This window comes from Nonomuraea aurantiaca, assembly GCF_020215705.1.
GTDB classification, from domain to species: Bacteria; Actinomycetota; Actinomycetes; order Streptosporangiales; family Streptosporangiaceae; genus Nonomuraea; species Nonomuraea aurantiaca.
In genome coordinates, this window is the sequence record NZ_JAIWNB010000007.1 from 1 (window position 1) to 53,611 (window position 53,611).

Sequence of the window (53,611 nt, forward strand, 5' to 3'; positions counted from 1 at the left end):
TACCTGTCGGAGACCTCCATGGCCGACCTCCACACCGGCAGCGCTGCACGCGACCCGGCCGAGCTCACCACGCACTCAGAATCGCAACCGTCGATCACGTAGTTACACCACTCCACGGGACGCCATCCTCCACTGACTCCCGCTGGACGACGGTAGGTGCTCACCCCAGGTCGTAGACGGTCGCTGGGATGCCTTTCGCAACGAGCCGGTGGGCGATGAGCGGTTCGATCCGGCCCCAGGTCCCGCCGGCCAGACCGCAGCCGATCCGTGGCATATGCAGGCTCGCGCCAAGTGCGATGGCGCTCATGGAGACGGCTTCCCGGCCCCGGTCGACCGCGTCGTAGCGGATGCGCGGCCCTTCTTTGGTGGGCCGGATGCAGTGCTGGCCGATCACGTTCGCCACCCACAGGGACGCCTCGACCTGCACCAGCCGCGCCTGGCCCAGCTCGAATCCCACACCCGAGCGGTGCCAGGCGCGAAACTCGGCCTCGGGTTCCGGCCAGCGGCGGGAGATGGCCAGGACGAATCCACGGCCCCAGCCGCCGACGTCGTTGCAAATGTGGCAGATAATGCGCGGCTCGTTGCCGGAAGGGTCGGTCGCGTCGCCCGTGAGATAGGTGATCACAGCCCGGACCTTAGGCAGGGAGACCGACAGTTCCTGTCGGACGCGCCTGGCAGGATCTCCAGCGTTGACCCCGAGGAACGTGGAGACCTGATGAAGGCCGAGGACTACGCCAGGTTCGAACCTGACTACCCCGGCTCCCGGTCGGGCAGTGACGAGGATCGACTGCTGGCGCACATGATCGAACTCGGCATGCCCACCGAGGATGTCGATGACGACGATGAGGATTGGGGCGACCCGATCCACACCGCGTTCGCGCTGCCTGAGCGGGCCACGGGAGTGCGCCTCACGCCGAGCGCTCTCGACAATCCGACCCTCATCGGGTCTACCAGGCACCTCACCTGACATGGATGCCCAGGTGGGCAGTTCTGCCAAGGACCGCTCTCCTGGTCTCTTGGCTGACCGCTCCTGGCACTCGCGCGGGAGACGCGCGGAGCGCACGTCAAGAAACGCGACCAAGAGAGATCATTTCTGCCTGACCCGAGCGACCCGCCACAGGACGCGCGGTGGAATACCTTCAGCGAGTGCACGTGCCGGTCATGCCTGAAGCGATTGTGGTGAGGTGATCCGAACTGTAAGCGTGGAGGTCATGCGGTCGCGTTGAACGGCGTCAGCCGCAACCTCAGCGACGCCGGGGCCAAATCCTGTACATAGGACGCGTAGTTCGCGACGTCGTCGAACGGGGACCGGACGGCTTGTGATCCCGGATATCTCGTGCAGGACGGCTGAGGCGGAGCAGCTCATCGAGAGTTGCCGTTCGGCTTGGGGGGATGGGCGGATAGTCGTCCGCGAAGTAGTCGCGCGCCGCCCCTGGAGTCACAGATACGCTTTCGACTGTATCCGTCCGTGCACGTTGCGTGAATATTCGAGGTCGGAATGTGCGGCAGTCGAGGGAAGGAAAGATGCGCGAGGTGCGCCAATTGTACGGGTTCGAGCTGGAGCCCGAAGTGAGCGAATGGCTCAATAGTCTCAGCGACAGCGATTTCAAACGAGTCGATGAGGTGGCTGGCCTGCTTGCCGAGAAGGGCGCCGAACTTGGCGGACCGTGGTCGGACCACTTGGAAGGTCCCGTCTGGGAGCTTCGGGTACGGCTTCGGGATGTTGCGGCCCGGGTAACGTACTGGTGTACTGCCGACAGGACCATCGTGTTGCTCACGGTTTTCCGCAGGACCAAGCAGCATGATCAGCGACAGATCGACCGGGCGGTCTGGGCGCAGAAGATCTGTGAACGAGACCACAACGGACCGGTGACCGAGATCTTTGAGAGGCAGGTGTGATGGCCGGCTACCACACCCGCTGGGCACGCCCTGAGGTGCGACCGGATGATCCCGAACGGATCGCGATTCAGGAGGCCCTGGCCTTCGGTAAGGCCGTGTACGACCGTCGGACCTCTCTCCATCTGACCGTTGAGGAACTCGCCCAACGGGCGGGTATGGCCGTAGATGAGATCGAATGCCTGGAAGAAGGAGGCACGACACCTACGGTCGCGTTGTTGCGGCATATGGCTGCCGCTCTCGACGCGGATGTGCGACTGACCTCCGGGCACGATCTCGGTTCGGTGTGGTTCGAAACCCACGCGGCCTGAACGAAGCCATCGGTGGAAACGCCCGCAGTCGGAGGTGAATGGTCGGCAGGTCGGGTATCACATCCCGCGTTTCGCGTCCCGTGCACCGTTGGCGACGTCAGACCAGAAGCCCGCCGGGCCGGAGTCAGGCGGTCCCGTTGAACGGCGTGAGTCGTAGTCTCAGTGACGTCGGGGCCAGGTCCTGTACATAGGACGCGTAGTTCGCGACGTCGTCGAACGGGAACCCATACGCCTTGTGGTCCCGGGTGTTCTCGTGCAGGACCCGCGCGTAATGGTTGCTGACCGACGTGAGATAGAACGTGCTCCGGTCGGTCGTCGGCTGGTCGGGGTGGTTGTGCAGGGTCGAGCGGTTGAACGCGGCGCCGAGGATCGCCGCGACCGGGCCGGAGGTGCCGCCGGCGTCCAGGGCGCCGTTGCAGTAGAAGATGTCGCGGGTGCTCGGTCGCGCGAACGTCCGGATGCCGTTGTTGAAGACGAGTTGGCCGCCGGACACCCGCCCGGTGTAGGTGGTCCCGCCGACCGCCACCCGCAGGTTGGCCGACGCGTACGTGTTCCAGACCTGAGTGACGTACGGATCGAAGTACGTGGAAGAGAAGATGCCCGAGTCGATGCCGTGTCCCGGAGCGATCACCCGGAGGTTGTCGCCGACGATGAGGGGCCGGAAGGCGGGGTTGGCCGCGATGCCGGCGAAGATGGTGTCGCGGCCGTTCGGGACGAGGGTGCCGATGGTCTGGCTGGACTGCCCGTCGAGCCGGAGCTCCATCGGGATGCTGAACATGTCGACCATGGTGGTGTTGCAGAACATGCCATCGCTCTTGAACGTGAACTCCATGAAATCGTGCAGTACGCCGTAGCTGGGGTCCGAGCTCACCCAGCCGGCCGGGTGCTGTAACGCCGGTCGGCCGTTGCCGTCCGTGACCACCCTGAACTTCACCTTCTGGCCGATGGAGACGTAGATGCGGCCGGACATCCATGGCAGGTTGAGGCGGGTGTCGCCGTTGGCGGCGAGCGGGATGGACAGGTCGGCGAAACCGTCGGGGCCGTTGAGTGAGGCCGATACCGGCACCCTCGTACCGTCCGCGCGGACGTAGACCTGCTGGCCGGTGGCCAGGTCGGTGCCGACGATGTAGAGGAAGATCGCGCTGTTGGCGTACCGGAAGGTGTGGTTGACGACGGTCAGGGGGAGCACCGTGGCGGCCTCGGCTCGGGGGGCGAGGGCCAGTACCGGGGTGGCGGCGGCTACTGCCGCGCCGGTGAGCAGGGTGCGTCTCGTGATCATGGTTCGGCTCCTCACGGTCGTGCCGGCTGCGGGGCCGCCCCTGCCGCTTTCAGGCTAAGAGAGCGCTCTCTCGCAGCATTTGGTTAAGTTTCTTTTCTGTAAAGTGAGCTGTCAAGGGTCCGACGACGGTCGGTGGAGGTGAGATCGTGAATTCGTGAATCTCCTCGACGACGACGCGCTCGAACGTTCCTCCGCCGTGGCCAACTGCCGGATGAACCGCGAGCGCCGCCTGGCCGGCTACAACCGCGAGTTGGGCATCGACGTCGTCGACACGCTGCGGGCTCGGCGGCGCGCGGGGGAGCCCGTGCGGTGGCTCGATCTGTGCTGCGGGACGGGATACGCACTCGGCCAGGCCGCCGACCTGCTCGGCGGCGAGAGCGACCAGAGCGACCAGAGCGACGAGGGTGGCGAGGGCGACGGGGGCGGCGAGGTTGAGATCGTCGGCGTGGATCTGGTCGACTTCTTCGCCCGCGCACCGTGCCCGCCGCGCCTGCGGCTCATCACCGCCGGTACGCGCCGCCACCGGGATGACCGTCCTGGTCACCACGCACTACATGGACGAGGCCGACCAGTACTGCGACCGGGTCGCGCTCATGCACCAGGGCCGCGTACGGGCGCTCGGCACACCGGAGCAGCTCACCGACGACCTGCGCGCCCGCCTCGGCGACGGCTCGGCCCCCACGCTGGAGGACGTCTTCCGTGACGTCGCCGGCAGCGGCCTCGGCGACGGAGGAGGGGAGTTCCGCGATGTCCGACGTACCAGCACCGCTGCCACTCGACTCGGCCCCCGGGATCATCGCCCAGTCCACCATGTTCATCGCCATCTTCTACGGCATCCAGATCATCTGGGAACGCGATTCGGGCGTCCTGACCAAGCTCCTGGTCACGCCGACGCCACGGGCCGCGCTGGTCACCGGCAAGGCGTTCGCCGCCGGGGTCAAGGCGATGATCCAGGCGGTGGTCGTGGTGCTCATCGCCGCGCTGCTGGGCGTGAGCATGACCTGGAACCCGGTCCGCCTGGCCGGGGTCATCGTGGCCGTGCTGCTCGGCTCGGCGTTCTTCTCCTGCCTGTCGGTGACGATCGCCGGGATCGTGCTGACCCGCGACCGGCTGATGGGCATCGGGCAGGCCATCACCATGCCGCTGTTCTTCGCGTCCAACGCGCTCTACCCGACCACGGCCATGCCCGGCTGGCTGCGGTCCATCAGCCTGATCAACCCGCTCAGCTACCAGGTCGACGCGCAGCGCGGGCTGCTGCTCGGCATCCCCGCGAACCTGCCGCTGGACTTCGCGGTGCTGTTCGCGGCCGCGGCGCTCGGCATCACGGCGGCCTCCAGCTTGCTGGGGCGACTGGCCCGCTGACTCACCGAGTCGTAGGGGCCAGCCAGGTGAGCGCGGCGGTGACCAGGGCTTCGACGCCCATCGGCGGGGTTGGGGAGATCAAGGGGGCGAAGAGGGGGGAGTGGTTGCCCGGTACGTCCTCGGCCAGGCGGCCCGCCCCCTCGGCCGGTCACCGCTTGGCCGGCTGAGCCAGTGAGCGAGCCGGTCCAGCGACAGGTTGATGCCGATGAAGATGGCCGCGATGAGGATGGCCGCCGGGATGACGTTCGAGAAGTTGGCCGCGATCCCGTTCAGCCCCCGGTCCACCAACTCGTCGTAGCCCACGATCAACCCGAGCGCCGAGTCCTTCAGCAGTACCACGAACTGGCTGATCACGGCCGGCATCATGGCCCGGAACGCCTGCGGCAGCAGCACCAGCCGCATGACCTGCCCCTTGCGCAGCCCGATCGCGTGGGCCGCCTCCGCCTGGCCGCGGGGCAGGCTCAGCACCCCGGCCCGGATGATCTCGGCGATCACCGACCCGTTGTAGAAGGTCAGTCCGAACACCACGGCGGTGAAGGCTGAGATGTTGGCCCCCGTAAAAACGTAGGACCCGAAGAAGGCGAAGAAGATGAGCAGCAGCAGCGGCACGGCCCGGAAGAACTCGACCACGGCCGATGCCGGCCACCGGATCCACCGGTGGTCCGAGAGGCGGGCCGTTGCGAAGACCAGCCCGAACAGGCCCGCCAGAACGACGCCCGCCACTGCCGCGGCCAGTGTGCCCGCCAGTCCCGGCAGGATGAAGGTGGTCCACACCTCCGGCCGCAGCAACGGCGTCCACTTGCCGGCCGCCCACTGCTCCTTGGCGTCGAAGCGTACATAGGTCACATAGGCCAGCCCCAGCAGGACCAGCGCGATGACCCCGGCCAGCACCCGGTTGCGCCGCGCGCCGCGCGGCCCCGGCGTCTCGTAGAGGTTGGCGTAGCTCACCGGGCCACCGATCATCGGGCCACCGCCAAGCGCCGTGACAGCCAGCCGAACAGCAGGCCCATGGGCAGGCACAGCAGCACGAACCCGGCCGCGAACCCGAGGAAGATCTGCATCACCTGGTCTCCGTACGTCTCGATCATCTCCCGCATCCGCACCGACGCCTCGCTCACGCCCACCACGAGCGCGATCGTGGTGTTCTTGGTCAGCGCGATCAGGATGCCGCCCAGCGGCGCGATCACCGCGCGGAACGCCTGCGGCAGCGTGATCAGCCCCAGTGTCTGGAGGAAACCGAGCCCGAGCGAGCGCGCGGCCTCGGCCTGGCCGACCGGCACGGTGTTGATGCCCGCGCGCAGCGCCTCGCAGACGAACGCCGAGGTGTAGGCCGTCAGGCCGATGCAGGCCAGCCAGAAGTTGTTGGTCGCGATGTCGGACGAGAGCTCCACGCCCAGGTTCGCGCCGACGCCGAGGCCGGTGAACAGCAGCACCAGCGTCAGCGGGGTGTTACGGGCCACGGCCACGTAGACGCCGGCGGTGCGGCGCAGGGTCGCCAGCGGCGCCACGCGCATGGCCGTCAGCAGCGTGCCGAGCACCAGCGAGCCGAGCGCGCTCACCGCCGTCAGCCGCACGGTCATCCAGAAGGCCGCGACGACGGTGTCCCACTCCAGGAGCAGCGCGTCCATGATCAGTACTGCTCCAGCTTCGGGGCCTCCGGCACGGTGAAGCCGGCTCCGCCGAAGCTGCTCTCCAGCGCCTTCTTCCAGCTACCGTCGGCGAACATCGTGGTCAGCGCCTCGTTGACGGCCTTGCGGCCCGCCGAGTCGTCCTTCTTGAGCCCGATGCCATACTTCTCCGTGCTGAACGGCTTGCCGACCAACTTGAGCTTGCCGGTGTGCTGGGCGGCGTACCCGGCGAGGATCACGTTGTCCGTGGTGATCGCGTCGAGCTGGCCGCCGAGCACCCGGTCCACGCACGCGGAGTAGGTCCGCTCCTCCTGCAACTGCACCTGCTTGGCGTAGCTCTCCTTGACCTTCTGCGCCGGGGTCGAGCCGGCGACCGAGCACAGCTTCTTGCCGTTCAGCGTGTCGGGGCCGGTCAGCGCCGTGTCGTCCGCCCTGACCAGCAGGTCCTGACCGGCCACGAAGTACGGTCCGGCGAAGGAGACCTTCTGCTTGCGCGCGTCGGTGATGGAGTACGTCGCCACCACCATGTCCACCTGGCCCTGCTGCAGGAACGCCTCCCGGTTGGCCGACACCGTCTCCTTGAACGTGATGTCCTTGGCCTCGACGCCGAGCGACTTGGCCACGTACTTGGCGACCTCGATGTCGAACCCGGAGAAGCCGCCGTCCGGCGTCCGCAGGCCGAGCCCCGGCTGGTCGGCCTTCACCCCGATGACCAGCTTCTTGTCGTTCTTGGCCTTGTCCACGACCGAGTCGTAGGTGTCCTGGCCGCCGCCGCAGGCAGTGGCGGTGGCGGTCAGGGCGACGACGGCGAACACCGCGTAAAGGGATCTTCCAAACATGACGCGTCCTTAGTGAGTGAGGATCTTGGCGAGGAACGACTTGGCGCGCTCGCTGCGCGGGGTGCCGAAGAAGTCATCCGGGGCGTTCTGCTCGACGATCTCGCCGTCGGCCATGAACACCACGCGGTCCGCGGCCCGGCGGGCGAAGCCCATCTCGTGCGTGACGACGACCATGGTCATGCCCTCGCGGGCCAGCGCCGTCATCACCTCGAGCACCTCGTTGACCATCTCCGGGTCGAGCGCCGAGGTGGGCTCGTCGAACAGGAGCACCTTCGGCTCCATGGCCAGCGCGCGGGCGATCGCGACGCGCTGCTGCTGGCCACCTGACAACTGCGCGGGGAACTTGCCCGCCTGGCCGCCGATGCCGACGCGCTCCAGCAGCTCGTACGCCTTCTTCTCGGCGTCCGCCCTGCTCTTCTTCAGCACGTGGACCTGCCCGAGCACGACGTTCTCCAGGACCGTCTTATGCGCGAACAGGTTGAACGACTGGAACACCATGCCGACCTCGGCTCGCAACCGGGCCAGCTGCCGCCCCTCCTCGGGCAGCGGCGTGCCGTCGATCGTGATGGTGCCGGAGTCGATGGTCTCCAGCCGGTTGATCGCGCGGCACAGGGTGGACTTGCCGGCGCCCGACGGGCCGATGATCACCACGACCTCGCCCCGCCGTACGCTCAGCTCGACGTCCCTGAGCACGTGATGATCGCCGAAGCGCTTGTTGACCTGGTCGAGGACGACCAGCCCTTGATCGGACACGGGTGATGCTCCTTCCGTCCGCGTTGGCGCAACGGTAGGAGCGGCTTGTGTCACGCAGAGGGTTGTGCGCGTTCTGCTCAGTGATTGACCGGCCGTCAGTGAGTGATGGGCGGCTTGGCCTGTGCGGCGGTCGCGCCGGACAGGCCGATGGTGTCCCTGAACGCCCGATCCCACCGGCCGTCTTGCAGGCAGCGCCCGATCAGTCCGCTGAGGTAGTCGCGGAACACCACGTCCTCCTTGCGGACGCCCATGCCGTACGGTTCGCGGCCGAACGGCCGGCCGACCAGCCTGAGCGCGTCCGGCCGCCGGTTCACCAGGCCGAGCAGGATCGTGTCGTCAGTGCTGATGGCGTCGATGCGGCCGGCCGTGAGGGCGGGCACGCATTCGCTGGAGTTGTCGACCACCACCAGCCGGGCGCCGGGCACGCGGTCCCGCAGCCGGTCCAGGGAGGTGGAGCGGGTGGTCGTGCACACCGCCCGGCCGTCGAGGTCCGCCACGTCGTCGATGCGCTTGTCCCCGGCTCTGACCAGCACGTCCTGCCCGGCTTGGTAATAGGGCTCGGTGAAACCGACGACCTGGCTCCTGGCCGGCGTGATGGAGTAGGTCGCGATGACGAGGTCCACCACCCCCTGCCGCAGGAAGTCCTCGCGCTGGACCGGCAGGGTCTCCACGAAGCGGACGTTGCGCTCACTGCCGGTCAGGTCCTTGGCGACCATCCTGGCCATCTCCGCGTCGAACCCGGTGATCCGCCCGCTGTCCGGGTCCTTGAACCCGAACAGCGGGTAGTCGAACTTGATCCCCACCGTGAGCAGGCCGTTTCGCTGGACGCGGGCCATGGTGGAGCCCTCGGGGAACGCGGGCTCTCCGGAGGAGCCGCAGGCCGCCAGTGCCAGGCAGGCGAGTACGGCGAGCAGCGCCCTGACCGGCTTCACCGCACCCAGTACCGGTGCTGCGGGCGACCCGTCGGTCCGTACCTCAGCCTGGCCTCGACCTGTCCCCGTTCGACCAGGTGTTCCAGGTAGCGGCGGGCGGTCGCCCTGCTGACGCCGATGGCCTCGGCGAGTTCGTGCGCCGACAGGTCGCCCTGGGCCGCGGCCAGCCCGTCGAGCACCGCCTGCTCGGTCGCCGCCGAGATGCTCTTCGCCCGGGGAGACGCGTCCAGATGCAGCGAGCGGAAAATCCGGTCGATCTCCTGCTGCTCGACGAACCTGCCGCCCGAGCCCAACTGCTCGACCGTCGCCGCGTACCGCAGCAACGTCTGCTCCAGAATCCCGGCCCTGGTCGGCTTGACCAGGTAGTACAGGGCGCCGCGCTGCATGGCCGCGCGCACCGCGGCCGACTCCTTGTGGCCGGAGATCACGATCACGTCGGTGGGTGGCTGGTCCGGGCGCCGCAGCCGGTGCGCGACCTCCAACCCGGGCAGGTCGGGCAGGTGCAGGTCCAGCAGTACCAGCCGCGGCGCGAACCGGTGGGCGGCGGCGAGCGCCACCTGTCCGGTGTGCGCGATCCCCACCACCTTGAAGCCGGAGACACGGTTCACCTGGGCGTGCAACGCGGCGGTCACGACCGGGTCGTCGTCCACGATGAGAACGGTGATGTCCGCCGCTCCAGGCATCGCCACACTCCTAGCTCGACTGTGATCGACGCGGGCATCTTAGGGACGTCGTGTTACAACCAATCGCCTTCTGCTCCTTTTGCTCAGTGCGGGGCTTCGCGCGAAGCTCTTCCCTCCTACTGTTTACGCCGAGCCGCATGGGGGGTGACGCTCGTGAGAGACCGCGGATGGCTCCTGGCAGTGACGGCGCTGTGGATTCTGCTCGGCCTGCTCCCGCTGGCGCTGCTGACCTCGTCCAGCATCACGCTGTCGGCGGAAGCGGTCGGCGACGAGGTCGGCGACCGGGTGCGAACCACCGCCTCGGTCAGCCGGGTCGTGGTGGAGCAGCAGCTTGGCTCTCTCAAGCAGCTCGTCAGCGCGTACGCCCAGCGGCCCGCGGTGCGCGCCGCGGCGACCTCAGGCAAGCCGGTGAGCCGCGACACGATGATCGGGTTCCGCGAGGAACTGGGCAGGATGCGCGCCGGAGTCGGCGGTGTGATCGTGATCGGGCTCCGGGGCGACATCGCCGGCGCCGAGCCGACGAGCGTGCTGCCCCAGGACGTCAGCAGCACCGACTGGTACGTCGCCGTCCGCGATCGCCTGCGACCCTACATCTCTCAGGCGTACACGCCCACGATGCGCGGCGTGTCCAGGGCCGTCGCCGCGGCCGCCGTGATCCCGAGCGCCGACGGCAAGAGCGTGCTGGGCGTCCTGGCCGTCGTCTACAGCCTGGACGCCATCCAGGACTTCGCCTCGCAGGCCGCCGAGGCGCAGGGGATCCGGCTGCTCATCACCGACCAGTCGGGCGTGCTCGTCGCCGACCCCGGCAGGAAGCTCTACGCCCTCACCTCCCTGCGCGAGGACCCCAGGGTGGACGCGGCGCTGGCCGGCCGTACCCTCTTCACCACCCACCACGACGCCGGCGGGAAGGTGCTGTCGGCGTCGGAGCCCATCCCCGACGTCGGCTGGACGGTCACCGCCGAGGTGCCGGCCGACGCGGCGCTCGCCTCGGCCGAGCAACTCCGGGTACGGGTGCTGTCGATCGCCGCCGTCCTGGCGCTGCTGATCCTCATCGGGTTCGGCCTGCAGATCCACACCACGCGCGGCCGGCGCCGGGCGCAACGGACGCTCGCCCGGTACGCCGCCGAGCTGGCCGTGGCCCGGGACGAGGCCGTGAGCGCGTCCGGCGCCAAGTCCGAGTTCCTCGCCAAGATCAGCCACGAGATCCGCACTCCGATCAACGGCGTCCTCGGCATGAACTCCCTGCTGCTGGAGACCCGGCTCGACGGCGAGCAACGCCACTACGCGAGCACGGCGCAGGAGTCCGCGCGGAGCCTGCTCCGGCTGCTCGATGACTTCCTCGACCTGTCGAAGATCGAGGCGGGGCATCTGGAGGTGGAGTCGGTGCCGTTCGACCTGCTCCGGCTCTGCGACGAGGTGGTGGCCCCGTTCGCGCCGCACGCCTACCAGCAGGGGCTCTGGCTCACCTCGCGGCTCGGCGACAGCCTGCCGCAACAGGTGCTCGGCGATCCGGTACGTCTCGGGCAGGTGCTCACCAACGTCGTGGGGAACGCGCTGAAGTTCACCGTCAAGGGTGGCGTCGACCTGGAGGTGACCCTCGACGAAGGCGGTCCCGGCGACGATCGGGTCACGCTGCGGTTCACGGTGACCGACACCGGCGTGGGCGTCGGGCAGGGCGACCTGGAGCGGGTCTTCGGCATCTTCCGTCAGGTCGACTCCCCGATCACCCGGCGGACCGGCGGGAGCGGCCTCGGCCTGGCCATCAGCAGGCAGCTCACCGAGCTGATGGGCGGTGAGATCGGGCTGGACAGCGTCGAGGGGGTGGGGAGCCGGTTCTGGGTGACGCTGCCGGTGGACGTACTGACGTGGTCGGCCCCGGCCGCGCCCGTGCTGCGCGGACGGCGGGTGCTCGTCGCCGACGCCCGGCCGGAGGACCTCGCGCTGGCCGGGCGCATCCTGGACGATGCCGGTCTGGTGGTGGAGACGGCCTCCGACGGCCCGGCCGCCCTGGCCGCCCTGCGGGCCGGCGCCGCGGCGGGACGTCCGTTCGACCTGGCGGTCATCGACCTCGACCTCGATTTCGCGTTGGCCGACGGGGAGCCGGCCGATCCGCTGCTCCGAGACGCCGGTGTCGTCGTGCTCGTCACACCGGGGCGCCCGGGGCGCGCCTGGCCGATCTCGGTGGCCGAGCGGACCGTGCAGTCGATGACCCGGCCGCTCAGCCGCCGCCGGCTGCTCGCCGCCGTGGAGAACGCTCTGACTTCCGCGCCGGGAGCCGGGCCGGGTTCCGTGCCTGCCTCCGCGCAGGGCGGCGAAACGCCGGATGTGCCGGTCGACGGCGCCGCACCGGCGCGGATCCTGGTCGCCGAGGACGACGAGGTGAGCCGCCAGGTGGCCGAGCTGGTCCTGCGGAGGGCGGGCCACCACGTCGACTCCGTCGCCGACGGGAAGCAGGCCGTGGCGGCGGTGCTCCTGGGCGGGTACGACCTGGTCTTCATGGACTGCCAGTTGCCGGTTCTCGACGGCCTGGCCGCGACCGCCGAGATCAGGCGGCGCGAGGAGCCGCGCACGCCGATCATCGCGATGACCGCCGCCGCGATGCCGGACGACCGGCTTCGCTGCCTGGCGGCGGGCATGGACGACCACCTGGCCAAGCCGGTGGACTGGCAGTACGTCGTGACCCAGGTGCCGCTGTGGGCCGCCACATCAGAGGTCCCGCCGGAGCTGGCGGGGCTGTCGCAGGGGGATATCACGGAGATCGCCGAGGTGTTCCTCTCGACGGCCATGGCGATCTATGACGAGCTCCGCCAAGCCGAACGCGGTCAAGACCTGGCCCGGGTGGCCGCGCTCGCGCACCGGTTGAAGGGCAGCTGCGCGACCGTCGGGCTCATCGAGGCGGCCGAGGTGTGCGAACGGGTCGAGGCCTCGGCCATGCGCGGGGTTGCCGAGCGGGAATCGGTCGATCGGCTGGGTGGTTTGTTGCGCGAGCTGCCGACTTGGATGTCAGTAAATTAACCCTGGTGACGGATTTATTAACGTGTGAGTAATTTTCTGTCACTAGTGTGCTTATGTCGCGAATTAACGTATTTGTAATGGGGGAAGGTAATGGCGGATTCGACTGAGGAGCCCAGTCCCACGGGCACCCCCACCCCGTCGGACACTCCCACCGCGACACCCACGCCCACGGACTCCCCGGCACCCACGCCCACGGATACACCCACACCCACCCCGACCCCGTCGGACACACCCACCCCGACCCCGTCGGACACACCCACCCCGACCCCGTCGGACACACCCACCCGGACCCCGTCGGACACCCCTTCCCCATCGGGCACCCCCACGCCATCGAGCCCGCCGTCCAGCACCCCTCCGGACGCGTCGAGCCCTACGCCGACGCCCACCCCCTCGTACACCCCGACCCCGACCCCGACCCCGCCCCCGCCCCCGACACCCGGCGGGCCGCCGGGCGCGTCGGGCCAGGTGCAGATCGACTGGAACTCCATTCGCGAGCTGGCCGGACTCTTCGACAAGCTGGGCGACGACGTCGTGGAGCGCCGGCTGAACTCCTGGAAGCTGGGAAGCACCTCCGGCCTCGTCGGCGGCGACGAGGAGGGTATCGATTGGGCCGAGTGGTACCACGCCGGTTACGCCGCCCTGACCCATCACATGGACGCCATCGCCGAGAAGAACTTCACAGCGGCCGGCAATCTGCGCAGCCTCAAGAAACTCTGGGACTACCTGGAGCAGGACATCATCGCGTCCCTGCCCGCGGCCCTGGATCTCCCTGACGCGCCGATCCCCGTGACGCCGCCGGCCAAGGAAGGTGCCTGATGTTCGATCCGTTCCAGGCGCTCGCCTGGTTCGCCGACGTACACGTGCCCGTGGCCGACGTGTCCAACCTGCGGGCGCGCGCGACGGAGCTGCGCGCGTTCGCCAAGGCGATCGGCACGCTCGCGCAGCACACGGAGAGCGGGGTCGCGGGCGTGCTCAAGACGAACGACAGCCGGTCGGTCGACCGCTTCGCGGACGTGTGGCCCGACCAGCTCGCCCCTCGCTACGCCGCCATGCGGGCGGCGCTGAACGAGCTGGCCGACGGCTGCGACGACTACGCCGACGCGGTGGAGGAACACCGGGAACAGCTCAAGATCATCGGCACCCAGCTGGCCGCCATGGCGTTCACCATGATGTTCGGCTATCTCTACCCGGCGGCCAGGATCGCGGCCGAGGGCGTGTTCAAGTGGCTCGTGGCGCGGGCCAGGCTGGAGAAGACGATCTTCCAGAAGCTGATGAAGACCATCCTGGCCGCGAAGGTGGGCAAGTTCAACGTGGGCACGTACGCGGTGCGCGAAGGACTCGACGCCGTGGCCGACTCGGTCGTGTGGGCCACGGTGAAGACCGGCGTGCACGCGGCGAGCTCCGCCGCCACCGGCCAGCCGATGGGCAACCTGTGGGAGTACGCGGGCAAGCACTTCGTCGCCGAACTGGCCTATGACGGCGGTATCAAGGCCCTGCGCGACGTACGCAAGTTCATCCCGGCCACCAGGTTCACCGAGACCATGCTCGGCACCGGTCCCATGGGCAACTTCTTCCGGCGGACCACGTCGGCGGCGACCCTCTACGCGCTGGTCGCCAACGGGGACATGTCTGTCCAGGGATCGCTCCGATCCGCTTTGGCGCACGCCCCCCGGGCGTTCATCCTCCACCGATAAGGAGCCGGTATGACCATACCCAGGAGCGGCGATCCGGAGATCGACCGGGCGCTGGCGCAGCTCGCGGTACAGACGGCTCAGTTCGAGGAAGTGGGGCGCCGACTGGAGTCGGCCAGGGGGCGCGGTGTGGCGGCGGACGGGCAGGTGACGGTCGAGGTCTTGCCCAGCGGCGGGCTGGCGAGCGTGCACATCGCGCCGCGAGCGATGCGGCTGGGCTCCGAGGCGCTGTGCGAGGCCCTCATGGAGGCGGCCCGGCAGGCCGAGGATGACGTGACCGCCCAGACCTTCACCGCCACCCAGGCCCTCTTCGAGGAGCCCGGCCGCTGACGTCGCGGGGTCAGGGGCGTGCCGGTGGGGCCGCGATCGGGCTGTAGTGGAGGCTCGCCAGCAGGCGCCGGTTCCCGTCCCTGACCGAGATCTGGGTGACGCGGAAGCGCCCGTCGGCCGGTGTGCCCTGGAACGCGGCGCGCTGCGCCAGCACGCCGATGGCCACCGCCGTGTCACCGTATTCCCGTACGGTGACGTCCGCCCAGCTCATCTCGTGCGTGACCATGCCGCCTCCGCGGTAGCGCGCCAGCCACTGGTCCTTGTTCAGGATGAAGCCGAGCGGCCCCACCAGGGTGAAGTCGGGCACGGCGAGCGCGTCGAGCGCCTGGGTGTCGCCGCGGCGCTCGGCCTCCATCCACTGCCTGCTGAGTTCGTCGAGTCGCTGGTCGATGGTCATGATCAGATCTCCTGTCTCTCCATGGGCCGGCCCTGGTGGTACATGCGCGGGGGCTTGTTGCCCGCCGCCTGCCCGCCGTCGATGGGCAAGGTCACTCCGGTGATGAACGACGACTGGTCGGAGCAGAGCCACACGACCGCCGCGGCCACCTCTTCTGATCGGCCGACGCGCCGCATGGGCGTCGACAGCCCGGCCAGGCGCTGCGCCTCCTCGCCCGCCGCCTCCAGGTGGTGGGTGAGGATCGGCCCGGGGGCGACCACGTTGACGCGGATGCCCTGGTCGGCGTAGTCGAGCGCGGCCACCTTCGTCAGTCCGACGATCCCGGCCTTGCCCGCCACGTACGCGCTCAGGCCCGAGTGGCCCTGGAGGCCGGCGAGCGAGGCCATGTTGACGATCGACCCGCCACCTGAGGCGAGCATGGCCGGAATCTGGTACTTCATGCCGAGGAAGGTGCCGCGCACGTTCGTGCGGATGCCCTGGTCGAACTCGTCGGGATCGATGTCGGCCAGCGGCGCGGGCATCGGGCCGTCGGTGGCGTTGTTGAAGGCCGCGTCCAGCCGGCCGAAGGTCTCCAGCGCCCGCTGGACCAGCCGCTCGCTCGACGCCGCGTCACCGACGTCGAGGGACACGGCCAGTGCTCGTCCGCCGTCGAAGCGGATGTCCGCGGCGACCTGTTCGACCGCCTGCGTGTCGCGGGCGCCGAGCACCACGGCGGCGCCGGCCCGGGCAAGGGCGCGAGCGGTGACCGCGCCGATGCCGCGGCTGGCCCCCGCCACGACCGCGACCTTGCCGCCGAGGGGGCTGGGGGAGATGGGGGAAGGGTTTGACTCCATGTCCCTGACGATAGATATCTAAGCGTTAGATGTCAAACGATTAGACGCCACTGCTAAACTCGGCGGCATGATGCCACCCTTCCGGCCGCCGATCGGCCTGCTGCTCACCACCACCGCCAGGACCGTGAGCCGGGCCTTCGACGACGCGCTCGCCTCCGTCGGCGGGTCGGCCCCGGTCTGGCAGATCCTCATCTCGATCAAGTCCCGGCAGCTGGGCAACCAGCGCGAGCTCGCCGAGGCGGTGGGCATCCAGGGGGCGACGCTGACCCACCACCTCAACGCGATGGAGAGCGGCGGCCTGCTGACCCGCCGCCGGGACCCCGCCAACCGGCGCGTCCACGTGGTCGAGCTGACCGAGGAAGGGGAGCGGTTGTTCCACCGGCTGCGTGAGGTGGCGATGGCCTTCGACACCCGCCTGCGCGCGGGGCTCAGCGAGGAGCAGACCGCCTCGTTCGAGGAGATTCTCACCCAGCTGGCGCAGAACATCCGCGACTAGACAGGCGGCCGGACCGGGCTCGGCCTGCGGGTTTCGGCCGATCCTTGCCGGGAAGCATGGTCCACGGCCCCCCGCCAGCGGGAGGTGGAGACGTATGCGCATCGAGGTGACGCCCGACGGTCCCTACGTGGTGACCGGCTCGGTCCCCATGGTCAGGCAGGTCATCGGCGGTGACGCGATGGGCCAGTCGATGGAGTGGGTCCAGGGCGAGGACTATCCGGCCGCGGAGTCGTACGAGCTCTGCCGCTGCGGCCGTTCGCAGAACAAGCCCTACTGCGACGGCAGCCACGAGCGGGTGCGGTTCGACGGCACGGAGACCGCCTCGCGGCGGTCATACCTGGGGCAGGCGGAGGAGCACGCCGGGCCCGAGCTGGCGCTCACCGACGCGCCCGCGTTCTGTGCCTTCGCCCGGTTCTGCGACGCGGACGGGCAGGTATGGAAGCTCCTCAAGATCCCTGGACAGGGCGAGACCGCCGCGCGACAGGCCACGCACTGCCCGTCGGGCCGGCTCACCGCCTGGGCGTCCCGCGCGCCGATCGAGCCCGAGCTGCCGCCGTCCATCGGCATCGTCGAGGACGAGGTGGCGGGCGTGGGCGGGCCGATCTGGGTACGCGGCGGCATTCCGGTCACCTCGGCCGACGGCCAGGACTACGAGGTGCGCAACCGGGTCACGCTCTGCAGGTGCGGAAACTCCAGGAACAAGCCGTTCTGCGATGGCTCGCACGTGAGCATCCGTTTCGCCGGCGCCTGACCCCGCTTCGACCTCATCTCCGCACCATAGGGAGGATGGGTTCATGAACACACGATCTCTTGGCCAGGCCCGTGTCAGCGCCATCGGGCTCGGCGCCATGCCCATGTCCGTAGCGGGGCACATGCCCGACGAAGCACAGTCGATCAAGACCATCCACGCGGCGCTCGACGCGGGAGTCACCCTCATCGACACCGCCGACGCCTACACCCCCTCGGCCGACCAGGTGGGTCACAACGAGCGGATCGTGGCCAAGGCCCTGGCGAGCTGGAGCGGCGACACCGGCGACGTACTCGTGGCCACCAAGGGCGGCCACACTCGCGTGGCGGGCGGCGGCTGGCAGGTCAACGGCCGGCCGGACTACCTTGCCGAGGCGTGCGAGCGCTCCTTGAAGGCGCTGGAGGTGGAGGCGATCGGGCTCTATCAGCACCACCGGCCCGACCCCGCCGTGCCGTACGAGGAGACACTCGGCGGCCTGCGCGACCTGCTCGACGCGGGGAAGATCCAGATGGCGGGCATCTCCAACGCCAACCCGGAGCAGATCAGGCTCGCCCACGAGATCCTGGGCGGGCGGCTGGCCAGCGTGCAGAACGAGTATTCGCCGAGGTTCCGGTCCAGCGAGCCGGAGATCGACGTGTGCGCGGAGCTCGGGGTGGCGTTCCTGCCGTGGTCGCCGCTGGGCGGCATCAGCTCGGCGTCGGAGCTCGGCGGGCGGCACGCGGCGTTCGGCACGGTGGCGGCGGCGCGCGGCGTGTCGCCGCAGCAGGTCTGCCTCGCCTGGGAGCTGGCGCGCAGCCCGGTGGTGATCCCCATCCCCGGGGCCAGCAGGCCGGAGACCATCGTCGACTCGGCCGCCGCGGCCGACCTCGTCCTCACCGCCGAGGAGCTGTCCCTGCTCTCCTGACCCTTCTCAGGTGGCTGGGGCCGGCTGGTCGGCCGGCTCCAGCCCACGCAGCTCGGCCAGGGTCTCGTCGGCCCAGGCGAGCCCCGAACGGCCCTGCGAGAGGCCGAGGTTGAGCGCGTACCTGCCGAACTTCGACGGGTCCTTGCACTCCAGGACGGCCAGCCGCTGCTGGAGCCGCGCCCTGATGCGCTCGACCACCGCGATCGCCGACTCCTTGTCGAGCAGCGGGAGCAGGAACGCCTGAAGGGCCACCTCGCTGCGTATCGCACCGGTCGGCTCGTGCTCGATCAGCCAGGAGCGCAGCCGCTCCGCGCCCTCAGGCGTGATCGCGTAGATCTTCCGCCCGCGCGCGCCCTCCGACTCCACCGCCACCAGCCCGTCGGCGGCCATCTTCACCAACTCCGGGTAGATCTGCGTGTGCCCGGCCTGCCAGACGTGATTGAGCGATCGCTCGAAGGATTTCGCCAGGTCGTAGCCGCTGGCCGGCCCCGTGGCGTCGAGGAGCCCGAGCAGCGCGATCCGTAGGGACATGTCGGCAGCATAGCAAAGGATTGACATGTCAGCTCTTACATGTCACTCTCCACGTGTGAATACTGACATGAAGCGCAGAGGCGATGGCCTTCTGCTGGTCGCCGTGCTCGGCGGCATGTTCTTGGGAATGCTCGACCAGACGATCGTCGGTACGGCCCTGCCGCGGATCATCACGGAGCTGGGCGGCGTCGATCTCTACACCTGGGTCGTCACGGCCTACCTGCTGACCTCGACCGTGACCGTGCCCCTCTATGGACGGCTGTCGGACCAGCACGGCAGGAAGCCGCTGGTGCTGATCGGCATGTCCGTGTTCCTCCTCGGGTCGGCGTTGTGCGGGGTGGCGCAGGACATGACGCAGCTCATCCTGTTCCGCGTGTTGCAGGGCTTAGGCGCGGGCGCGCTGCTGCCGCTGTCGATCGCCCTGGTGCTCGAACTGTTCCCGCCGGAGAAGGGCGGAGCGCGGGTGCAGGGCGCGATGGGCGGGGTGATGGCGCTCAGCTACCTCGCCGGGCCGTTCCTGGGCGGGCTCTTCACCGACCACGCGAGCTGGCGCTGGGCCTTCTATGTGAACGTGCCGATCGGCCTGGTGCTGATCGCGATCATCGTGCTGCGCCTGCCGCGGCTGCCGGGGCATGGCGGCGGGCGGCCCGACTACCTGGGCATCGGGGTCTTCACGGTGGCCATCAGCGCGCTGCTCATCGGCCTGACCGAGAAGGGACTCGACGGCCACACGTGGACCAGCGTGCCGGTGATCGGGCCGATCGTGCTGGCCCTGGTGTCGCTCGTGGCGTTCGTGGTGGTGGAGAGGCGGGCCGAGGCGCCCATCATGCCCATGCATCTGTTCCGGAACCGTACGTACACGCTGGTCAACGTGACGTCCTTCTTCACGGCGTTCTGCATGTTCGCCGGTGTGGTGTTCCTGCCGCGCTACTTCCAGGAGGCGCTCGGCGCCAGCGCCACCGAGTCGGGGCTGCGGATCTACCCGCTGACCCTGGCCATGGTGGTGGGCAGCATGGTCGTGGGCGCGCTGATCAGCCGCACGCGCGTCTACAAGCCGTGGCTGGTGGCGGCGCCGTTCCTGCTGGTCGTGGGCACGCTGCTGTGCGCCGGTCTGACCGTGGACACGCCTGCCTGGGTGCTCGTCGGGTGGATGGCGCTGATCGGCCTCGGCATGGGCCCGATGCTCTCCGGTCTGACCGTGGCCGTGCGGGACTCGGTGCCGCCCCAGTACATGGGTACGGCCTCGGCCAACCTGACGTTCTTCCGCCAGATCGGCGGCTCGGTCGCCCTGGCGCTGGCCGGCACCGCGTACACCTCCGTCATCGCCACCGAGGCGCCGCTGCACGGGCCGGCCGCCGCGCACGCCTCAGCCGCGGCCCTGGTCATCCCCTCGCTGGGTGTGGCGGGCGCCCTCGTGGCGCTGGTCGCCCTGATCGCCATGCCCGGTGCGCGGATCGACCGGGAGACCCCACAGCCCAAGGTCGAGGCCAGTTTCGCGTCCTGAGCGCCGTCATGCGAAGCTGTCCTTGTCCCCAACACCAGGAGGTCCTCATGGCGGAAACACCGGAGCCGGAAGTCGACGAAACTCCCGAGGACGAGATGAAGCGCAAGTTCCGCGAGGCGCTGGATCGCAAGCGTAACCAGCATGCCGACTCGAGCGCGGGTGGCAGGGGCAATGACCCTTCCAAGATTCACGGCGCTCACGGGCCCGCCGCCAGCAAGCGTTCTTTCAGGCGGAAGAGCGGCGGTTGACCTGGGCTTTTCTGGGGGTACGGCATGCCGTACCCCCTTTTTTCTTGACCCTCTAGGTAGATCTTCGCCCCTTTCATGGGCTTATGTTTGCCTTTGTCCGGTTTGATACCTATAGTTCATGGAGTTACCAGCCGGTGACTCGGGGCTTCAACAGGGGAGAACCAGCCGGCAGGCGCCGAATCCCGCTTGCGGGAACCGGGGAACCAACGTTCCTTAGGGGTGAATCCGACCGCGGTCGGTAGGGCATCTCCACGCCCGAACCCGTCAGCTAACCCGGTAGGCGAGATGGAGAGGACACCTACCGCATGCGTAACCCCCGCGTCGTGCCGCCAGCCCGCGTGTTGTCATCCGCTGACTGACCGGCACCTTCCCCCAGCTCTTCCACGCTCCGCGTAGCGACCGTTTGGCGTTTTGCCCGGCTACGCACACCTTTCGCGAGCGCAATCCCCTTGTTCCCGTATAAAGGACTTCAGTACTTCATGTCTCTTCGCTCTGCCATGCTCACCGCCGCCGTCGTCGGTGCGATCTCCGTCGGCGCAGGCACCGCCGCACACGCCGACTCCGGCAGTGACAAGAAGGTCCTGCTCAAGGGCTCGACCACCGCGTCCTACTTCTGGGACGACTCCTCCGGCCGCGCCGGGGACACCGGGCTGCCGGCCAGCGGCAAGCCCATGCAGAAGGGGCTCGCCGCCAGCCCGAGCTGGCCGCTCATGACCGAGGGCTACGTCGTCTACAAGGGCAAGAAGATGCCCTTCTTCGTCGGCGACCGCGGCCCGGGTGTGCCGTCCTCCAGCGGTGTCATGCTCGACCTCGACGCCAAGACCTTCGCCGCCTTGACCGGCGGCACCTTCAACTCCAGCACCCTGGGCGTGGACGGCAACGGTGGCGCGGGCCACATCAAGATCCAGTACGTCATCACCAAGTGGGGTAGTGGCCCGGGCAAGAAGAACTACCCGCTGCCCTTCTCGACCGGTTCGTACGCCGTCGTGGACCGCAACCCCGCCAAGCCCCCGAAGATCGTGGCCGAGGGCGACAAGCCCGCTTCGGTCAAGCCCGCTCCCGCCAAGGCCGTGCCGGTGGCCGCCAAGAAGGCCGAAAAGGCCGAGGACAAGGCTGACAAGGTCGTCGAGTCGAACGCCATCGGTGGCGCCGCCGCGGCGGTCGCGCTGGCGATGTTCGGCGGTGGCGTGACGGTCGGCCGCGACCGGATCCGCAAGCTCGTCCGGCGCTGACGGCCGTCAGGTCCGAAGACGGTCTTGCTGACGGCCGTCAGGTCCGGAGCCGGCGATCTCGATGGTCGTCAACTCCGGAACTGGCGGTCTTTGCCTCGCGGGAAACAGAATGTCATTCTGACCTCGTGACCACGCTTGCAGCCGCCAACGGCATCGAGATCGCGTACGAGACCTTCGGCTCACCCGGCGGACGTCCCCTGCTCCTCATCATGGGGCTCGGCGCCCAGCTCATCCACTGGGACGACGAGCTCTGCGAGCTCCTGGCGGAGCAGGGCCATCACGTCGTCCGGTTCGACAACCGGGACGCCGGACTCTCCACGCACCTGCACGACGAGGGCGTTCCCACCCTGGGGACGTCCTCTTCGTATCTGCTGGACGACATGGCCGACGACGCCGCCGGGCTGATGGACGCCCTCGGCTGGACCGCCGCCCACGTCGTGGGCGCCTCGATGGGCGGGATGATCGCCCAGACGCTCGCCATCCGGCACCCCGAGCGGGTGCTGACCCTTACCTCGATCATGTCGACTCCCGGCCCCGACGTGGCCCCGCCCACGCCGGAGGCCAGCGCGGTGCTGCTCGCCGCGCCCCCGACCGATCGGGACGGCGTGCTCGCTCAGTCCTTGGAGACCTGGGCCGTGATCGGCTCGCCCGGCTTCGACCTGGACCGGGAACGCATCCTCCGGCTGTCCGGCCAGGCGTACGACCGGTGCTTCGACCCGCCGGGCACGACCCGGCAGCTGGCCGCGATCCTGGTCTCCGGTGATCGCACGGAGCGGCTCGGCACGCTGGGGGTGCCCGCCCTGGTCATTCACGGCGAGGACGACCGGCTCGTCCCGGTCGCCGGCGGCCACGCCACGGCGGCGGCGATTCCGGGCGCCACGCTGCTGACCTTCCCCGGCATGGGCCACGACCTGCCCCGGCCGCTCTGGCCGGACATCGTCGGCGCCATCACCAAGCTCACCACGGGCTGACGTACCGGTTCAGGGATCGATGGAGGTCGGTGGCTCGTGTCCGCCGCGCCCGGACGCGAGCCACCGGATCTCTCAGACCTCCAGCTTCTCCTCGATACCGCGGAGCTGGTGCCGGGCGAGCGCCAGGTTGGCCCGCGTCCGGTCCAGGGCGAGATAGAGGAAGAGCCCCTTGCCGCCGCGCCCGGTGATCGGCCGGATGATGTGATACTGGCCGCCGAGCGTGATCAGGATGTCCTCGATGGAGTCCTTGAGCCCCAGCGAGTCCATCGTGCGCAGCTTGGCCTTGACCACCTCCGTGTTCCCCGCCGCGGCGACCTGGAGATCCAGGTCCTTGGAGCCGCCGAGCGCCCCCAGCGCCATGCCGCTGCCGTGATCGACGATCACCGCGCCGATCGAGCCGTCGATCGTCATCATCTCCTTGAGAGAGACGTCCATGCTGGCCATGCCTTCCTCCGTTCAAGCTCAGTGGATCCGTGCCGAGATGGCGGCCACGCTGGCCGCCGTCTTGCGCCCCTCCAGCCGGAGCAGCCCGAGATTGGTGCCGGGCTCAGCCAGGACTGCGAGGACGATGGTGGGGCCCGCCGCGTAGAAGGCGGCGAAGCCGGCGGTGCCGGAGATGAGCGTCTCCTCCAGTACGCCCTGGCCGGTCATGATCGTCATGCGCCTGCTCAGCGCGAGCAGTGCCGCGGACAGCGCGGCGACCTGCTCGCCACTGCCGTCGGCGTTGTCGCAGGCGATGCTCATGCCGTCGACCGTGCAGGCGACGCTCCCGCTGATGTCCGGGGTGCGCTCGCGCAGGAGAACCATCTCCCTGAGCACCTCTTCACGCAGCTCCACCGGTGGCCTCCTTTGCGGGCGGGGGAACCTCATGTCAGCTCCTCCAGTGCCTTCTTCAGGCGCATCAGCAGAGCCAGGTCCGTGGGGTCCGCCGTGACCGGCGGGCCGAGCGGCAGGCCCGGGGCACGGGGATCGTGCGGCGGCCGTTGGGCGGCCGCTCCGCGCCCCCGCTGCGGCAGCGCACCCTGCCCGCCTCCGGCGGTCTTCGCCCTGTGCTCACCGGCCTTCGTCGCGCTCTCTTCCGGGGCGCGCGTGGTGGTGGTCGGCTCCACGGGCGGTGCCAGCAGCCCGGCCGCCGCCATCCTCCGTACGGCCAGCAGCACCGAATAGCCGGACCTGCCGATCCGTCTGGCCAGGTCGAGCGGTGTCGCCTCGGCCCCGGCCCCGGTGACGACCTCCCACTGGACCGAGTCCAGAGTCACCCGGCTGCCCGGCAGCCACGGCGCCGGCCGTACCGGAGCCGTGTCCAGCTGGGCGGACGGCCAGATCTGCGCGAGATAGGCGCGGCGGCGCGCGCACTCCCGCATCAGGCCCGCCACGTCGAAGTACCACTGCCCGCCCAGCCAGTGCTGCTCGCCCGGCCGGAACTTCGGCCGCGTCCCGCCGACCGGCAGCAGGAAGAACGCGGCGTCCAGGACCGCCCCGAGCACGCAGTACTGCAGCTCGCCCAGCGTGACGGGCCCTTCCTCCAGCAGGCGCTTGCAGCCCCCGTCGGCCTGCAGCCTGCGCAGCGCCGCCTCCGGCAGCCGTCCGCGCGCCGCCAGCAGTCGCTCGACGCCGGGCGTCTGGGCGCACTCCATGTACGTGACCCGGCCCTCGCTGAGGAAGATCGTCCCGGCCCGGCCCACGCGGAGCGCGCCCGTGGCATGTTCACGGGCGAGACCGGCCAGAAGCGTGTCCAGCGGTGCCATGGCTCAGGCGAGCAATTGGCGGGAGATGTTCAGCAGGCGGTAACGCGCCAGGGCGAGGTTCGACCGCTCCAGGTCGAGTCGCAGGTAAATGACCAGCGGCCCCTCGAATACCGTTTCGAGGAATCTCAGTAAATGATGGCCTTTGTCGGTAGTGACCAGCATGTCGTCGATGCGGACAGTTTCGCCGGGGCAGGAGCGGGCCAGACCGTCCATGGTCGCGCGCAGTGTCTCGGTCAGGGCGGCGGCGGAGCTCTCGGCGTCCACGCCATGCGGTGGCCCGCTGATGGCCACGGCCATGCCGCTCGTCTGGTCCACCAGCATCGCATCCAATGCCCCTGGTATCGCCATGACCTCGGTCAGGCAGTCATCCAGTCCCAGCACGTGACCCTCCCACGCCGTCATGAGGACTGGGACAGCGTAGGAGCGGCGGAGGGCGGCCGGGTGATCGGATAAAGCGAGATATGTATGAAGGTAAAGATGTCTACGGCTAAGGGGGAGAAAAACCTAACCGCGATGGAGATTTCCCGTTTAGGGGTATTGCTTGCGACATTTAAGAATTTCGCTCACATTATTCCTGGCCCGGCTCGCCAGTATCCAGCGGATACCCTTGGCGATATGAAAATTCTTCTCTTTGGCGCGACCGGCATGGTCGGTCAGCGCATCGCCGCCGAGCTGGCGACCCGCGGCCACGAGGTGACCGGTGTCAGCAGGTCGGGGTCGGTCAAGGGAGATGTGCGCGACGCCGCCACGCTGGGCCGCGGCCACGACGCGGTGATCTGCGCGATCTCTCCGCCCCGCGACGGAAGCGAGCCTGAGGGGCCGTTCCTCGACGCCCATCGCGCCCTCATCGACGGCGTCCGGGCCGCCGGGGTCGGGCGGCTCATCGTCGTCGGCGGCGCCGGCAGCCTGGAGGCGGCGCCCGGTGTCGACCTGGTCGACACGCCTGGCTTCCCGGAGATCTACAAGAAGGAGGCGCTGGCCCAGCGGAGTGCTCTCGGCCTCTATCGCGAGGTCGGCGACCTCGACTGGACCTACGTCTCCCCGGCCGCGGAGATCGCGCCCGGAGAGCGCACCGGGCACTACCGGGTCGGCGGCGACCAGGTTCTCGCGGACGCCGAGGGCAACAGCCGCATCTCGGCCGAGGACTACGCGATCGCGATCGCCGACGAGGTGGAGAAGGGCGAGCATCCGCGCCGGCGCATCACGGTCGCCTACTGAACGCGCCAGGCTCCTCCGCCTCCTCCAGGAGGCCGCCCGGCTCCTCGGGCAGGAGCGCCTTCTCGTCGGGCTTGTGGACGAGCACCTTGTCCACGTACGACTTCACGGCGGCCGTGAGGCCCACGTCGGCCCCGGCCGCCTCCGACAGGTACCACCGGTGGTCCAGCACCTCGTGGAACAGCTGCGCGGGCTCCAGCTTCCCGCGCAGCCGGGCCGGGATGCCCTCGACCGTCGGCTGGAACACCTCGGCCAGCCACCGGTGCGCCACGATCGCCTCGTCCTCGTGCCGCAGGCCCTTGGCGACCCGGAACCCGTCGAGGTCGTTCAGCAGCCGCCTGGCCTGGTTCTCCTCGACGTCGAGCCCGGTGAGCCGGAGCAGCCGCCGCTGGTGGTGCCCCGCGTCGACCACCTTGGGCCGGACGATGAGCCGCCCGGTGCCGACCTTGCGCCGCACCATCATCTCGGCCACGTCGAAGCCCAGCAGGTTGAGCCGCCTGATCCGCTGCTCCACCCGGTGCCAGTCGACCTCTTCGATGATCTCGTCCTGGGTGATCTCGTTCCAGAGCCGGTGGTAGCGGGTCACGATGTCCTCGGCGGTGTCCATGGGGTCGATCGACGGGTGCAGCAGCCCGCCCGCCTCCAGGTCGAGCATCTCGCCGAAGATGTTCATGTGCGCGGTCTCGATGTCGCCGAGCCGCTGGCCCTCGCTGATCATCGGGTGCATCTCGCCGGTCTCCGCGTCCACGAGGTAGGCGGCGAACGCGCCCGCGTCCCGGCGGAACAGCGTGTTCGACAGCGAGCAGTCGCCCCAGTAGAAGCCGGTCAGGTGCAGCCGCACCAGCAGCACGGCCAGCGCGTCCAGCAGGCGGGTGAGCGTGTCGGGCCGCAGCGTCCCCGACATGACCGCGCGGTAGGGGAGCGAGAACTGCAGGTGCCGGGTGATCAGCGCCGCGTCGAGCCCCTCGTCCCGGCCGGTGACGTAGGCGATCGGCTCGACCGCCGGCGCGTCGAGCCTGGCCAGGTCCCACAGCAGCTGGTACTCCCGCCTGGCGTACCGCTCGCTGATCTCCTTGATCGCGTACACGTTGCCGGACAGCCGCACGAACCGCACCACGTGCCGCGAGATACCGCGCGGCAGGTCGACTATGTGATGCGTCGGCCAGTCGGAGAGAGGGACCTCCCAAGGCAGGCGGATCAGGTCGGGGTTGCCGAGCGCGCCGGTGATCTGTAGGGGCATATGCCCAGGATATTGTGCGGGCGTGGACGAGTTTCTCAAGTGGTACTTTTCCGGTCGTCCCGTCGTCGCCAGCTACCTGGGAGCCGACGGCTACGATCACACGCTCGGTGACTTCACCGCCGCCGCCTTCGCCGCCCGTGAGCGCGAAGAGATCGTCTGGCTGGACCGGCTCTCCAGGCTGGAGACGCCGACACCGGACGACGCGATCGACAGGGATCTCGTCCTGTCTCAGCTGAGGGGCTCCATCGCCCTGGCCTCCTGGCCGGACTGGCGGCGCGACCCGGCCGTCTACCTGTCGGCGATCTTCACCTCCATGTTCACGCCGTTCCAGCGGCGGCTCAAGCCCGAGCCCGAGCTGGTGGCCGCCGCCGTCTCCCGGCTGGCCGAGGTGCCTGACGTGCTGGCCGCCTGCCGGGCCAACCTCGACGCCGAGCTCGCGGCGCCGCTGCTCGTCCAGCGCGGCCTCGGGCAGGCGCGCACCGGGCGCAACTTCCTCACGAAGACCGTCCCGTCGATGGTGACGGACCCGGAGCTGCGGGTACGGCTCGCGGCCGCCGCCGAGCCGGCCGCCGCCGCTTTCGACGCGTTCGTCACCTTCCTCGAAGAGTTCGAGTGCGGCGGCACCTGGCGGATGGGCGAGCGGCTCTACTCGACCCTGCTGCGCGAGCGCGAGCTGCTCGGGTACGGCGCCGCCGAGCTGCACGAAAAGGGCAAGGCGGCCTGGGCGTCGCTGGACGCGCGGATGCGCGAGGTCACCAGGAGGCTCAACGGCACCGAGGACTGGCGCGCCGCGATGGAGTCCTTGATGGACGACCATCCCGCCACGCTGGCCGACATGCGGGCCGAGTACGAGGCCGAGACCCGGCGGGCCCGCGAGTTCGTCAGGGAACGCGACCTGGTGACCTTCCCCGAGGGGGAGGAGTGCCTGGTGCTGCCCTCGGCCGAATACACCCGGCCGGTCCTGGCCGTGGCCCACTACCTGTCGCCGCCGCCGCTGAGCAGCTCGCGTACCGGCGTGTTCTTCGTGCCGTACACGCCTGACGGCTTCACCGAGGAGCAGGTACGGCAGCGCCTGCGGACGAACTCGCGGGCCCAGATGCCGTCGATCGCCGTCCACGAGGCCTATCCCGGCCACCACTGGCACCTGTCGCACATGGCGAGCAACACCCGGACCGTGCGCAACGTGTTCCGCACCCCGTACTTCACCGAGGGCTGGGCCCTCTACGTCGAGAAGGTGCTGCACGAGCAGGGCTATTTCGACACGCTCGCCACCGAGCTGGCGCACCTGGACTGCCGCATCTTCCGCGCGGCCCGCATCGTGGTGGACACGGCGCTGCACTGCGAGGACATGTCGATCGAGGAGGCGGAGACGTTCATGGCGACGAAGGCGTCACTGTCGCCCGGAACGGCGCAGGGAGAGGTCAACCGCTACTGCGCCTGGCCCACGCAGGCGCCGTCCTACCTGACGGGCGCGATCGAGATCGACCGGATCAGGGAGTCGTACGACGGGTCGCTGAAGTCGTTCCACGACAAGATCGCGGGCTCGGGCGGCCTGCCCCTGGGGCTGGCCGAACAGGCGGCCCACCTGTAGCCCGTTCAGGGTGTGCGGCGGGGGAAGGCCGGCGGGTTGAGCGAGCGGTCGATCACGGCCGCGAGCTGCTCGTCGGTCAGGATCGTGGGCCTGCCGACGCTCAGCCCCCGCACGTACACCTCACACAGCCATTCCAGTAACCGGGTGGCCTCGAAGGCCTGCTCGAGCGTGGCGCCGATGGTGACGCCGCCGTGGTTGGCCATGAGCGCCGCCTGCTTGCCGTCGAGCGCCGCCCGGACGTTGGCCGCCAGCTCCGGCGTCCCGTACGTCGCGTACTCGGCCACGCGCACCGCCCCGCCCAGCAGCAGCGCGTTGTAGTGCACCGGTGGCAGCTCGGTCATCGTGGTGGCCACGACGGTCCCGAACACCGAGTGGGTGTGGACGATGGCCTGCGCGCCGGTGGTCTCGTAGACGGCCAGGTGCATCGGGGTCTCCGAGGACGGCTGCAGGTCGCCTTCGATCAGGTAACCCTCGATGTCCACGATCGGGCACATCTCCGGCGTCAGCCGGTCGAGCGCGACCCCGGAGGGGGTGACCGCGACCAGTTCGCCCTGACGAACGCTCAGGTTGCCCGACGTGCCGATGACCAGGCCCTGCTCGACGGCTTTCTGCCCGTACTCGCACAGCTGCTCGCGAAGGCTCATGGCGGAGCAATGTAGTCGGTCGTCCGAAATGCGGCAACGCCATAGAGCGGCAGCCTCGGCTTCGTCGAAGTCATGACCCGATCCCGGCGATGCATGGCACTTGTGCCTCTTCTCCTTGCTGCTCCGCCCTCATACGGTCGCCGCATGAACGACATCCTCGCCCTGCCCACGGGGCCGCTGGCCGACGTGATGCACGATCTGGGGCTGGGCACCCTCGCGGCCGGCCAGGCCCGGTTCGAAGTGGAAGGCGCCGATCTGGCGGCATCCGTGCTGACCGAGCACGGCATCGCCGCGGCTGACGTCGACCGGGTGTGGGAAGCGATCGCCCTGCACTCCTCCGTGGGCATCGCCGACCGGCGCGGACTGCTGACCTACCCTGGTACCTGCGCGAGCGACAGGCCGAAGAGTGACCTCCGCACCTGGTCGAGGATGAGGGCCGAATCGGGTGACCAAGCGCCGTGGCGGCGGGACGTTGCGCCCGGTCAGCGGGCGTCTCCCTGGACAGACGCCCGCCACGTGCGGCGGTTGGCGGGTGGGGCGGCTTGCCGTACAGGATGGAAGGTCTTTTGAAAGACCATCAAAGATGGTCGAGGGTGGAGAGCATCAGGCGCTCCAGATCCACGCGGGCGAGGCGGCCGGGATAGAGCAGCAGGTGCAGGCTGAGCCCGTCGACCAGCGCCAGCAGGCGCTCTGTGATGTCGTCGAGGTTCTCGTCGGTGGTGAGTTCGCCCGCCGCCCGAGCCTCACCGAGCAGCCTCCGTACGGCGCCGCGGAGCTCGTCGGCCTCGGCGCGCTGGACCTCGGCGAGGCGCTCCGAGGCCAGGCTGCGGCTCCAGAAGCTGACCTCCAGGCGCGTCTCCTGGGTACGCTCCGCGTCGAGCGGCAGGTTGTCCAGCAGCAGCTCGCGCAGGGCGGCCAGACCCGTGGCGCTCTCGACCTTGCGCGTCAGGCGCTCGCGGATGCGCTGGTGGGACTGCCGCAGCGCCGACAGCAGGATCTCGTCCTTGTCGGCGAAGTAGTGCGCCAGCACGCCGTTGGAGTAGCCCGCCTCCTTGGCGATGGCACGGGTCGTGGCGGCGTCGATGCCGTCCCTGACGATCACCCGGCGGGCGGCTGAGAGCACCTCGCGCCTGCGCTCGTCATGGTCAACGATCTTCGGCATCCGGTTGCCTCCTTCTTGGTGCTGTCCCGAGCATATTGACTTTTTATTCGGACGTCTGTCTATTTAGACCCATGACCGTCGCCACGGTCGGCGTGCACATCGTCGACATCCTCGCCAGGCCCGTCTCGTACATCCCGGAGGGGCAGGACACCGCCCTGGTGGACCAGATCCGGCTGACCGCCGCGGGGTCCGCGGCCGGGACGGCGGTCGACCTGGTCAAACTGGGCAACGAGGTCGTCTCCATGGGCGCGATCGGGGATGACGAGCTCGGGGACTTCCTGGTGGCGGTGATGGCCAAGCGCGGTGTGGACGTCTCCCTGCTCACCCGCAAGGCCGGAGAGCAGACGGCGGCCTCGATCCTGCCGATCAGGCCCGACGGCGGGCGCCCGAGCTTCCACGTCCCCGGGGCGAACCTCGGGGTCATGCCGGCGGACCTGGACGAGGCGCGGCTGCGGGGCGTGCGGGCCGTCCACCTGGGCGGGATGGACGTGACGTTCGGGCTGGGGGATCCGGCGTTCTTCGCGCTGCTGGACTCGCTCCGGGCGTCCGGGGCGATCGTGACGATGGACCTGCTGTCGGAAATGCCGGACTTGCTGGGGATGGCCAGGGCATTCCTCCCGCACGTGGACTATGTCCTCCCGAACGACTCCCAGGCGCTCCTCATGGCAGCCGACCTCACCGCCGACCTCACCGACGGCGCCGACGCCGGCTCGTCGGCGGTCTCGTCGCCTTCCGTGGCGGAGGTGTCGGCGGCGGCCCTGGCATTGCTGGGGGAGGGGCCGCGCGGGGTGCTCGTCACCATGGGGGCCGAGGGAAGCCTGGTGGTGACCGAGGCGGGGATCGAGCAGGTGCCCGCGCTCAAGATCGAGGTCAGCGACACGACCGGTTGCGGGGACGCGTACTGCGCCGGGTTCATCACCGGACTGCTGCACGGACAGGACGTGGTGGGCGCCGCCCGCTGGGGCACGGCCGCCGCCGCCCAGGTCGCCACCGGGCTCGGCTCGGACGCGGGCCTCACCGACCTCGAATCCACCCTCGCCCTCCTGACATGACCACGCCCTCGGCCGAGCCGTACCGGACCGCCGGCCGCACCGGCCGCACTGACCTCGGCGGCGCTCGACCCGCCGCCGGGCGGATGGAACTTGGAGAGAGGGATTTCAGATGACAGACGCTGAGCTTCGTCAGCGGGCGTTGAAGGTCGTGCCCGGCGGTATGTACGGGCACCTCAACGCCGCGATCTTCGCCTCCGGATACCCGCAGTTCTTCGAGCGGGGCGAAGGGTGCCGTCAATGGGACGTGGACGGCCGCGAGTACATCGACTTCATGTGCAGCTGGGGCCCGGTGGTGCTCGGGCACCGGCACCCGCGCGTGGAGGAGGCGGCCGCCCGGCAGCTGGCTCTCGGCGATTGCCTCAACGGGCCTGGCCCGATCATGGTCGAGCTGGCCGAGCTGCTGGTCGACACCGTGCCCAGCGCGGATTGGGCGATGTTCTCCAAGAACGGCACCGATGCCACCACGCAGGCGCTCATGGTCGCCAGAGCGGCCACCGGCCGGACGAAGGTGCTGATGGCCCACGGCGCCTACCACGGGGCCGACCCCTGGTGCACGCCGTCGCTCGCCGGGACGACGCCGAACGAGCGGGCCGACCTGGTGGAGTTCGACTACAACTCGATCGAGTCGCTGGAGGCCGCGGCCGCTACGGTCGAGGGGGAGGTCGCGGCGATCATCGTGACGCCCTTCAAACACGACTCCTTCGAGGACCAGGAGCTGGTGGAGCCCGCTTTCGCGCGCGCCGCGCGGGCGCTGGCCGACCGGATCGGGGCCGCGCTGGTGATCGACGACGTCCGGGCGGGGTTCAGGATCGACCTGCGGGGATCGTGGGAGCCCTACGGCGTACGGCCGGACCTGACGGCTTGGTCCAAGGCCATGGCGAACGGCTACGCCATAGCCGCCGTGACCGGAACGGACGCGTTGCGCGGCCCGGCTCAGACGCTGTATTCGACGGGCTCGTTCTGGTTCTCGGCCGTGGCGATGGCGGCGGCGAAGGCGACGATCGAGACGCTGCGCGACACCGACGGCATCGCGGCCATGGAGCGGGCCGGGACGCAGCTGCGTGACGGGCTGTACGGGCAGGCCAAGGCGCACGGGTTCGTGGTGAACCAGACCGGGCCCGTGACGATCCCGTGGCTGAGCTTCGACGGCGACACCGACCTGTCGACCGCCATGTACTGGAGCGACGCCTGCCTGCGGCACGGCGTGTACATCCACCCGTGGCACAACTGGTTCATGTCGGCGGCGCACACGGAGGAGGACGTGGCACGGGCCCTGGAGGGAACCGACCTGGCCTTCGCCGAGACCCGAGCGCACTTGGGCTGAGGATGGGTGGCTGTTTGGGCGGGGTACATCTAATGTCCTTCCTGTAGAGGATCGCGGCAAAGGTGTTACGGCTCGATTGCGCCCCTTGACGAGTGCGCCCGGCCGTTCGTACCTTCGGGCAAACGGTTAGGAAACTTTCCTAATTCGTCCTCTTCAGGAGCCCCCATGACCCACCCGGGAGAGATCACTCGGCGTGAGCTGCTGCGCCGTATCGGCCTGACCGCGTTCGTCGCCGGCCCCGGCGCGGGCCTGCTGAGCGCCTGCGCCACCAGCGGCGCCGGCGACGAGCCCACCTCGACGCCGACCGGCTCGATCGCCGTCTCCGCCGACCCGAAGAACCCCTTCGGCGTCGACGCCAAGAAGCCGCTGGAGGTCACGATCTTCAGCGGCGGCTACGGCGACGCGTACGCCAAAGACCTGCACGAGAAGATGTACGAGAAGAGGTTCCCCGGAGCGACGGTCAAGCACAACGCGACCCAGCAGATCGGCACCCAGCTGCGCCCGCGCTTCGTCAGCGGCGACGTGCCCGACGTGGTCAACAACTCGGGCCCCGAGGCGCTCGACCTGGCCGCCATGGCCGGCGAGGGCCAGCTGGCCGACCTGACCGCGCTGTTCGACGCGCCTTCCTTGGACGACCCGTCCAAGAAGGTCCGCGACACCGTGACGCCGGCCGTGCTGGACAACGCGAAGATCGACGGCAAGGACCTGGTCCTCAACTACACCGTCTCCCACCGCGCGCTCTGGTACAACGCCAAGCTCTTCGCGGACAAGGGATGGGCGCTTCCGAAGACGTGGGCGGAGTTCAAGGCGCTCGGCGACACGGCGAAGAAGGAAGGCATCCTGCTCTTCGCCTATCCCGGACAGAAGGGCCCCTACTACCAGCTCTGGAACGCCCTCTACACCGCCGCCAAGATCGGCGGCAACCAGGTCCTCATCGACATCGACAACCTGGTCGACAACGCCTGGAACGCCGAGCCGGTGAAGCAGTCGGTGACCGCCTGGGTGGAGATCCAGACGCTTTATAGCGATAAAGCGTACTTCGGCCTCGACCACACCCAGACCCAGGTCAAGCAGCTCCAGAACAAGCTGCTCTTCTACCCGGTCGGCTCGTGGATCGAGAACGAGATGGCCAAGGACAAGCCCAAGGACTTCGAGTACGCCATCGCCCCGATCCCCGACGTCACCGCCGCCGACAAGATGCCGTACGGGGCCATCCAGGTGGGGGTCGGCGAGAACTTCTTCGTCTCCGCCAAAGGCAAGAACCCGCAGGGTGGCCTGGAGTATCTCCGCATCATGTTGTCGAAGGAAGGGGCCAAGGGCTTCACCGAGAAGACCCTGAACCTCACCGTGGTCAACGGCGCGGCCGAGGGGCTGGATCTCACCCCCGGCCTGAAGAGCGCGGCCAAGGCGCAGGACGCCGCCGGCCAGAACATCATCACCGACGCCCGTTTCGAGGGCTGGTATAAGGAGCTGTTCGACTACGGCACCCAGCAGATAAACGTGGTCATGGCCGGGCGCATCACTCCCGAGAAGTTCTGCCAGAACATGCAGAAGAAGGCGGACGCCATCAAGAAGGACTCGTCCGTCGTCAAGCAGACGCGGAGCAACTAGCACATGGAGCGGTTGCGCAAGTACGGGTTCGTCGCCGCGTTTCTCGCCGTTCCGGTCGCTCTCTACTCGGTGTTCGTGATCAGCCCCTATATCCAGGCGTTCCAGATCTCCCTGACGGACTGGAACGGCTACAAGTCGAGGCTGCACTACATCGGGCTGGACAACTTCACCCGGCTGTTCGGGGACGAGGTCTTCTGGCGGGCCCTGCGCAATCACGGAATCCTGCTGCTCGTGCTGCCGCTCGTGACGGTCGTCATCGCGTTGTTCTTCGCGTTCCTGCTGAATCTGGGCGGGGGTACGCGGGGCGCGGGAATGAAGGGGATCTGGGGGTCGAGGTTCTATCGGGTGGTGTTCTTCTTCCCCCAGGTGCTCGCCGTGGCCGTGGTCGGGGTGCTGTTCAAGGCCGTCTACCGGCCCGACGAGAGCGGCGTGATCAACGGAGCCCTGGTGAAACTGGGCCTCGATCCCGTCGGCTGGCTCGTCGAGCCGAACCTGGCCCTCTGGGCGATTCTGGCGGTGATGATATGGCAGGCCGTCGGATTCTATGTGGTGCTCTTCTCGGCGGGAATGGCGGCCATTCCGAAGGACTACTTCGAGGCGGCGGCGCTCGACGGAGCCGGGCGGGCGCGGCTGTTCTTCTCGATAACGCTGCCGCTGCTGCGCGATACCATCCAGGTGGGCTGGGTGTATTTGGGGATCGCGGCGTTCGACGGGTTCGCGCTGATCCTCGTACTCGCCGGGGACAAAGGGGAGCCGGACGGGGCCACGACCGTGTTGCCCGTGGAGATATGGAAGACCGCGTTCACCTATTCCAAGGTCGGCTACGCCTCGGCCATGGGGGTCGTGCTGTTCTTTCTCACCGTGACGTTCGCGGTGCTGACCTTGCGCACCACGAGGCGCGAGAGGATCGAACTCTGACATGGCATCGACCTCCTCCGACACGGCCACGTCTCGTCCGGCCGGCATGTCTCGCCCGGCCACCACACCCCGTCCGGCCAGGCCGCGGCCCGGCGTGCTCGGCGGCCTCTCGCATCTGGCGCTCTTCATCTGGGCGCTGCTGATCATCCTGCCGCTGCTCTGGACGTTCCTCGCGTCGTTCAAGAGCAACACGGAGATCTTCGGGGACGCGCTTCAACTGCCCGGGCAGTTGCGGCTCGACGCCTGGGGGAGGGCCTGGGACAAGGCCCACGTGGGGCAGTACATGCTCAACACCGTTATCGTCGTATTTTTCAGTACTTTGGGGACGATGCTGTTCGGCTCGATGGCGGCGTATGTGCTGGCGCGCTACCAGTTTTTCGGCAATCGGGTGATTTATTACTTCTTCGTGGCGGGGATGGCGTTCCCGATCTTCCTGGCGCTCGGGCCGCTGTTCTTCGTCGTCCTCCAGTTCGGGCTGCTGAACTCCCACATCGGGCTCGTCCTGGTCTACATCGCGTACTCGCTGCCGTTCACGGTCTTCTTCTTGGCCGCATTTTTCCGTACATTGCCGGACACCGTGGCCGAGGCGGCGGCGATCGACGGCGCCTCCCACACCCGCACGTTCTTCCAGATCATGCTCCCCATGGCCAAGCCCGGGCTGATCAGCATCACCATCTTCAACGTGCTCGGCCAGTGGAACCAGTACCTGCTGCCCCTGGTCCTGCTCACGGACGACAAGGACAAGTGGGTCATCACCCAGGGCATCGCCGACATCTCCACCATCGCCGGGTACGAGGCGGACTGGCCGAGCCTGTTCGCCGCCCTCAGCATGGCGATCATCCCGGTGATGATCGTCTACATCATCTTCCAACGTCAGATCCAGTCCGGCCTCGGCGCGGGGGCGCTGAAGTAACGTGAGTTCATGGACGTCGACAGCAAGCTCAACGACCTGCCCGAATGGCGTAGAGAGGGCGAGGAGATCCGGCGCACGATCACCGCGCCCGACTTCCCCACGGCCATCCGGATCGTCGACGAGATCGCGGTCCGGGCAGAAGAGATGAACCACCATCCCGACATCGACATCCGGTGGCGCAAACTGCACCTCACGCTGACCACCCACGACAAGGGGCGTCTCACGGAGAACGACTTCACCCTGGCCGGACTCATCGACGGGATCGCCGCCAAACACGGTGCGTAGTGGGTCGGTTACTGACTAGAGTGGTGGCCCCGTGAGCCTGGCCAGGGCTCGTCATCGCTTTGGGGGTTCCCATGCGCCTGCCCACGCCCGCCATCGCACCGCGGCTGCCCGCATCCGTCCGGTCACTGAGGGCGCGCGCGTCCGCCCGCCGGGCTCGCGCGCGGCTGAGCCCCGGATACCCGGACTTCGTCATCGTGGAGCAGTCCGCCGCCGCGCGTGACACCGCCCGTGGAGCCGCCCGCCCGCTGCGGGCGCGTTCGGCCGCCTTGCTGCTCGCCCTGGCGGTCGCGGGCTGTGCGCAGAGCCCGGCCGATCCCGAGACCGACGCACCCGTGGGAAACGCCGTCCACAGCTCGGATGCCGCTGCGGCGCCCACCACGCTCACGGGCGCCGGAGTGTTCAAACCGCGCACCACGATGGCCATCGTCTACAGCCGCAAGCTGGTGCCCAAGGGAGCTCAGGCGAGCGTGACCGCCGAGTCCGCGGGCGGCAAGACGGTGACCTCGCTGGTGGTGGAGGGCCTGGTGCCCAACCACCGATACGGCGCCCACCTCCATGTCGCGCCCTGCGGGAAGGGCCCCGCCGACGCGGGGGCGCACTTCCAGCACATCGCCGGCCGAGCCGATGCCACCAGCGAGGTGTGGCTGGATCTGAAGACGGACGGCTCCGGCGCCGGCCGCGCCACCGCCCACCACGATTGGTCGATGACGGGCGCCGTGCCCCACTCCCTGGTCCTCCACGCCAGGCCGACCGCCCCCTCTGAGAAGCCCGCCCCGCGCATCGCCTGCCTCACGCTCAACTGAGCGCCGCCTTCTACGGGCGATCTTTCACAGACGATTCTTTACGGCCGGCCACACCCACCCCACCCACCGTCCCACCTGGCCTCTGTCCAGGGGCACGCTCCTGCGGTGCACGGGGCCGGGCGCCGTGACGTGCGCATTCTTGGCCGCTCGCGGCGCCCATTCGCAGACCGGTGGCAGCCGGTATGACGAGAGGTTCGTAGACCGCGGTCGGGACGTGCGACGAGATGGAACCCCTTACGTCAGATGCCGGGCGGTCGCGGCACTCGCCCAGCATCTGATGTACCGGTCTCCGTCATGTACCACCCTTACGAGCTGACCACGACGTCGATCGTCATCTCATCATCGCCCGGCGTGCCGGACACTTCGATGGTCACCCCGGTCCATCCGCCCCCGGGCAGATCGAGCGGGGGCCTGGTGTCCCGGCCGATGCGCGCGTTGTCCAGTGAGGGATACAGATCGTTGGCATCGCCCCGGTTCCCCAGGCTGCCGATCCGGGCGAGCTGGCGCAGGCCGTCGGCCTGCATCAGCTCGATCGCCAGGCGCCGCTCATCGTCGACGTTGGGAACGGCCTCGTCCACGACGTAGGCCGCGATGCCCTGGTCGGGCAGGAACTCGTCCTGGCCCCGCTTGCGGCGGTATTCGACGACGATGTACTGCGAGTCCTTCATCGTCCGATCGTTACGGACGACGACGAAGTCACCGCCCTCGGCCACCGGCCGGAGCGTGATGCCGTGGGTGGTCTCGGTGACCAGCCGCGGGGTGACCCAGTCGTGGAACATCCGCAGCATGCTGGTCGGGAACACCGGCGTGACGCCGCGGTTGCCCCACGAGCCGGCCGCCATCAGGCAGAAGTTGCCCAGCCCGTGCGACTTGGCGCCGGTCTGCGCCCGGTCGGTGTCGTAGTAGTCGGCCCAGCGCGCCGCCAGGTGCCCCCACTCGTGGGCGCAGACGCCGACGTTGCAGTCCTCGGGCACGGTCAGGAAGGTGCTCACCTCCAGGTCGGGCCCGACTGAGATCGGCTCGTCACCGACGGTCCACTTCAGGCTCCAGATGTACTGCAGCCCTTCGGCGTCGGCGAAGGTCTCCGCGCCCGGCCCGGCGTGCACGACGAACAGCGCGGTGACCTGGTGCTCGTCGAGTACGTCATAGGAGGGGTCGAACTCGACCCCCGCCGCCAGAGCGGCCTGCACGGCGTCCCGCGCCATGCCCTGGGCGTTGCGCGGGAAGTGGTCCTCGTCCAGCCCCGACTTGTTGTTGGCGTAGAAGGCCAGCGTCTCCGGCAGCCGGAACCAGCCGAACACCTCGCCCTGCACGTCGATGCCGTGGTCGTCGCCGAAGCCGCTGACCTTCCGGTAGAAGTCACGCATGCTGCCCGGCTGAGTGCCGAACAGCAGCTGCCGGAAGTGCTCCGCGTCATGAGCCGGATCATGCGGCCGGTCCGCGAAGTCGACCAGCAGCACCAGTGTCTTGATGACGCCCTTGAGCTTCTTCGGCGGCCGGTTGATCAGGCTCGCGTCGGGAGCCTGCGGGGTGACGTTGCCGTCATCCAGGCCCACCGAACGCGGCCCACGCCGCTCGGAACGCCACATCGCGTAGTAGTCCTCGAACGTCAGGTGCTCGGGCAGCAGCCCGGCCGCCTTCAGCTCGTAGAAGCGGGTTTCCAGCTTGGCCAGCGCATCCGGCGCTAATGGAACGAAGTGCATGGTGTCCCCCCATCATTCGTCCTTCCGCGAAGGTAGGCCGGATGATGGGGTCTGTCCTGAGTACCCCCTACTCAACCGATGTAGTGCGCATCAGACCTCCAAGGCGACATAATTACACGATTACACGTGGAGGTATGGGTGAGCAGGAGTTGGCAGCCGCCTAGATTACGGCTGTTCGAGGGGACGCAGCGACGGGCCACCTGGCTGGAGCTGCTCTATGACCTGGTGTTCGTCGTGGCCGTGGCCGAGTTGGCCGATGTGCTGGCCGAGGGGACCGAACCAGGGCGGATTCTGGCGTTCATAGGGTTGTTCGTTCCGCTCTGGTGGGCCTGGGCGGGGTACGTGTTCTACGCGAACAGGTTCGACACCGACGACGTGAGCCATCGTCTGCTCGTACTCCCCCAGATCCTGGCCGTTGGCACGATGGCCGCGAGCGTGGGCGACATGGAGCAGCGTTCCGCGTTGTTCGCGCTGTCTTATGTGGCCGTGCGGATCCTGCTCATCGTGGCCTACCTGCGCGCCGGGCGGCATGTGCCCGAGGGACGGCCGCTGACCAGCAGCTATGTGGCCGGGTTCACGGTGTCGGTGGCCATCTGGACGGCGTCACTGGCCGTCGAGCCGCCGCTGCGCTATGTCCTGTGGGCCGTCGCCATGGTGATCGACCTGGCCACGCCGCTCCTGGCGCGGCGGCACCAGGGCGCGCTGCCGCCGCAGAGCGAGCACCTGCCCGAGCGGTTCGGACTGTTCGTAGTGATCGTCCTGGGCGAGGTCGTCGCCGCGGTGGTGGTCGGGCTGAAGAGTCACGCGGTCACGCCCGGCACGCTGCTGATCGCGCTCGCGGGCATCGCGATCGCCATGGCGTTCTGGTGGCTGTATTTCGGCCACATAGACGAGTCCGTGGTGCTGCGCACCAAGCTGGCGGGACAGGTCTGGGTCTACTCCCATCTGCCGCTGTCGCTGGGCCTGGTCGCGTTCGGCATCGGGATCGAGCACGCGATCGCCCATCCGGGGACGGGCTGGGCCGTCGGGGTGCCCGCCGCGGTGGTGTTCGCCACCCTCGGCCTCCAGCACCTGTGCTCCGGCGACCGGCCGGCGACCGGCGTCCGCATGACGGCCGCCGCGCTCACGCTCGTCACCTCGGCGCTCCCGGCCGCGCTGGCGCTCTCCTTGATTCTCTTGTACGGCGGGGCGCAGGTCGCCTACGATCTCCGCCGTCCCCTGCCCGGAGGAGAGGCATGACCGTCATGGAGCTGTTCGACCGCCAGCTGGCCGCGATCGCGGACCGGGACCTGGCGGCCCTGCTGGCGCAGTATCACGAGGAGGCGATGGTCGTCCGCTTCGACCGCGTGGCCAGGGGAGCGGAGGAGATCCGTGAGCTGTTCGGCGCCTATCTGGCCGCCGAGCCGCGGGTCGTCGAGGTCACGTCGATCCAGGCGGTGGACGACGTCATCTTCTACAACGCCCTGATGATCATCGCCGGCAACAAGGTCACCACGTTCGGCACGTTGGTGATCAAAGACGGCAGGATCTGGCGCCAGACCGCCGCCGCCCTGCCGTCTCCCTGACCGCGCCGAACCTGTCGGTTCAGCCCATCAGCTGCCTCATCGGCTGCCACGGCGTGGCGTCGAAGATCAGCATGATGGAGACGATCCGGCCGTCGGCGAGCTGGAAGTGCTCGGCGGTGCGCTGGGTGCCCACCGGCGTGGCGGTGTGCACGTCGTAGACGAGCGTGGCCTCCGACTCGCCATAGAGCTCGCTGATCAGGTCGACGCCGGTGACCACCTGGACGAAGCCGGTGATCCCAGCCAGGTGGCCGGCGGCGTCGTCGGAGCTCATGAGCGGGCTCCGGAAGCTGAACCCGTCACCGATGAGCGCGGCGGCCGTGGCCACGTCGCCGCGGAAGCGCGCCTCGTGGTAGCCACGTACGACCTCACGCGTCCGGTTCTCGCCGCTCATGAGGCACCTTCCAAATACTGCGCGAGCCGATGCTGATTGTCGGCCACCCGCAGGCACAGGTCTCGGAACCGGGTCACGTCGTCGGCCGTGAAGTCCCTGAACATCGCCGCCATCGCCCGCTGCGACGGCTCGCTGAACGCCTTGATCCAATCCCGTCCCTCCGCCGTGATCTGGGCCAGGACCGAGCGCCGATCCCGCTGGTCGGGGACCCGCCGCACCAGACCCTCACGCTCCAGCGTGTCGACCAGCCCGGTCACGTTACGGGAGCTGACACCCGCGGACTGGGCCAGCTCCCCGATGCTCACTCCGTCTGCCTCGCCCGCGCCGAGTCGCATCAGCAGGTCCATCGCGCCGGAGCTCAACCCCCTGCCCTGGCTGCCATGAGCGCGCATCCGCTCGATGGCGTGGAAGGCGGTGCGAACGGCGGCCGCGGCCTCCAGCGCGGCGGTGTCGCCGCCGCCGGTGAACTGCCGCATGGCGGCCCTGGTCGCGGGATCGAAGAGGCTTCCGTCGGGGTCAGTGTCGAACTCTGATTTATGTACGTTCTTCATGGTGAAGCAGCACATTAGTACGTACTTCACGACTTGTCGACCAGTCGGAGCCGGGTTCGCGTGGGCTCCCGGACGGGCCTCGTCGCAGCCGGGCCGGGCCGTCGGTCAGGGGCCGCCCTCGACCGGCGCGCCGAAATCGGCTCGCACTTTTTATGAACTTTGCCGCCGATGTCGTCGTCTTTCCTACCGAAATGCAGAACGAAAGGGGGCATGATGAAAAAGCTGCTACTCGTCACCGCCATCGCCGGACTGGCGCTCGCCACCATGGGCACCACCACCGCTTCGGCCACCGCACGGGAGATTCCCCGCGCATCTTTGAGCGACGGGCACGGGGGCGTGCTCGCCGAAGCCCAATTGGCGGGCGACACGAAAATCATCGTCTGTGACCGGAACACCGACCACCGCTATGCGATGGCCAAAGTCAGGTACCAGGGCCACACCTACCAGTACGCCAACTACTACAAGGATCAGGACTGCCTGGAGCAGCGGACCAGGCGCATGTCACACGGCAAGATCGAGCTCTGGGCCTGCGTGAGCAAGCCGTACAAGGTGAAATTCGACCACTGCGGGCCGAAGAAGACGGTGGTCCGCCCATAACGGCGTCGGCCGTCAAGCACAATGGGCCGCCGTGAATCACGGCGGCCCAACTCCAACGACCCACGCGAACAGCCCGGTCCGGCGGCGCATTTCACTAATAGTGGAATACCCAATGGCAGGCCCGCTTAATGGCGGGCCGCTCCATGTGATTCCCGCAGTCAGGCGGCGGGAATGGAGCCCAGGCGGCCCGCCTGATAGTCCTCGAAAGCCTGGGCCAGCTCGGCGCGGGTGTTCATGACGAACGGGCCGTAATGAGCCACCGGCTCGCCGATCGGCTGACCGCCCAGAACGATGACCTCCATGGTGTCCTTCGCCGACAGCGTGATCGTCTCGCCCGACGTGGTCTTTCCGGGACGGTCCCCGAAGCCGTCGAACACCGCCAGCTGGCCGCTGACCAGCGGGCGCCGCTCGGTCCCGACCGTGCCGCGTCCCGACAGGACGTAGGCGAGGGCGTTGAAGTCCTTGCGCCACGGCATCGTCAGCCGCGCGCCCGGGCTGATCGTGGCGTGCAGCAGGGTGATCGGCGTCTGGGTGCTGCCGGGACCGGTGTTCCCGGCCAGGTCGCCCGCGATGAGGCGGACCAGGGCACCGCCGTCGTGACTGCTGAGCAGCGCGACGCTGGTGCTTCCGATGTCCTGATATTTCGGGGCGATCATCTTCTTGGCGCCCGGCAGGTTCACCCACAGCTGGATGCCGTGGAACAGCCCGCCCTGCTGCACCAGCCACTCCGGCGGCGCCTCCTTGTGCAGGATGCCGGCGCCGGCGGTCATCCACTGGGTGTCACCGTTCGTGATCGTGCCACCGCCTCCGTTGGAGTCCAGATGCTCCATCACGCCGTCGATCATGTACGTGACGGTCTCGAAGCCGCGATGCGGATGCCACGGGGTGCCCTTGGGCTCGCCGGCCGCGTAGTCGACCTCTCCCATCTGGTCCATCATCACGAACGGGTCCAGGTATTCAGGCTTGATCGCGGCCAGGGCGCGGCGGACCGGGAAGCCCTCGCCCTCGAAGCCGCTCGGCGCGGTCTCGACGGCGAGCACCTTGCGGTCCCGCGCCTCGGCCGGCGGCTCCGGCAGGCGGGGCAGGCTGAGCGGGTTCTCTACGGTGACGGCGGGCATGTCAGGCTCCCTTCGGCGGAATCTGCTGTGCTCAACCAAGTTGAGAATTCAACTATTCCACGGGCGCGAGTCCCTGCCCGCCAGAGGCCAAGGCTCAGGATGATTTGAGCAAGGCGAAGGCGCCCCGCGAGAGCGCGACGAGCTCCTCATACACCTGGTCCTCCTGGAGGGCGGCGGCCGGGTCGGAGGCCATGGCCGTGACCATGAAGGTGCGTCCGGACGGCGTGCGGGCCAGGTAGCTCAGGTCGAGCACCCCCGGCTCGGAGCCGCCCTTGTACCAGACGGTGGGCCACTCCTTGGCCGGCAGCTTGATCCCGCCGGTGTTCTGCGACATGACCTCACCGATCCGCTTGTCCCGGCTCTTCGCCAGTCCCGCGTACGCGCGGCAGATGTCGGCCGGGGAGCCGAACCACTCCACGGTGTCCAGCTCGCGCGGCGCGGCCCACGGGGTGATGCCGGACAGCGGGAGCTTGTCGACGACCGCCGACAGGTAGCCGCGCCGCCCGGCGGTGTCGCGCGACAGGAACTCCTTGGAGTGCCGCGGGTAGTCAGCCCCCTTGAGCGCGAACAGCTCCCTGGTGGTCAGGAACGGCGTGTTCCGCTTCACCTGGCCGCGCCAGGCCCGTACCCGGTCCTCCACCGCCGTGCGGCCGGCCTGGTGCAGCAGCAGGTCCGCGCCCGTGTTGTCGCTGATGGCGATCATCAGCTTGGCCGCCTCCAGCACCGGCACCTGGCTGTTGTCGGGACGGTCCTGGAGCTGGCCGCTGGGCAGGCTCTTCAGCTCGGGCTTGATCGTCATCGCGGTGTCCCACGAGAACCTGCCCTGCTCGATCTTCTTGGCGACGGCCCCCAGGACGTACAGCTTGAACATGGAGCCGAGCGGGCGCGCCTGCCTGCCGGCGATGGCGTGGACCGGGCGGCAGGTGCCATCGGGCTTGACCTCGGCGGCGAGGAACCCCACGCGGGCCGCCGCCTTGCGCGCCCGCCGATCCAGCTCCTCCCAGCTCGTGGGGGAGGGCTGAGGAGTGGCCGGTTCGGTGAACCGCGCGCCGCTGATCTTGCCCGTGGCGTCCACCGAGAGCGCCAGCTTGTACGTCTGGGCGCCGACCACCACATGCGCGATCAGATCGGTAGGCACGGCTCCGATGATCTTCTGCAACTGGATCCCGCGCAGCCCGGCCAGGGTCTCGTTGATCTTGTCCGCCGGGACCAGCTCCAGGAATGCCGGGGTGAAGTGCTCGGCCAGCTCGGCCTGCCCGATCGGCGCCCTGGCGGGGGCGTCGAGCAGCCAGCGCAACTGCTGCCCGACGGGCGTATCGGGAATCTCCACGGGCGGCGCGGTGGTCGCCGAGGGGGTGCCTGGAACGTTCCGGCCGGCGGCGGCGACCGTGAGCGGGCTCGCGGCGGCCACGGGCGAGCCCGTGACCCCCGCAGGCCAGTCCGCGGTGGTCCCGGGCAGGCTGGTGACGGCCGCGGCCCGGTTCGCGGCCACCCCGGGCGGGCTGGTGGTGGTCCCTGTCGCGCAGGCGGTCAGGGACATGGTCACGGCGGCCGCGACGGCGAGGGCGGGCCGCGACGGGGAGTGCTTCGACGGGGAGTGCATGGTGGCTCCTTCGGCTTCGCGTTCGATTTCGACTCGGACCCAGGTGGAACACATGCCTCCCACTCAACAGACCCAGCCCTACATACCCCACCGGGTGAGCCGCCGTCTTGAGTCTGCGGATAACCGCACCGGGTATGCGGTTATCCGCATAGACGCAGCCCACCACCCCCGCGACGATGGGGCCTTATGAGTTCCAGGGTGGTGGCCGGGCTGCTCGCGGCGATCGCGGCCGCGGGTGTGACGGCGGGCGCGTTGCTGGACAGCGGCCTGCCCGCCCCTCCGACGCAGTGGGCGTACATCGTCATCAGCCTGGTCCTGCCGGCACTCGGCTGGCTGCTGGCGGTCCGCCGCCCGCGGAACCCCTATGTCTGGCTGCTCCTGGCCACGGCGGTCTGCCTGGGTGTGAGCACTTTCGGCGTCGGCCTGAGCAGGCTCGACGTGGCGCCGGTGGCCGTCCGCGTGCTGGCCGCGGTCTTCGCCGTCTACTACGGCCTGTTGTGGATCTTCGTCCCGCTGCTGTTCCCCGAGGGCCGGCTGCCGTCACGCCGCTGGCGGCCCGTCGCGTGGATCGGGGCCGTGGCGATCGCCGTCCACTTCACGGGCAACCTCCTGATCGGTCCCATCTCCTCCGCCCCGCCCGGCCGGCTGGAGCTGGCCAGCTCGGCGGACCTGGTCGCCGGGCTCGTGTCCGGGGTCGGCCAGTTCGTCACCTGGATCATCACCCTCGTCGTGTTCTGCGGGCTGGTGATCCGCTGGCGGCGGAGCGGGCGCGGCGAACGCGGCCAGTACGCCTGGATGGTCGCGGGAATGACCCTCAACCTCGCCGGGTTCCTGCTGCTCTCCTTCTTCCTCTTCGGGCTCGCCGCGCCGCTGGCCGGGGCGGTCGGCGTGCTGGCCGTGCTGGGGTCGCTGCCGGTGGCGATCGCGGTCGCGGTCGTCAGGCACCGGCTGCTCGACCTCAGGATCGGCATCAGGGGCTCGCGGCTCCTCGTGGTGTTCGACGTACGGCCGACCGTGGGCGAGATGCTGACGAGCCTGGGCACGGCGTTGGAGGAGACGCCGGAGCCCGTGGAGCAGCTCGGCAGGCTCGCGGCGGCCGTACGCGACGGGTTGGAGGTCAGGTGGGCGGCGGTCACGCTGGCCGACGGCACCCGCGTGGTCGCCGGGCGGGAGGAGGGCGCCACGGCGCTGTCGCTGCCCGTTCGGGGCGGTCTGGGGCGGATCGAGTGCGGGCCCAGGGACGGCGACCGCCTCACCGCCGCCGACCGGCGGCTCCTGGAGGCGCTGGCCGTGCCCGCCGGGCTCGCCATCCAGAGCGCCGGGCTGGCCGGACGCCTGGTCAACGCCCAGGAGGCCGAACGCCGGCGCATCGAGCGCAACATCCACGACGGCGTGCAACAGCAACTCGTCGCGCTCATCGCCGGGCTGGAGCTGGCCCGCGCAACCGGTGGCGGCCCCGACATGCTCGCCGAGCTGCGTGAGCAGGCCCGCCAGACGCTCAACGACCTGCGGGAGCTGGCCGTCGGCATCCATCCCAGCGCGCTCGGCCAGGGCGGCCTGGTGGAGGCCGTCGAGGAGCGCTGCGCCCGGCTGCCGGTGCCGACCACGGTCGCCGCGAGCAGGGAGCTGCGCGCCCAGCGCTTCGCCGACGAGGTGGAGGGCGCCATTTACTTCACCGTGAGCGAGGCGGTGGCCAACGCGCTCAAGCACGCGGGCGCCACCAAGATAGAGGTACGCCTGGCGTGGGCTGGCGGCCGCCTGCGGGCGACCGTGACGGACGACGGGCGGGGCTTCGATCCACAGACCGTCGGTCGCCGGGGGCTGGCCACGCTCGCCGACCGGCTCGACGCGCTCGGCGGCGGGCTTGATCTCAACAGTGGGCAGGGAGAGGGGACACAGATGAACGCCTGGGTGCCGGTCGATGCCTGAGCGGATCCGCACGATCGTGGCCGACGACCACTACCTGGTGCGTGAGGGCACCCGGCGGCTGCTGGAGACCTCGGGCGAGGTCCTGGTCGTCGGCGCGGTGGGCAACGCCGACGAGCTGGTCGACGCCACACGCAGGCTCGGCCCCGACGTGGTGATCACCGACATCCGGATGCCGGGAGGGGACTGGCGCCAGGGGTTCGAGGGCATCGACGCCGCCCACCGCGTCCACGCCGACCATCCGGGCGTCGGGGTCGTGGTGCTGTCGCAGTTCTCGGACGCGCTGTTCGCTTTCGAGCTGTTCAAGCACGGCACCGAAGGGTTCGCCTACCTGCTCAAGGACCGGGTGGGCGACCTCGACGAGCTGCTCGGGGCGATCAGGGCCGTCGCCTCCGGCGGCTCGGTCATCGACCCCAAGGTGGTCGAAGGGTTGCTGGCCAGGCGCGACGTGCGGGGCGAGCAGGAGGCGCTGACGCCGCGCGAGCGCGACGTGCTGCGTGAGATGGCACACGGGCGATCCAACGGCGCCATCGCCAGGGCGCTGCACCTGTCGGTCTCGTCGGTGGAGAAGAACGTCAACTCCATCTTCGCCAAGCTCGGCCTGGAGAACAGTGGCGACGTCCACCGCCGGGTCGCCGCGGTCCTGGCCTACCTGGGGCCAGGGCGAGAGGCCGGCCCTGGAGCCTGAGCGAGGGCCGGCCCGTGGTCCTGGGCGCGGTTCTCAGCCGAAGACGGCCGGAGGCGGCACCGGGGCCAGCACCGCGTCGCCGTCCTTGATCGGGTGGGCGCCCGCCACGAAGTTCGTCAGCGCGTCCCCGTACACGCATCTGGCCTGGGTGAGGCCGCCGGCCGCGCGGCGGGTCAGCAGGTCGATCGGCAGCTCCGCCCGCGAGGCGGCGACGATGAGGTTGCCGAAGCGGCGCCCGCGCATGACGCCCGGCTCCGCCAGCAGCGCGACATGCCGGAACGTCCCCTGGACCGTCGCCACGAGCCGCCTGGCGAAGGCCAGGCCCTTGCCGTCGGCCATGTTGATCAGCAGCGTGCCCGAGGGGCGCAGCACTCTGGCGATGTCGCCCATGTACTCCGTCGTGGCCAGCTCGACCGGCATGGTGGCGCCGGAGAAGGCGTCGAGGACCAGCAGGTCGGCCGAGTCGTCCCAGACCTTGGCGGTGCCCTCGCGGCCACTCTGCACGATCACCTTCAGCCGTGGCACGGATCGCAGGTCGAGCTGTTCGCGGATCAGGTTGACCAGGAGCCCGTCGGGTTCGAGGACGATGTGCCGGGACCCTGGCCGGGTGGCCGCGACATAGCGCGGGATCGTGCACGCCCCGCCGCCCACGTGGACGCAGGCGAGCGCGCCTTCCGGAAGAAGGTCGATCACGTCCGCCATAAGCCGTACGTACTCGAATTCCAGATATGTAGGGTCTTGTAAGTCAACGTACGACTGAGGTACGCCATCCTTGGACAGTACCCAGCCGTCCTGCCTGTCCAGGTCCCGGAGCAGTTCGATCTCGCCGAACGTCACCGGGTAGAGGCCGGGCATCGGCTCCCGCTGTCCTCGTGCCACGATGATCCCCTCCTGGGAGTAACCGTATGCGACGGCGAAGGCTGATTGTGCTTGTTATCGCCGTTGTTGCGGTAGTAGGTGCAGGTGTCTTCGCGACGGTGGTTGCCAAGCGGGTCAAGGGCAGCGCCGCGCAGACCTCGGCCGCCTACTTCACGGCGTGGCAGCGAGGAGACCTGCGGGCGATGGCCGCCCTGGTCTATCAGCCGCCCGCGGACTTCGTCTCCCGGCATCGGTCGTTCTCGCACGACCTGCACGTTCAGGACATCGAATTGCGGCCCGGGGCCGTGAAGAGCACGGGGGAGACCTCGGCCGAGGTGCCCTTCACCGGGAGCAGGACGCTGAGCGAGTTCGGGGCGTGGCCGTTCAGCGGTACGTTGCGGCTGGCCGTACGCGACCGGACCTGGAAGGTGATCTGGGCGCCGGAGACGCTGGACCCCCGGCTCAAGGACGGGGGCACGGTGCGGCTGGCCGAGTTCGACGGGCCGGCGGTCGAACTGGTGACCAGCGAGGGCCACAAGATCCCCAACGACAGCTACGCCGAGTCCTATCTCGCCGAGCTCAAGCCCGAGTTCGACGACGTGAGCCAGGGGTGGGCGCTGGAGTCGGCGCTGCCGGGACAGCAGGCGCGGCGGCTCATGACCGTGGAGCCCAAGGTGAGCCTGGAGCGCACGACGCTGTCGCGGCCGGTGCAGGCGGCGGCCGCGCGGGCGCTCGACGGGGTGCGGGACGCGTCGATCATCGCGATCCGGCCCAGCACCGGCGAGGTGCTCGCGGTGGCCGATCGGCTGGAGGGCAACTACAGCGCGTTCCGCGACTTCTTCCCGCCGGGGTCCACGTTCAAGACGGTTACGGCGGCGGCGCTGCTGGAGGCGGGCCTGGATCCGGCGGCGGAGGTGGACTGCCCGGCCACGTACACGATCCCGAACTTCAGGCCGATCAAGAACGCGGGCGAGCAGGAGCACGGCCGGGTGACGTTCGCCAACGCGTTCGCGTACTCCTGCAACACCACGTTCGTGCACGAGACCGTCGCCCGATTATCGGGTGACGATCTTGTCGAGACCGCCGCGAAGTGGGGTTTCGGCGGCGCCAAGCTGGCCACGGGCCTGGGCGGCAACTGCGGGCGGATGGACCCGCCGGACGGCACGGGCGAGCTGGCGCTCGACTCCTTCGGCCAGGGCACGGTGGAGGCGACCCCGCTGTGCATGGCGATGGTCGCGGCGGCGGTCCAGAGCGGCACACTGCGCGTGCCGCGCATCCTGTCCAAGGCCGCCGTGGAGCGGATCGACGGCCCGGCGGCCAAGCCGGTCGAACTCGACGAGGGGACGGTCGCGGCGCTGCGGGAGATGATGGCCGCCGTCGTCGACCACGGTACGGCCGCCGCCGCCGGGCTGCCCGCGGGCGTGTCCGGCAAGACGGGCACGGCCGAGGCCGGCGGATCGCGGGAGCACGGCTGGTTCATCGGCTACCGCGACGACCTGGCCTTCAGCGTCTTCGTACGCAACGGCGGCTCGGGCCGGAGCGCCGCGCTGCCGGTCGCGGCCCGCTTCCTCAACGGGATATGAGCTTTGGGGATATGACCTTCGTCTCGTCGGGGGTCCACACCCTCAACGGGGCCATAACCTACGGTACCGTAGGTTATATGACGACCATCACCGCGAAGCCGAGGCTACGAGGCTGGTTGCACACAGGAGCGCTGCCCGTGACGCTGGTCGCCGGGTTCGCGCTCGTGGCGCTCGGCCCCACCCTCCAGGCCCGTCTCGCCTCCGCCATCTACGCGATCACCTCGGGCCTGCTCTTCGGCGTCTCGGCCACCTACCACCGGGGCACGCTGGGCCCCCGCCTGGCGGAGGTGCTGCGGCGCTTCGACCACGCCAACATCTACCTGATCATCGCGGGCACCTACACGCCCTTCGCGCTCCTCGCGCTCGACGGGGCCGCCCGCGTGGCCGTCCTGGCGGTCATCTGGGGCGGCGCGCTGTCCGGGGTGCTCTTCCGGGTGTTCTGGATGGGCGCGCCGCGCTGGCTCTACACGGTCCTCTACCTGGCGCTCGGCTGGACCGCGATCTTCGTGATGCCGCAGCTGCTCGCGGGCGCGGGCGTGGCCGCCGTCGTGCTGGTCGCCGTCGGGGGCGTCTTCTACAGCGCCGGAGCCATCGTGTACGGTCTGCGCCGCCCGGACCCGGCACCCGGCTGGTTCGGCTACCACGAGGTGTTCCACGCGTTCACGATCGCCGCCTACCTGGTGCAGTACATCGCGGTGTCGATCGTGGTCTACTCCCACGCCGGTTAGGTGATATCGCCCCGCGGTGGCGGGTTACCGAGTTTTGACCGCGCTGTGGTCTGCTTTCGTGATCGATCGGGAGATCACACCAGTATGGAGCAAATCGCACGCAACTGGTGGCTCGTCCTGATCCGCGGTATTTTGGCGGTGATCTTCGGCATCCTGGCGCTGATCTGGCCCGCGATCACGCTGCTCGTGCTCGTGATCTTCTTCGGCTCGTACGCCATCGTCAGCGGGCTCGTCTCGGTGTTCTCCGCCTTCCGGCATGGAACAGACTCCCGCGTCTGGCTCATCATCTCCGGAATTCTCGGCATCCTGGCGGGGATCATAGCTTTCGTCTGGCCGGGCATGACCTCGCTGATCCTGCTCTTCGTGATCGCGTTCTGGGCGATCTTCAGCGGAGCGTCGGAGATCGTCGCGGGCGTGCAGATGCGCAAGGTCATCGAGAACGAGTGGATGCTCATCATCGGCGGGATCCTGTCCATCGTCTTCGGCGTCCTGCTGCTCATCTGGCCGGGCGCGGGGCTGGTCACCCTGGTCTGGCTGGTCGGGATCTTCGCCATCCTGTACGGCATCGCAATGATCGTGCTGTCGTTCGAGGTGAAGAAGTTCGCCCATGCGACCTGAATTCCGGAAATTTTCCGCATAGACCTGGGTTAGACCGGGAAACGTATGCCATGTCTGGTTTCAACGTGGAGGTGACATGGACGTACACGACCGCCTTGCCCGCCATCTGCTCGTCGACGGTTACCGGCTCGTGCTCGATCTGGAGCACAGCCAAGGCTCCTGGCTCGTCGACGCCGGCAACGGCCGCCGATACCTTGACTTCTACACGTTTTTCGCCAGCGCGCCGCTGGGCGTGAACCCACCCTTCGAGCCGGAGTTCGTCCGGCTGCTCGGTGAGGTGGCCCGCAACAAGCCCGCCAACTCCGACATGTACACCGCCCACCTGGCGGACTTCGTCGAGATCTTCTCCCGCGTCCTCGGCGACCCCGAGCTGCCCCACCTGTTCTTCGTCGAAGGCGGTGCGCTGGCCGTCGAGAACGCGCTCAAGACCGCCTTCGACTGGAAGAGCCGCCGCAACGAGGCGGCAGGCCGCTCCCGCGACCTCGGCACCCAGGTCATGCACCTCACGAAGGCGTTTCACGGCCGCAGTGGTTACACCTTGAGCCTGACCAATACCGAACCAGGCAAGACCGACCGTTTTCCCCAGTTCCGCTGGCCGCGCATCGACGTACCCGCCATACACCTCGGAGACGTCGAGGCCGCCGAGGAGCACGCGCTCGCCCAGGCGCGCGCCGCCTTCGAGGCGCACCCGCACGACATCGCCTGCTTCATCGCCGAGCCCATCCAGGGCGAGGGCGGCGACAACCACATGCGCCCGCAGTTCCTGCAGGCGATGCAGCAGCTGTGCCACGAGTACGACGCGCTGTTCATCCTGGACGAGGTGCAGACGGGCGGCGGCACCACGGGCACTCCCTGGGCCTACCAGCAGCTCGGCCTGGCGCCGGACATCGTGGCCTTCGCGAAGAAGGTTCAGGTGGGCGGCATCATGGCGGGCCGCCGGGTGGACCTGGTCCCTGACAACGTCTTCCAGATCAGCGGCCGGATCAACTCGACCTGGGGCGGCGGGCTGGTGGACATGGTCCGCTCGCGCGGCCTCCTGGAGATCGTCGAACGCGACGGCCTCATCCCGCGCGCCGCCACCCTCGGCACCCTCCTCGTCGAACGCCTCGTCAAGCTGCAGGCCGAACACCCGGACCTGGTCTCCAACGCCAGGGGGCGCGGCCTGATGTGCGCGTTCGACCTGCCCGACGGGGCTGCCCGCGACGCGCTGGTCACGCGGCTGCGGGACGAGGCGGGCGTGCTGCTCCTGGCCTGCGGGCCGCGTTCGGTACGGCTCAGGCCCGCGCTCAACATCCCGGAATCCGACCTGGAACACGGCCTCACGGCCATCTCGGAGGCTCTCCCACTGATGGCACGGGTGTAGCCCGCCGAGCCCCTGACCCACGGCGACGCCCACACGGGCGTCGCCGCCACCTCACCAAAACTCCACCGGCGCTGGGCCCCTGCTCGGCTGTGATGCCTGCTCGGCTGTGATGCCTGCCCGGCTGTGACGCTTGCCCGGCTGTGACGCTTGCCCGGCTGTGACGCTTGCCCGGCTGTGACGCCTGCCCCACTGAGACGCCTGCTCGGCTGAGATGCCTGCCCGGCTGCGACCCCTGCCCCACTGCGAGCCCCGCCCCACAGCGACCCCTGCTTGTGTGGAGGTGGGAGGGGAGTCAGCGGCGGGGGTGAGCGGGCGGGCCGGGCCGATCTCGGTGGTGGGGTGAGGCGGGCGCGTCGGGGAGTGGGGCGGATAAGCGAGCAGGCCGGGCCGGGGTCAGTGGGGGTGGCGGGACCGCAGGAAGGCCGCTGTGGCGGCGTCGGCGGGTAGGAACGCCTCCAGCTTGAGCTCGGCCAGCGTGACGTCCACCGCGGTGGCGAAGGACGTGAGCGTGGTCAGCAGCCGCAGCTCGGCATCGCCGGTACGCAACCGCAGCGGCACCGCGAACCCGAGATGATCGCTCCCCGGCACCGCGTCGGGCACGTAGGACTCCAGCTCGGCGATGAACGCGTCGAGCCGCGGATCCGGGCTGCGGAGGAGCTCGGCCCGCAGGCTCTCGATGATGTGCCGCCCCCAGTCCGCGAGGTTGACCACCCGAGGAGCTATGCCCTTGGGGTGCAGGGCGAGCCGCAGCACGTTGACCGGCGGCTCCAGCAGCTCGGGCGCCGCCCCCTCGGTGAGCACGTCGATGGCCGCGTTCGCCGCCAGCAGCTCGCCGTAGGGTCGCACGACCACCGCCGGATACGGCAGGTGCCCCTCGAGGATGCTGTCCAGAGCCTCGCGTACGGGGCGCAGCATGGCATCGTCCAGACCCGACTCGGGGAACACGGGCGCGTAGCCGGCCGCCAGCAGCAGGCCGTTGCGTTCGCGCAGCGACAGCTCCAAAGACTCGGCCAGCCGCACGACGATGGCCCGGCCAGGGCGGGAACGGCCGCGCTCGATGAAGCTGAGGTGACGCTGGGTGGTGCCGGCCCGGTTGGCGAGCTCCAGCTGGCTCACCCGCCGACTGCTACGCCATCGCCGCAGCTCGCTCGCGAATCGTTCCACGCCTCCCTTTCTAGCCCACGTGGGCGACGGAGCACGATTCCCCGCAGGGAATCGCCGGGGATCGGC

Annotated in this window: 61 protein-coding genes and 1 riboswitch; of the genes, 34 read left to right on the forward strand and 27 right to left on the reverse strand. The window is 69.2% G+C overall.

The features are described 5' to 3' along the window. Positions 1-160 precede the first annotated feature (160 nt). On the reverse strand, positions 161-625 hold the full coding sequence (locus LDL49_RS18135) for a macro domain-containing protein (protein ID WP_225292260.1): 465 nt from the start codon (positions 623-625) through the stop codon (positions 161-163). A gap of 90 nt (positions 626-715) precedes the next feature. On the opposite strand from LDL49_RS18135, the gene LDL49_RS18140 reads away from it, so the two are divergent. The 3 genes from LDL49_RS18140 (at position 716) to LDL49_RS18150 (ending at position 2,207) form a co-directional block, all read left to right on the forward strand. Further along, positions 716-967 carry a DUF6461 domain-containing protein gene (locus tag LDL49_RS18140; protein WP_225292261.1) on the forward strand — a complete coding sequence of 84 codons (252 nt, stop codon included), beginning with the start codon at positions 716-718 and terminating at the stop codon, positions 965-967. Positions 968-1,524: 557 nt separating this feature from the next. Then, a complete protein-coding gene (locus tag LDL49_RS18145) occupies positions 1,525-1,899 on the forward strand; it encodes a type II toxin-antitoxin system RelE/ParE family toxin (RefSeq protein WP_225292262.1) in 375 nt (124 codons plus the stop codon). Then, a complete protein-coding gene (locus LDL49_RS18150) occupies positions 1,899-2,207 on the forward strand; it encodes a helix-turn-helix domain-containing protein (protein WP_225292263.1) in 309 nt (102 codons plus the stop codon). The genes LDL49_RS18145 and LDL49_RS18150 overlap by 1 nt, the downstream gene beginning before the upstream one ends. Positions 2,208-2,331: 124 nt before the next feature. Here the strand turns inward: LDL49_RS18150 and LDL49_RS18155 are convergent, their stop codons facing one another. The 3 genes from LDL49_RS18155 to LDL49_RS18165 are packed head-to-tail and all read right to left on the reverse strand — an operon-like array spanning position 2,332 to position 4,304. Continuing rightward, positions 2,332-3,486: a beta-1,3-glucanase family protein gene (locus LDL49_RS18155; protein WP_225292264.1), complete on the reverse strand. Its 1,155-nt coding sequence runs from the start codon at positions 3,484-3,486 to the stop codon at positions 2,332-2,334. A 49-nt stretch (positions 3,487-3,535) separates the two neighbouring features. Then, the gene (locus LDL49_RS18160; RefSeq protein WP_263655221.1) at positions 3,536-4,009 is read right to left on the reverse strand and encodes a hypothetical protein; all 474 of its coding nucleotides are present in this window, start codon (positions 4,007-4,009) and stop codon (positions 3,536-3,538) included. After that, a complete protein-coding gene (locus LDL49_RS18165) occupies positions 3,987-4,304 on the reverse strand; it encodes a hypothetical protein (RefSeq protein WP_225292620.1) in 318 nt (105 codons plus the stop codon). The genes LDL49_RS18160 and LDL49_RS18165 overlap by 23 nt, the downstream gene beginning before the upstream one ends. On the opposite strand from LDL49_RS18165, the gene LDL49_RS18170 reads away from it, so the two are divergent. After that, positions 4,297-4,848 carry an ABC transporter permease gene (locus LDL49_RS18170; RefSeq protein ID WP_263655222.1) on the forward strand — a complete coding sequence of 184 codons (552 nt, stop codon included), beginning with the start codon at positions 4,297-4,299 and terminating at the stop codon, positions 4,846-4,848. The two genes, LDL49_RS18165 and LDL49_RS18170, sit on opposite strands and share 8 nt — an antisense overlap. Positions 4,849-4,926: 78 nt before the next feature. On the opposite strand, the gene LDL49_RS18175 is transcribed toward LDL49_RS18170, so the two are convergent. The 6 genes from LDL49_RS18175 to LDL49_RS18200 form a co-directional block, all read right to left on the reverse strand. Continuing rightward, complete coding sequence (locus LDL49_RS18175; protein WP_225292267.1) at positions 4,927-5,811, reverse strand: amino acid ABC transporter permease; 885 nt, start codon at positions 5,809-5,811, stop codon at positions 4,927-4,929. Further along, positions 5,808-6,476 carry an amino acid ABC transporter permease gene (locus LDL49_RS18180; protein WP_225292268.1) on the reverse strand — a complete coding sequence of 223 codons (669 nt, stop codon included), beginning with the start codon at positions 6,474-6,476 and terminating at the stop codon, positions 5,808-5,810. The genes LDL49_RS18175 and LDL49_RS18180 overlap by 4 nt, the downstream gene beginning before the upstream one ends. Positions 6,477-6,478: 2 nt before the next feature. Next, a complete protein-coding gene (locus tag LDL49_RS18185) occupies positions 6,479-7,315 on the reverse strand; it encodes a glutamate ABC transporter substrate-binding protein (RefSeq protein WP_225292269.1) in 837 nt (278 codons plus the stop codon). Positions 7,316-7,324: 9 nt separating this feature from the next. Continuing rightward, the gene (locus LDL49_RS18190) at positions 7,325-8,068 is read right to left on the reverse strand and encodes an amino acid ABC transporter ATP-binding protein (RefSeq protein WP_308016144.1); all 744 of its coding nucleotides are present in this window, start codon (positions 8,066-8,068) and stop codon (positions 7,325-7,327) included. Between the two features lie 95 nt (positions 8,069-8,163). After that, complete coding sequence (locus LDL49_RS18195) at positions 8,164-9,000, reverse strand: glutamate ABC transporter substrate-binding protein (RefSeq protein WP_225292270.1); 837 nt, start codon at positions 8,998-9,000, stop codon at positions 8,164-8,166. After that, positions 8,997-9,683, reverse strand: a complete 687-nt coding sequence (locus LDL49_RS18200; RefSeq protein WP_225292271.1) for a response regulator — start codon at positions 9,681-9,683, stop codon at positions 8,997-8,999. The genes LDL49_RS18195 and LDL49_RS18200 overlap by 4 nt, the downstream gene beginning before the upstream one ends. Before the next feature lie 153 nt (positions 9,684-9,836). Here LDL49_RS18200 and LDL49_RS18205 point away from each other — a divergent pair, with 153 nt between their 5' ends. The 4 genes from LDL49_RS18205 to LDL49_RS18220 all read left to right on the forward strand — a co-directional run bounded on the left by LDL49_RS18205 (position 9,837) and on the right by LDL49_RS18220 (position 14,719). Beyond that, a complete protein-coding gene (locus LDL49_RS18205; protein ID WP_225292272.1) occupies positions 9,837-12,698 on the forward strand; it encodes a hybrid sensor histidine kinase/response regulator in 2,862 nt (953 codons plus the stop codon). A gap of 90 nt (positions 12,699-12,788) precedes the next feature. Beyond that, positions 12,789-13,514 carry a hypothetical protein gene (locus LDL49_RS18210; protein ID WP_225292273.1) on the forward strand — a complete coding sequence of 242 codons (726 nt, stop codon included), beginning with the start codon at positions 12,789-12,791 and terminating at the stop codon, positions 13,512-13,514. Continuing rightward, complete coding sequence (locus LDL49_RS18215; RefSeq protein WP_225292274.1) at positions 13,514-14,392, forward strand: hypothetical protein; 879 nt, start codon at positions 13,514-13,516, stop codon at positions 14,390-14,392. The genes LDL49_RS18210 and LDL49_RS18215 overlap by 1 nt, the downstream gene beginning before the upstream one ends. 9 nt (positions 14,393-14,401) lie before the next feature. Next, a complete protein-coding gene (locus LDL49_RS18220) occupies positions 14,402-14,719 on the forward strand; it encodes a YbaB/EbfC family nucleoid-associated protein (protein WP_225292275.1) in 318 nt (105 codons plus the stop codon). A 10-nt stretch (positions 14,720-14,729) separates the two neighbouring features. On the opposite strand, the gene LDL49_RS18225 is transcribed toward LDL49_RS18220, so the two are convergent. Further along, positions 14,730-15,116, reverse strand: coding sequence for a nuclear transport factor 2 family protein (locus tag LDL49_RS18225; protein WP_225292276.1), 387 nt, complete (start codon positions 15,114-15,116; stop codon positions 14,730-14,732). Positions 15,117-15,118: 2 nt separating this feature from the next. After that, positions 15,119-15,949 (reverse strand): SDR family NAD(P)-dependent oxidoreductase, encoded by an 831-nt coding sequence (locus LDL49_RS18230; RefSeq protein ID WP_225292277.1) that lies wholly within the window; start codon positions 15,947-15,949, stop codon positions 15,119-15,121. A 67-nt stretch (positions 15,950-16,016) separates the two neighbouring features. Between LDL49_RS18230 and LDL49_RS18235 the strand changes: the two genes are divergently transcribed. The 3 genes from LDL49_RS18235 to LDL49_RS18245 all read left to right on the forward strand — a co-directional run bounded on the left by LDL49_RS18235 (position 16,017) and on the right by LDL49_RS18245 (position 18,097). Then, positions 16,017-16,445, forward strand: coding sequence for a MarR family winged helix-turn-helix transcriptional regulator (locus LDL49_RS18235; RefSeq protein ID WP_225292278.1), 429 nt, complete (start codon positions 16,017-16,019; stop codon positions 16,443-16,445). Between the two features lie 94 nt (positions 16,446-16,539). Further along, positions 16,540-17,196 (forward strand): CDGSH iron-sulfur domain-containing protein, encoded by a 657-nt coding sequence (locus tag LDL49_RS18240; RefSeq protein ID WP_225292279.1) that lies wholly within the window; start codon positions 16,540-16,542, stop codon positions 17,194-17,196. 43 nt (positions 17,197-17,239) lie between these two features. Next, on the forward strand, positions 17,240-18,097 hold the full coding sequence (locus tag LDL49_RS18245) for an aldo/keto reductase (protein ID WP_225292280.1): 858 nt from the start codon (positions 17,240-17,242) through the stop codon (positions 18,095-18,097). A 6-nt stretch (positions 18,098-18,103) separates the two neighbouring features. On the opposite strand, the gene LDL49_RS18250 is transcribed toward LDL49_RS18245, so the two are convergent. Then, a complete protein-coding gene (locus LDL49_RS18250; RefSeq protein ID WP_225292281.1) occupies positions 18,104-18,628 on the reverse strand; it encodes a PadR family transcriptional regulator in 525 nt (174 codons plus the stop codon). 67 nt (positions 18,629-18,695) lie between these two features. On the opposite strand from LDL49_RS18250, the gene LDL49_RS18255 reads away from it, so the two are divergent. From LDL49_RS18255 to LDL49_RS18270, 4 genes are all read left to right on the forward strand, one after another. Then, positions 18,696-20,132: an MDR family MFS transporter gene (locus LDL49_RS18255; protein ID WP_225292282.1), complete on the forward strand. Its 1,437-nt coding sequence runs from the start codon at positions 18,696-18,698 to the stop codon at positions 20,130-20,132. A gap of 47 nt (positions 20,133-20,179) precedes the next feature. Continuing rightward, positions 20,180-20,380, forward strand: a complete 201-nt coding sequence (locus LDL49_RS18260; RefSeq protein WP_225292283.1) for a DUF5302 domain-containing protein — start codon at positions 20,180-20,182, stop codon at positions 20,378-20,380. Between the two features lie 163 nt (positions 20,381-20,543). Continuing rightward, positions 20,544-20,678: riboswitch (cyclic di-AMP (ydaO/yuaA leader) on the forward strand. A gap of 181 nt (positions 20,679-20,859) precedes the next feature. Continuing rightward, entirely contained in the window at positions 20,860-21,612 is a 753-nt protein-coding gene (locus LDL49_RS58395) for a hypothetical protein (RefSeq protein ID WP_308016145.1), read from the forward strand. 125 nt (positions 21,613-21,737) lie between these two features. Continuing rightward, the gene (locus LDL49_RS18270; RefSeq protein ID WP_225292284.1) at positions 21,738-22,583 is read left to right on the forward strand and encodes an alpha/beta fold hydrolase; all 846 of its coding nucleotides are present in this window, start codon (positions 21,738-21,740) and stop codon (positions 22,581-22,583) included. Between the two features lie 72 nt (positions 22,584-22,655). Here LDL49_RS18270 and LDL49_RS18275 read toward each other — a convergent pair whose 3' ends face one another. From LDL49_RS18275 to LDL49_RS18290, 4 genes are read right to left on the reverse strand one after another with little or no spacing between them, the layout of a single operon-like run. Next, positions 22,656-23,027: a hypothetical protein gene (locus LDL49_RS18275; protein WP_225292285.1), complete on the reverse strand. Its 372-nt coding sequence runs from the start codon at positions 23,025-23,027 to the stop codon at positions 22,656-22,658. 18 nt (positions 23,028-23,045) lie between these two features. Then, a complete protein-coding gene (locus tag LDL49_RS18280) occupies positions 23,046-23,420 on the reverse strand; it encodes a roadblock/LC7 domain-containing protein (protein WP_225292286.1) in 375 nt (124 codons plus the stop codon). A 29-nt stretch (positions 23,421-23,449) separates the two neighbouring features. Beyond that, positions 23,450-24,331, reverse strand: a complete 882-nt coding sequence (locus LDL49_RS18285; protein ID WP_225292287.1) for a hypothetical protein — start codon at positions 24,329-24,331, stop codon at positions 23,450-23,452. Between the two features lie 3 nt (positions 24,332-24,334). Beyond that, complete coding sequence (locus LDL49_RS18290) at positions 24,335-24,712, reverse strand: roadblock/LC7 domain-containing protein (RefSeq protein ID WP_225292288.1); 378 nt, start codon at positions 24,710-24,712, stop codon at positions 24,335-24,337. 234 nt (positions 24,713-24,946) lie between these two features. Between LDL49_RS18290 and LDL49_RS18295 the strand changes: the two genes are divergently transcribed. Further along, positions 24,947-25,549, forward strand: a complete 603-nt coding sequence (locus LDL49_RS18295; protein ID WP_225292289.1) for an NAD(P)-dependent oxidoreductase — start codon at positions 24,947-24,949, stop codon at positions 25,547-25,549. On the opposite strand, the gene LDL49_RS18300 is transcribed toward LDL49_RS18295, so the two are convergent. After that, positions 25,533-26,786, reverse strand: coding sequence for a DUF4032 domain-containing protein (locus tag LDL49_RS18300; RefSeq protein WP_225292290.1), 1,254 nt, complete (start codon positions 26,784-26,786; stop codon positions 25,533-25,535). The genes LDL49_RS18295 and LDL49_RS18300 overlap by 17 nt on opposite strands. A gap of 22 nt (positions 26,787-26,808) precedes the next feature. Between LDL49_RS18300 and LDL49_RS18305 the strand changes: the two genes are divergently transcribed. After that, entirely contained in the window at positions 26,809-28,377 is a 1,569-nt protein-coding gene (locus tag LDL49_RS18305; RefSeq protein WP_225292291.1) for a DUF885 domain-containing protein, read from the forward strand. A 5-nt stretch (positions 28,378-28,382) separates the two neighbouring features. Here the strand turns inward: LDL49_RS18305 and LDL49_RS18310 are convergent, their stop codons facing one another. Then, positions 28,383-29,021 carry a class II aldolase/adducin family protein gene (locus tag LDL49_RS18310; protein ID WP_225292292.1) on the reverse strand — a complete coding sequence of 213 codons (639 nt, stop codon included), beginning with the start codon at positions 29,019-29,021 and terminating at the stop codon, positions 28,383-28,385. 144 nt (positions 29,022-29,165) lie between these two features. Here LDL49_RS18310 and LDL49_RS18315 point away from each other — a divergent pair, with 144 nt between their 5' ends. Beyond that, a complete protein-coding gene (locus LDL49_RS18315) occupies positions 29,166-29,591 on the forward strand; it encodes an HD domain-containing protein (protein ID WP_225292293.1) in 426 nt (141 codons plus the stop codon). A gap of 7 nt (positions 29,592-29,598) precedes the next feature. Here the strand turns inward: LDL49_RS18315 and LDL49_RS18320 are convergent, their stop codons facing one another. Further along, positions 29,599-30,183: a TetR/AcrR family transcriptional regulator gene (locus LDL49_RS18320; protein WP_225292294.1), complete on the reverse strand. Its 585-nt coding sequence runs from the start codon at positions 30,181-30,183 to the stop codon at positions 29,599-29,601. A gap of 71 nt (positions 30,184-30,254) precedes the next feature. Here LDL49_RS18320 and LDL49_RS18325 point away from each other — a divergent pair, with 71 nt between their 5' ends. From LDL49_RS18325 to LDL49_RS18355, 7 genes are all read left to right on the forward strand, one after another. Further along, the gene (locus tag LDL49_RS18325) at positions 30,255-31,235 is read left to right on the forward strand and encodes a carbohydrate kinase family protein (protein ID WP_225292295.1); all 981 of its coding nucleotides are present in this window, start codon (positions 30,255-30,257) and stop codon (positions 31,233-31,235) included. Positions 31,236-31,344: 109 nt separating this feature from the next. After that, positions 31,345-32,559 carry an aminotransferase class III-fold pyridoxal phosphate-dependent enzyme gene (locus LDL49_RS18330; RefSeq protein ID WP_225292296.1) on the forward strand — a complete coding sequence of 405 codons (1,215 nt, stop codon included), beginning with the start codon at positions 31,345-31,347 and terminating at the stop codon, positions 32,557-32,559. 165 nt (positions 32,560-32,724) lie between these two features. Next, entirely contained in the window at positions 32,725-34,170 is a 1,446-nt protein-coding gene (gene ngcE / locus LDL49_RS18335) for an N-acetylglucosamine/diacetylchitobiose ABC transporter substrate-binding protein (protein ID WP_225292297.1), read from the forward strand. Between the two features lie 3 nt (positions 34,171-34,173). Continuing rightward, positions 34,174-35,088 carry a carbohydrate ABC transporter permease gene (locus LDL49_RS18340; protein WP_225292298.1) on the forward strand — a complete coding sequence of 305 codons (915 nt, stop codon included), beginning with the start codon at positions 34,174-34,176 and terminating at the stop codon, positions 35,086-35,088. 1 nt (position 35,089) lies between these two features. Continuing rightward, the gene (locus LDL49_RS18345; RefSeq protein ID WP_225292299.1) at positions 35,090-36,001 is read left to right on the forward strand and encodes a carbohydrate ABC transporter permease; all 912 of its coding nucleotides are present in this window, start codon (positions 35,090-35,092) and stop codon (positions 35,999-36,001) included. 9 nt (positions 36,002-36,010) lie between these two features. Next, positions 36,011-36,286 carry a 4a-hydroxytetrahydrobiopterin dehydratase gene (locus tag LDL49_RS18350; protein ID WP_225292300.1) on the forward strand — a complete coding sequence of 92 codons (276 nt, stop codon included), beginning with the start codon at positions 36,011-36,013 and terminating at the stop codon, positions 36,284-36,286. A gap of 71 nt (positions 36,287-36,357) precedes the next feature. Continuing rightward, a complete protein-coding gene (locus LDL49_RS18355) occupies positions 36,358-37,089 on the forward strand; it encodes a hypothetical protein (protein WP_225292301.1) in 732 nt (243 codons plus the stop codon). 305 nt (positions 37,090-37,394) lie between these two features. Here the strand turns inward: LDL49_RS18355 and LDL49_RS18360 are convergent, their stop codons facing one another. After that, entirely contained in the window at positions 37,395-38,792 is a 1,398-nt protein-coding gene (locus LDL49_RS18360) for a M6 family metalloprotease domain-containing protein (RefSeq protein ID WP_225292302.1), read from the reverse strand. 138 nt (positions 38,793-38,930) lie between these two features. Here LDL49_RS18360 and LDL49_RS18365 point away from each other — a divergent pair, with 138 nt between their 5' ends. Both LDL49_RS18365 and LDL49_RS18370 read left to right on the forward strand, forming a co-directional pair. After that, positions 38,931-40,031, forward strand: coding sequence for a low temperature requirement protein A (locus LDL49_RS18365; protein WP_225292303.1), 1,101 nt, complete (start codon positions 38,931-38,933; stop codon positions 40,029-40,031). Further along, a complete protein-coding gene (locus tag LDL49_RS18370; protein WP_225292304.1) occupies positions 40,028-40,357 on the forward strand; it encodes a nuclear transport factor 2 family protein in 330 nt (109 codons plus the stop codon). The genes LDL49_RS18365 and LDL49_RS18370 overlap by 4 nt, the downstream gene beginning before the upstream one ends. 19 nt (positions 40,358-40,376) lie before the next feature. Here the strand turns inward: LDL49_RS18370 and LDL49_RS18375 are convergent, their stop codons facing one another. After that, complete coding sequence (locus LDL49_RS18375; protein WP_225292305.1) at positions 40,377-40,748, reverse strand: nuclear transport factor 2-like protein; 372 nt, start codon at positions 40,746-40,748, stop codon at positions 40,377-40,379. Further along, positions 40,745-41,299 (reverse strand): MarR family winged helix-turn-helix transcriptional regulator, encoded by a 555-nt coding sequence (locus LDL49_RS18380; protein ID WP_225292306.1) that lies wholly within the window; start codon positions 41,297-41,299, stop codon positions 40,745-40,747. The genes LDL49_RS18375 and LDL49_RS18380 overlap by 4 nt, the downstream gene beginning before the upstream one ends. Before the next feature lie 210 nt (positions 41,300-41,509). Between LDL49_RS18380 and LDL49_RS18385 the strand changes: the two genes are divergently transcribed. Next, the gene (locus LDL49_RS18385; RefSeq protein WP_225292307.1) at positions 41,510-41,896 is read left to right on the forward strand and encodes a hypothetical protein; all 387 of its coding nucleotides are present in this window, start codon (positions 41,510-41,512) and stop codon (positions 41,894-41,896) included. Between the two features lie 158 nt (positions 41,897-42,054). Here LDL49_RS18385 and LDL49_RS18390 read toward each other — a convergent pair whose 3' ends face one another. Continuing rightward, on the reverse strand, positions 42,055-43,014 hold the full coding sequence (locus tag LDL49_RS18390) for a pirin family protein (protein ID WP_225292308.1): 960 nt from the start codon (positions 43,012-43,014) through the stop codon (positions 42,055-42,057). A 94-nt stretch (positions 43,015-43,108) separates the two neighbouring features. After that, positions 43,109-44,617: a serine hydrolase gene (locus tag LDL49_RS18395; RefSeq protein ID WP_225292309.1), complete on the reverse strand. Its 1,509-nt coding sequence runs from the start codon at positions 44,615-44,617 to the stop codon at positions 43,109-43,111. A gap of 186 nt (positions 44,618-44,803) precedes the next feature. On the opposite strand from LDL49_RS18395, the gene LDL49_RS18400 reads away from it, so the two are divergent. After that, positions 44,804-46,546: a sensor histidine kinase gene (locus LDL49_RS18400; RefSeq protein ID WP_225292310.1), complete on the forward strand. Its 1,743-nt coding sequence runs from the start codon at positions 44,804-44,806 to the stop codon at positions 46,544-46,546. Then, positions 46,539-47,231 (forward strand): response regulator transcription factor, encoded by a 693-nt coding sequence (locus tag LDL49_RS18405; RefSeq protein WP_225292311.1) that lies wholly within the window; start codon positions 46,539-46,541, stop codon positions 47,229-47,231. The genes LDL49_RS18400 and LDL49_RS18405 overlap by 8 nt, the downstream gene beginning before the upstream one ends. A 33-nt stretch (positions 47,232-47,264) precedes the next feature. Here the strand turns inward: LDL49_RS18405 and LDL49_RS18410 are convergent, their stop codons facing one another. Further along, a complete protein-coding gene (locus tag LDL49_RS18410; RefSeq protein ID WP_225292312.1) occupies positions 47,265-48,110 on the reverse strand; it encodes a spermidine synthase in 846 nt (281 codons plus the stop codon). Between the two features lie 98 nt (positions 48,111-48,208). Between LDL49_RS18410 and LDL49_RS18415 the strand changes: the two genes are divergently transcribed. The 4 genes from LDL49_RS18415 to lat all read left to right on the forward strand — a co-directional run bounded on the left by LDL49_RS18415 (position 48,209) and on the right by lat (position 52,381). Beyond that, complete coding sequence (locus tag LDL49_RS18415; RefSeq protein ID WP_225292313.1) at positions 48,209-49,672, forward strand: penicillin-binding transpeptidase domain-containing protein; 1,464 nt, start codon at positions 48,209-48,211, stop codon at positions 49,670-49,672. 77 nt (positions 49,673-49,749) lie between these two features. Beyond that, positions 49,750-50,400, forward strand: coding sequence for a PAQR family membrane homeostasis protein TrhA (trhA, locus tag LDL49_RS18420; RefSeq protein WP_225292314.1), 651 nt, complete (start codon positions 49,750-49,752; stop codon positions 50,398-50,400). Between the two features lie 84 nt (positions 50,401-50,484). Continuing rightward, on the forward strand, positions 50,485-51,018 hold the full coding sequence (locus tag LDL49_RS18425) for an HdeD family acid-resistance protein (protein WP_225292315.1): 534 nt from the start codon (positions 50,485-50,487) through the stop codon (positions 51,016-51,018). Between the two features lie 76 nt (positions 51,019-51,094). Beyond that, complete coding sequence (gene lat, locus LDL49_RS18430; RefSeq protein WP_225292316.1) at positions 51,095-52,381, forward strand: L-lysine 6-transaminase; 1,287 nt, start codon at positions 51,095-51,097, stop codon at positions 52,379-52,381. A 393-nt stretch (positions 52,382-52,774) separates the two neighbouring features. Here lat and LDL49_RS18435 read toward each other — a convergent pair whose 3' ends face one another. Then, the gene (locus LDL49_RS18435; RefSeq protein WP_225292317.1) at positions 52,775-53,545 is read right to left on the reverse strand and encodes a helix-turn-helix domain-containing protein; all 771 of its coding nucleotides are present in this window, start codon (positions 53,543-53,545) and stop codon (positions 52,775-52,777) included. Between the last annotated feature and the right edge of the window lie 66 nt (positions 53,546-53,611).

Coding starts and splice junctions, on each gene's coding strand:
- LDL49_RS18355 (WP_225292301.1), top strand. CDS start 36,358: ATGCGCCTGCCCACGCCCGCCATCGCACCGCGGCTGCCCGCATCCGTC.
- LDL49_RS18225 (WP_225292276.1), bottom strand. CDS start 15,116: ATGACCATCGACCAGCGACTCGACGAACTCAGCAGGCAGTGGATGGAG.
- LDL49_RS18145 (WP_225292262.1), top strand. CDS start 1,525: ATGCGCGAGGTGCGCCAATTGTACGGGTTCGAGCTGGAGCCCGAAGTG.
- LDL49_RS18155 (WP_225292264.1), bottom strand. CDS start 3,486: ATGATCACGAGACGCACCCTGCTCACCGGCGCGGCAGTAGCCGCCGCC.
- LDL49_RS18210 (WP_225292273.1), top strand. CDS start 12,789: ATGGCGGATTCGACTGAGGAGCCCAGTCCCACGGGCACCCCCACCCCG.
- LDL49_RS18390 (WP_225292308.1), bottom strand. CDS start 43,014: ATGCCCGCCGTCACCGTAGAGAACCCGCTCAGCCTGCCCCGCCTGCCG.
- LDL49_RS18255 (WP_225292282.1), top strand. CDS start 18,696: ATGAAGCGCAGAGGCGATGGCCTTCTGCTGGTCGCCGTGCTCGGCGGC.
- LDL49_RS18275 (WP_225292285.1), bottom strand. CDS start 23,027: ATGGCCAGCATGGACGTCTCTCTCAAGGAGATGATGACGATCGACGGC.
- LDL49_RS18370 (WP_225292304.1), top strand. CDS start 40,028: ATGACCGTCATGGAGCTGTTCGACCGCCAGCTGGCCGCGATCGCGGAC.
- lat (WP_225292316.1), top strand. CDS start 51,095: ATGGACGTACACGACCGCCTTGCCCGCCATCTGCTCGTCGACGGTTAC.
- LDL49_RS18310 (WP_225292292.1), bottom strand. CDS start 29,021: ATGAGCCTTCGCGAGCAGCTGTGCGAGTACGGGCAGAAAGCCGTCGAG.
- LDL49_RS18175 (WP_225292267.1), bottom strand. CDS start 5,811: ATGATCGGTGGCCCGGTGAGCTACGCCAACCTCTACGAGACGCCGGGG.
- LDL49_RS18300 (WP_225292290.1), bottom strand. CDS start 26,786: ATGCCCCTACAGATCACCGGCGCGCTCGGCAACCCCGACCTGATCCGC.
- LDL49_RS18295 (WP_225292289.1), top strand. CDS start 24,947: ATGAAAATTCTTCTCTTTGGCGCGACCGGCATGGTCGGTCAGCGCATC.
- LDL49_RS18350 (WP_225292300.1), top strand. CDS start 36,011: ATGGACGTCGACAGCAAGCTCAACGACCTGCCCGAATGGCGTAGAGAG.
- LDL49_RS18260 (WP_225292283.1), top strand. CDS start 20,180: ATGGCGGAAACACCGGAGCCGGAAGTCGACGAAACTCCCGAGGACGAG.
- LDL49_RS18315 (WP_225292293.1), top strand. CDS start 29,166: ATGAACGACATCCTCGCCCTGCCCACGGGGCCGCTGGCCGACGTGATG.
- LDL49_RS18170 (WP_263655222.1), top strand. CDS start 4,297: ATGTTCATCGCCATCTTCTACGGCATCCAGATCATCTGGGAACGCGAT.
- LDL49_RS18400 (WP_225292310.1), top strand. CDS start 44,804: ATGAGTTCCAGGGTGGTGGCCGGGCTGCTCGCGGCGATCGCGGCCGCG.
- ngcE (WP_225292297.1), top strand. CDS start 32,725: ATGACCCACCCGGGAGAGATCACTCGGCGTGAGCTGCTGCGCCGTATC.
- trhA (WP_225292314.1), top strand. CDS start 49,750: ATGACGACCATCACCGCGAAGCCGAGGCTACGAGGCTGGTTGCACACA.
- LDL49_RS18235 (WP_225292278.1), top strand. CDS start 16,017: ATGATGCCACCCTTCCGGCCGCCGATCGGCCTGCTGCTCACCACCACC.
- LDL49_RS18285 (WP_225292287.1), bottom strand. CDS start 24,331: ATGGCACCGCTGGACACGCTTCTGGCCGGTCTCGCCCGTGAACATGCC.
- LDL49_RS18405 (WP_225292311.1), top strand. CDS start 46,539: ATGCCTGAGCGGATCCGCACGATCGTGGCCGACGACCACTACCTGGTG.
- LDL49_RS18200 (WP_225292271.1), bottom strand. CDS start 9,683: ATGCCTGGAGCGGCGGACATCACCGTTCTCATCGTGGACGACGACCCG.
- LDL49_RS58395 (WP_308016145.1), top strand. CDS start 20,860: ATGTCTCTTCGCTCTGCCATGCTCACCGCCGCCGTCGTCGGTGCGATC.
- LDL49_RS18240 (WP_225292279.1), top strand. CDS start 16,540: ATGCGCATCGAGGTGACGCCCGACGGTCCCTACGTGGTGACCGGCTCG.
- LDL49_RS18330 (WP_225292296.1), top strand. CDS start 31,345: ATGACAGACGCTGAGCTTCGTCAGCGGGCGTTGAAGGTCGTGCCCGGC.
- LDL49_RS18180 (WP_225292268.1), bottom strand. CDS start 6,476: ATGGACGCGCTGCTCCTGGAGTGGGACACCGTCGTCGCGGCCTTCTGG.
- LDL49_RS18230 (WP_225292277.1), bottom strand. CDS start 15,949: ATGGAGTCAAACCCTTCCCCCATCTCCCCCAGCCCCCTCGGCGGCAAG.
- LDL49_RS18220 (WP_225292275.1), top strand. CDS start 14,402: ATGACCATACCCAGGAGCGGCGATCCGGAGATCGACCGGGCGCTGGCG.
- LDL49_RS18360 (WP_225292302.1), bottom strand. CDS start 38,792: ATGCACTTCGTTCCATTAGCGCCGGATGCGCTGGCCAAGCTGGAAACC.
- LDL49_RS18250 (WP_225292281.1), bottom strand. CDS start 18,628: ATGTCCCTACGGATCGCGCTGCTCGGGCTCCTCGACGCCACGGGGCCG.
- LDL49_RS18320 (WP_225292294.1), bottom strand. CDS start 30,183: ATGCCGAAGATCGTTGACCATGACGAGCGCAGGCGCGAGGTGCTCTCA.
- LDL49_RS18375 (WP_225292305.1), bottom strand. CDS start 40,748: ATGAGCGGCGAGAACCGGACGCGTGAGGTCGTACGTGGCTACCACGAG.
- LDL49_RS18395 (WP_225292309.1), bottom strand. CDS start 44,617: ATGCACTCCCCGTCGAAGCACTCCCCGTCGCGGCCCGCCCTCGCCGTC.
- LDL49_RS18150 (WP_225292263.1), top strand. CDS start 1,899: ATGGCCGGCTACCACACCCGCTGGGCACGCCCTGAGGTGCGACCGGAT.
- LDL49_RS18215 (WP_225292274.1), top strand. CDS start 13,514: ATGTTCGATCCGTTCCAGGCGCTCGCCTGGTTCGCCGACGTACACGTG.
- LDL49_RS18325 (WP_225292295.1), top strand. CDS start 30,255: ATGACCGTCGCCACGGTCGGCGTGCACATCGTCGACATCCTCGCCAGG.
- LDL49_RS18380 (WP_225292306.1), bottom strand. CDS start 41,299: ATGAAGAACGTACATAAATCAGAGTTCGACACTGACCCCGACGGAAGC.
- LDL49_RS18340 (WP_225292298.1), top strand. CDS start 34,174: ATGGAGCGGTTGCGCAAGTACGGGTTCGTCGCCGCGTTTCTCGCCGTT.
- LDL49_RS18140 (WP_225292261.1), top strand. CDS start 716: ATGAAGGCCGAGGACTACGCCAGGTTCGAACCTGACTACCCCGGCTCC.
- LDL49_RS18345 (WP_225292299.1), top strand. CDS start 35,090: ATGGCATCGACCTCCTCCGACACGGCCACGTCTCGTCCGGCCGGCATG.
- LDL49_RS18245 (WP_225292280.1), top strand. CDS start 17,240: ATGAACACACGATCTCTTGGCCAGGCCCGTGTCAGCGCCATCGGGCTC.
- LDL49_RS18385 (WP_225292307.1), top strand. CDS start 41,510: ATGATGAAAAAGCTGCTACTCGTCACCGCCATCGCCGGACTGGCGCTC.
- LDL49_RS18185 (WP_225292269.1), bottom strand. CDS start 7,315: ATGTTTGGAAGATCCCTTTACGCGGTGTTCGCCGTCGTCGCCCTGACC.
- LDL49_RS18425 (WP_225292315.1), top strand. CDS start 50,485: ATGGAGCAAATCGCACGCAACTGGTGGCTCGTCCTGATCCGCGGTATT.
- LDL49_RS18165 (WP_225292620.1), bottom strand. CDS start 4,304: ATGAACATGGTGGACTGGGCGATGATCCCGGGGGCCGAGTCGAGTGGC.